The sequence below is a fragment of the Mesorhizobium sp. LMG 17147 genome, assembly GCF_024297145.1.
In the GTDB taxonomy this organism is placed as follows: Bacteria; Pseudomonadota; Alphaproteobacteria; order Rhizobiales; family Rhizobiaceae; genus Mesorhizobium.
Genome location: NZ_JANCTC010000017.1, coordinates 1 through 54,922, shown reverse-complemented (window position 1 = coordinate 54,922; position 54,922 = coordinate 1). Strand labels below are relative to the sequence as shown.

Sequence of the window (54,922 nt, the reverse complement as noted above, 5' to 3'; positions counted from 1 at the left end):
GCCGATCAGCTCGCGATTGCCGTCGACGACGAAAGAACCTTGCACCGAAGTTTCGAGCGTCACGCCCGCCTCCTCCGCTACCGGCTCGTAGAGTTCGACGACGTCGTGCACGGCAGCTGCCAGATCGACCCTGGTTGTGCTTTCCGAGGAATAGCCTGCCTCCAGCCGCGAAATCATCAGGATAGCGTTGAAGGTCTTTATCAGCTGATCGGATTCGGCGATCGTTCCTTCCAGCGCCTGCCGGTAGTCACTGGTGTTGTGCTTGCCGGAAAGCGTCGCCTCGGCGCGATTGCGCAGCCTGGTCAGCGGCGTCTTCAGGTCGTGGGCGATGTTGTCGGAGACCTGCTTCAGGCCCTCGTTCAGCGTGGCGATCCGGGCCAGCATGGAATTGAGGTTTTCCGACAGCCGGTCGAACTCGTCACCGGCGCCGGTGACCGGCAGCCGGCCGGAAAGATCGCCGCCCATGATGCGGCGGCTCGCCTCCGACACGCTGTCGATGCGCTTCAGCGCCGCGCGCCCGACGAAGAACCAGATCAGCAGCCCGCCGACGCCCATCATGCCGAGCGCCAGCATCAAGGCGCGGCGAATGACGGCGCGGAAGCGCTCCGGCTCGCCGAGGTCGCGGCCGACCAGCATGATCATCTGGTTGGGCAGGCGCAGCACCAGGGCAACGGCGTTGTGGCCTTTCTCGCCTTCGGTCTGGACTTCGCTCTGGGCGGGCTCGTTCGGGTCGGAGACCGGGTTGCGCTGCCGCTCGAGCTCGCCCTCACCGAAGCGGCGGTAGGAGAACGGTTCGGTGGTCCAGCCCTCGGCCTCGATCACGCCCGGCTCCAGGCTCTGCACGTTGCCGGTCAGGATCTGGCCGTTGGCATCGGCGATCAGATAGAGATTGGCGCCGGGCTGGCGGGAGCGCTGCTCGACGACGCGGACCAGCAGCGGCAGGCCGCCGCGCTGATAGGCGCGGGCAAGGCCGAGCACCTCGTCGTTGATCGTCTCCTGCGTCTGGGCGGTCAGCATGCGCACCGAGAGCGAGGTCATGTACAAGACCAGCAACACCGCACACAGCGCAAAAAGCAGAAGATAAAGCGCCGAAAGCCGCGCTGCCGTCGTCTTCATGATGGCCGGCACGGAAAGAGCCATGGGGTTCTAGCCGCTTTTCAGCATGTAGCCGGCGCCGCGAACCGTGTGCAGGATCGGCTTGTCGAAGCCCTTCTCGATCTTGCCCCGCAGCCGCGAGATATGAACGTCGATGACGTTGGTCTGCGGATCGAAATGGTAGTCCCAGACGTTCTCGAGCAGCATGGTGCGCGTCACCACCTGGCCGGCATGGCGCATCAGATATTCGAGCAGGCGGAACTCGCGCGGCTGCAGCGTTATCTCGCGCCCGGCGCGGCGCACCGAATGCGACAGCCGGTCGAGTTCGAGATCACCGACCCGGTAGACGGTTTCGGCTTCCCTGGCGCTGGCGCGGCGGTTCAGCACCTCCACGCGGGCGAGCAGTTCGGAAAAGGCGTAGGGTTTGGTCAGATAGTCGTCGCCACCGGCGCGCAGACCGGTGACCCGGTCGTCGACTTCGCCGAGCGCCGACAGGATGAGCACGGGCGTCGTGTTGCCTCTGGACCTGAGCCCGGCAATGACGGACAGGCCGTCGCGGCGCGGCATCATGCGGTCAACGACCATGACGTCATAGTCGCCGGAATCAGCGAGCGCGAAGCCGGTTTCGCCGTCGCCGGCGACATGGGCGGTATGGCCGGCCTCGGCGAACGCCTTCTGCAGGTAGTCGGCTGCCTCGCGATCGTCTTCTATGACGAGAATCTTCATAGAACCGTTATACGCGATTTCACTGGAAGATTGAGTGGCCGGCATACGCATCGTGGCCTTCTCCATGGCGTATCGCGAACAAAGTGATTCAGGGATACGCGGTAAGTCTTTGTTTTAGCATGTCGTAGCCTAAAACCGCTTCACGCTTTGAGCGACATGTTCGAGCGGCAGCGGGCGATGGGAAGCCCGCTGCCGCTGGGGCGGAACACGATGACTGACTAACGTATTCAGGCCCCGTGCTTTCCCGTGCGGCGGCTCGGGGGTGTTGAAAACCGCCGCACCGGAAAAGTCGACCACTAGAGCGCCGCGCGTTCTCTTGGACGCGCAAAGGACGCTCTAGCACCTTGAATCGGCGCATGAGCCTTTCCGAAAACGGAATACGTGTTCGGGGTCATGCGCTCAGCCCTTGGCGACAGGCAGTGCGACGAAGCGGTTGCTGTCGTCGCGGGTGATCTGCATCAACACCGCCTTGCGGCCGGACTTCACCGCGTCGGCCATCGCCTTGTCGACATCGGCGGTGCTGCTCACTTCCGTCGAATTGACGGAGGTGATGACGTCGCCGGGCTGGATGCCGCGATCGGCGGCATCGCTGTCGGGATCGACGTCGGTCACCACAAGTCCCTTCCCATTTTCGGACTTGGTAACGGTCAGGCCGAGATCGGCGAGCGTGTCGGTCTTCGGTGCCGGAGCAGGCTGCTGGTCGGCCGAGGCCTGCTTGTCGCTCGACGGCAGCTTGCCAAGGTCGACCTTGACCGCCTCGCTCTTGCCGTTGCGCCACACCGTGACATCGACCGATTTGCCGGGCGGGTAAGCGCCAATCAGGCGGGCGAGTTCCTTCGGCGAAGCAACGTCCTTGCCGTCCACCTGGGTGATCACGTCACCGGCGGTGATGCCGGCCTTCTTCCCGGGACCGTTGTCCTGCGCGCTGGCAACGAGCGCGCCCTTGCCGGACCCAAGGCCAAGCGACTCGGCGATTTCAGGTGTGACCGGCTGGATTTCGACGCCGAGCCAGCCGCGCTGGACGGTACCGTTCCTCATCAGGTCCTGCACGACCTGCTTGGCGGTCGAAGCGGGAATGTCGAAGGCAATGCCGACGCTGCCGCCCGACGGCGAGAAGATCGCGGTGTTGATGCCGACAACTTGGCCGTTGAGGTTGAAGGTCGGGCCACCCGAATTGCCGCGGTTCACCGAGGCGTCGATCTGGATGAAGTCGTCATATGGACCGGCGCCGATATCGCGGCCGCGGGCCGAAACGATGCCTGCGGTAACCGTGCCGCCGAGGCCGAACGGATTGCCGACAGCCACCACCCAGTCGCCGACGCGAACCTTGGAATCATCGGCGAAGTCTACATAGGTGAACCTGTTGCCGTCATCGACCTTGAGCACGGCAAGATCGGTGCGCGGATCGGTGCCGATCAGCTTGGCGTCGAGTTCCTTGCCGTCATTGGTCACCACAGTGAAGGCGGTGCCCTCCTCGACGACATGGTTGTTGGTGACGAGATAGCCGTCATCGGAGATGAAGAAACCCGACCCTTGCGCCACCGGCCGCGGCTGGTCGTTGTTGCGGTCACGATGTCCAAAACGACGCATTCCGTTCGGGCCTTGGTCGCCAAAGCCGCGGAATTCGCGGAAGAAACGCCGCAGCTGCGGGTTATCGGGAAGATTGCCTAAGCCGTCCTCGTCGTCCATCTGGTCGGAACCGTCATCGGCCGTCGGCTGGATCTTGGCCTTGACGCGCACGCTGACAACCGCCGGCGAAACGCGCTCGACCACATCGGCGAAGCTTGGGACCTGCGGTGCCTCGACACGCACGGCGTCGGCCAGCACCGGGGCTGTCCCGGTGGCAACGGCGCCGAAGCCGATCGCGCCGGCAATGGCCAGGGATGCGGCTGCGGCCAGTAGGCGTTTGCGAGTTCGAAGAGATGAATTGGGGGCAACATTCATGGTTCTCGTATCCTCTTTTCAAGGGACGCCCCTTGCTTGGCATCCTCGACAAAGGAAATAGAGAGCCGCACATTACGGCGCCATTTCCGGTACATGAAACTTTCGTAATGTATCGATCAATCGCGGCGGAGTATCGCGTCCAACGCCGCCTGCTCGTCCGCGGTCAGGGCACTGGTCGCCGTCGAGCGGCGCGAGCGGGCGGCCAGCAGGATGCACGTCCCGCCAACGAGCAGCAGAAGAACTGGCGTCCCCCAGAGCAAGACATTGCGCAGATTGAAGCGTGGCTTCAGCAGCACGAACTCGCCGTAGCGCGAAACGACATAGTCCATCACCTGCTGATCGGTATCGCCGGCGACCAGACGCTGGCGCACAAGGATGCGCAGGTCACGGGCAAGATCGGCATCGGACTCGTCGATCGACTGGTTCTGGCAGACCATGCAGCGCAGGCCTTCCGACAAAGCGCGCGCCCTCGCCTCGAGTGCCGGGTCGGCGAGCACCTCGTCGGGCTTGACCGCCTGCGCGGCGCCGGCGAACAACAGCGCCAGCAGCAGGACCAGCGAGGCCAGCGTGCTCCTTCTCATTGCGGGCTCGCCGATGGCAAGGCGCCTGCAGGCTTGCGGCGCGCCGGTGCGCCGACGCGCAGGCGGCGGTCAAGCAGCGACATCGCCGCGCCCGCCATCATCACCAATCCGCCGCCCCAGATCAGCGTCACCAGCGGCTTCCACCACAGACGAACGACCACCGAGCCATCGCTGCCCTCGTCGCCAAGCGAAAGATAGAGCTGGCTGAAGCCGATCGTCCTGATGCCGGATTCGGTCGTGGTCATCTGGCGCACCGGATATGAGCGCTTGGCCGAGGTGATCTCGCCTGCGACGCTGCCGTCAGCGCCAAGCAGGGCGAAGCGGCCGCGATCCTCACTGTAGTTAGGCCCCTGGGCCGGGTAGAGCCCCTCGAAGCGCAGCTTGTGGCCGGACAGTTCGACGGTCTCGCCGGCATGCATCGACAGGATTTTTTCGGTGCCGAAGCAAAGCGTGCCGACAATGCCGAGCGTCGTCAGGCCGAGGCCGAGATGCGCAAGCGCTGTGCCGAAGACCGAGCGCGGCAGACCGGCGAAGCGCCTGAGCATGGTGGCGGGCGCGACGGTGCCGAAGCCGGATTTGACGGCGAGATCGGTGAGCGCGCCGCAGATCAGCCAGAAGGCAAGGCCGACCCCGAGCGCTGCGAATACCGATGCGCCATCGATGAACAAGGCCGTCACCAGTACGGCGAGCAGCGCCGCGGCGAAAGCCGCCATCAGGCGCTGGGCGATCGCGAAAATGTCGCCGCGCTTCCAGGCGAGCAGCGGCCCGAACGGCACGACGACCAAGAGCGGCACCATCAGCGGGCCGAATGTCAGGTTGAAGAACGGCGCGCCGACCGAAATCTTGTCGGCAGACAGGGCTTCGACGACGAGCGGGTAGAGCGTGCCGACCAGCACGGTGGCGGTGGCGGTGGTCAGGAACAGATTGTTCAGGACCAGCGCGCCTTCGCGCGAGATCGGGTGAAACAGGCCGCCGGCCGTCAGCCGGGAGGCGCGCAAGGCAAACAGCGCCAGCGAGCCGCCGATGAACAGCGTCAGGATGCAGAGGATGAAAACGCCGCGCGTCGGATCGGTGGCGAATGCGTGCACCGAGGTCAGCACGCCGGAGCGCACCAGGAAGGTGCCGAGCAGCGACAGTGAGAAGGTCAGGATCGCCAGAAGCAGCGTCCAGATCTTCAGCGCCGAGCGCTTTTCCATGACGATCGCCGAATGGAGCAGCGCCGTGCCCGCCAGCCACGGCATGAAGGATGCGTTCTCGACCGGATCCCAGAACCAGAAGCCGCCCCAGCCGAGCTCGTAATAGGCCCAATAGGAGCCCATGGCGATGCCGCCGGTGAGGAACATCCAGGCAACCAATGTCCACGGCCTTACCCACCGCGCCCACGAAGCGTCGATGCGGCCCTCGATGAGGGCAGCGACCGAGAAGGAAAAGCAGATCGAGAAACCGACATAGCCTAGATAGAGCAGCGGCGGATGGATGGCGAGGCCGAGGTCCTGCAGGATCGGGTTGAGATCGCGGCCCTCGATGGGCGCCGGATTGAGCCTGACGAACGGGTTCGACGTCGTCAGGATGAACAGGAAGAACGTGGCGCCGATCGCTCCCTGTACGGCAAGCACATTGGCCCGGAGCGTCGCCGGAAGATTGCCGCCGAAGACAGCGACAAGCGCGCCGAAGAAGGTCAGGATCAGCACCCAGAGCAGCATCGAACCTTCGTGATTGCCCCAGGTTCCGGTGATCTTGTAGATCAGCGGCTGCAGCGAATGCGAGTTCTCCCACACGCTCTCAACCGAAAAATCGGACCCTGCATAGGCGGTCGCCAGCGCTACGAAGGACAGCGCCGTCAAGGCAAAGCCGGTCAGCGCGGCGGGTGCGCCGACGGCCATCATCTTGTGGTTGCCGGTGCGCGCGCCGAACACCGGCACCACCGTCTGCACCAAGGCCAGCGCAAACGCCAGGACCAGGGCGAAATGTCCGGTTTCAACCATTGTCGCCGCGCCCGCTAGATCTTGCCGCAGGTTCTTGCCGCAAAACCGTGGAACACTTTTGCGGAACCTGCTCAGTCACTCTTGCTCTCCTGCCACACGCCCTTGGCCTTGAGGCCGTCGGCCACCTCCTTGGGCATATAGGTCTCGTCATGCTTGGCGAGCACGCTGTCGGCGACAAAGATGCCGTCGGGGCCAAACGAGCCTTCGGTGATCACGCCCTGCCCTTCCCGGAAAAGGTCGGGAAGAATGCCGGTATAGGTAACCTTGACGTCCTTCTGGTTGTCGGTCACCGAAAAGGCGACGGTGGCGCCATGGCCGCGCTCGACGGTGCCTTTTTCGACGAGGCCGCCGAGCCTGATGCGCTGGCCCGGCTGAAGGCTGGCGGTGGCCAGATCGGCCGGCATGTAGAAATAGGAGGCCTTCTGGCCAAGCGCATAGAAGGTCAGCCCGGTTGCAACACCGAGAAACCCCAGCCCTGCGGCGATCACCGACAGTCGTTTCTGCTTGCGCGTCATCGTCTACTCCGTCGCCGTCACGCCGAGCGAGGCGGCAAAGGCGGTGAATTTCCTGGCCTGGTCACTGTCCGCGCCAAAGACGGCGATACCGCGATTGAGCGCGTCACGCGCCTGATCTGTCTTGCCCAGTACGGCATAGGAACGAACGAGCTGCATCCACCCTTCCTCGTCGCGCGGATTTTGCCGAAGCTTTTCGTCGAGCCTGGCAACCATGGTGCTGATCATGGCTTGCCGGTCCTGCGGCGACCTCGAGGAGGCAGCATCGATATCCTCGGCGCTCGGTCCTTTCGCGGGCGCTCCGGAAGCGACGCTGCGGGCGGCGGATTCGGCCAGCGCCTGCTCGACTGCGCCGCGCCACGGCGAACCCTGCGGCAAGGCGGCCAGCATCTTTTGCCAGGCCGCCGTGGCTTCAGCTATGCGGCCCTCCTGTGCCATGCCCATGGCGAGATAGAACGCGGCCTTCGGATTGGCCGGATCGAGGTTCAACGCCGCCTCGAACGCCGCCTGCGCTTCGGCCGAGACAATGCCGCCGGCCGCATTGGCTATCGCCTCGCCAAGACCCGCCTGACGGGCAGCGCTGTCGCCGTCGAGGCGGATGGCGTTGCGATAGGCGGTCACCGCATCGGCGTATCGCTGCATGCGCAGATAGACCGGCGCCAGAACGTCCCAGCCACGGCCATCGGATGGGTTGGCCGCAAGGTGCGCCTCGGCGCGGGCTATCAGCTCGTCGACCGAGCTGTCGGCGGGGTTCTTGGCCAGGCGTTCGCTGAGTGGCTGCGATGGCAGGTCGGGTGAGCCGAGCTGGCCATAGAGGCCCCAGCTGACCAGTGGAACCACCAGCACGGCAGCCGTCGCCACCAGTCTTGTCGACCGCGACGGCTGCGTCGCCGTCTCGCCGGCCTGGCCAGCATTGCTCAGGCGAAGGATGCGGCGGGCGATTTCGGCGCGAGCCTCTTCGGCCTCCATCGGCTGGATCAGGCCACGCGCCATATCGCGGTCAAGCTCGGCCAGCTGGTCGCGATAGACTTCGAGGTCGTGATCGCCGGCAGCGGACGCGTTCTTCGAACCGCCAGCCAACGGCAGCAGCACCGCCAGGCTTGCGCCGAGCGTCAGGATTGCGGCTATGACCCAGAACAGCATGGCTCTTCCAATAGAACGAGACCCCTGCCCTGCCAACACAAGCGTGCTGCGACGCTTTGGCGGGAACGGCCGGACCAGCTACGTCAGCGGCGTCCAGCTGCCGTCGGCATTGCGGCAGGCGGTTCCGCGCGCGGTGGCGCCGGCGGTGCCGGTAAACACCGTATGGGTGTATTGCCGGCAGTCCTGCGATCCGACGCGATAGGGCTGGGCGGCAACCACTTCGCCGCGATGGGCCGAACTGTCGCTCTTCCAAGCCACTTTCTGGCCGCTCGCCGTGTATTCAAGCGCCTTGTATTCCGCCTCGAGCGCGCTGCGTTTCTCGGTCTCGCTCAGGCCGGCGCCGATAGAGCCGCCGACGAGGCCGCCGCCCATGGCGGAGATGATCGTCGTCGCCACCTTGGCCCCGCTGGGGGGCGTGGCGGCCGACGTTGCCGTAACGGCCGGGCCCTTGCTGAGCGTCGTGCAGCCGGAGATGGCGAGCAATGCGGAAACGAGCGCGACGCGAATCTTCATGCCAATACCGGCTTTCTTGAGCTGGACCGCCGCGCTGTCATCAGGCTGGCGCGGCCATAATGTCGATGTTTGTCGGAAATTTGGCCGCAGCCGGCCACCTGGAAAAGCATTACTGAAGGCTCCGCAATCGAACCATCGCCTTCAATCCACCCATGACGGATCGTTCCAGCGCCAGAGAGCCTCCATACTCGTTGACAAGGTCGGCGACAATGGCAAGTCCGAGCCCGCTGCCCGGTTTTGTCTCGTCGAGACGCCGGCCGCGCTGCAATACCTCGCGCGCCTTGTCGTCGGGAATGCCGGGGCCGTCATCCTCGATGGCTATCTCGAACAGGTTGGCTGAGCCTTCCGTGCCAGCGACGAGCTTGACCGAAACGGCGACCGCGCTCCTTGCCCATTTCATCGCATTGTCGAGCAGATTGCCGAGCAACTCCTCCAGGTCCTCGCGTTCGCCGGCAAAGACGATGTCGGTGGCCGGCAATGACAGCGACAGCGCCGTCTGCGGGTTGAGCTTCTGCAGAACCCGAACCATGCGCTGGACCAGCGGTGTCACCGGCGTTCGGTAGACGACGCTGTCGCGCTGCGCGGCGACACGGGCACGTTGCAGATAATGGTCCACTTGCTTCTGCATGGAAACAGCCTGCTCAGCGATCAGCTGCCCCTTGGCGCCACCCAGCGCCCGCGCCTCGTTGAGCAGCACGGCAAGCGGCGTCTTCAGCGAGTGCGCCAGGTTGCCGACCTGCGTGCGCGACCGCTCGACGATACGCCTGTTGTTCTCGATCAGCGCATTGGTCTCGTTGGCGAGCGGCTCGATCTCGGCCGGGAAACGGCCGTCGAGGCGTTGCGCGGTTCCTTCGCGCACCATCGCAAGCGCATTCCTGACCCGGCGCAGCGGCTGCAAGCCGAGCAGGATCGCAATCGCGTTGATGGCGATCATGCCGACGCCGAACAGCGACAGATAGGTCAACAGGCGCCGCTGGAAGGTAGCGATTTCCTGCTCGAGCTCAGTCTGGTTGCCCATGACACGGAAGCGCGCGGCGCGGTTTTTCGCATCGAGGACGAACTCGCTCTCGAACACCTCCAACTGCTCGCCTTCGATGCCATCCGCTGAATAGCTGCGCTGGAAGCTGGCATTGAAGGGCACCTCGGCAACGCTTGGCGACGGGATCGCCTTGGTCATCGACGACGAATGGAGATCGCCGTGCACGCCTTCCGAGGCGGGCTCGACCGACCAGTACCAGCCGGAATTCGGCTCCGAGAACCTCAAATCGCCAAGGTCGGGGGCGCCGGTCAATTGGCCGCTTTCGGAAACGCCGACCGAGCCGATCAGGTTGAACAGATGCGCCGAAAGCAGGCTGTCGAAACCGCGCTCGCTGGCCTGGCGATAGAGCGTGGTGATCAAGGTGAAGATGACCACCAGAGTGAGGATCGCCCAGACCGTGGAAAAAGCGATGACGCGAAACGCCAGCGAACGCGGCCATGACCGCAGCGACGGCGTGTTCGAGACGGCGGGTTTTGTAGTCAGCGGTTCCGCGTTACGCCTCCGGCTTACGCATGCGGTAGCCCATGCCGCGAACAGTTTCGATCATGTCGATGCCCATCTTCTTGCGAAGCCGTCCGACAAAGACCTCGATCGTGTTGGAATCGCGGTCGAAATCCTGGTCATAGAGATGCTCGACCAGCTCGGTCCGGGACACCACCTCGCCCATATGATGCATGAGGTAGGCAAGCAACCGGAATTCGTGCGAGGTTAGCTTCAGCGGCACGCCGTCGACGTCGGCCTTGGAGGCCTTGGTGTCGAGGCGCAGCGGCCCGCAGGTCAGCTCGGACGAGGCATGCCCGGCAGCGCGCCGGATCAATGCGCGCACCCTGGCCAGGATTTCCTCGATGTGAAAAGGTTTGGTGACGTAGTCGTCGGCGCCGGCGTCGATGCCGGCAACCTTGTCGCTCCAGCGGTCGCGTGCCGTCAGGATCAGCACCGGCATCTTGCGGCCGCCGCGCCGCCAGCGCTCGACCACGCTGATGCCGTCCATCTGCGGCAGGCCGATGTCGAGCACCACGGCATCGTAGGGCTCGGTGTCGCCGAGAAAGTGCCCTTCCTCGCCGTCGAACGCGCGGTCGACGACATAGCCGGCATCGACCAGCGCGTCGCCGATCTGCCGGTTGAGATCCTTGTCATCTTCGACGACGAGTACGCGCATGCGGAAGGCCTGTTGAAGCTGTTCAGATATAGGCCGATTCCGGCAGACTGGGAAACGGCACGGTTCAGTTCAGCGGAACGACGATCTCCGAGCGGCGGGGACGCTGCCCGTCCTTGCCCGGAACGAGCACGACGATGACGCAGACTGGCTGGCCGCCGCGTGTCGACTGCGAGGCCTTGGCCAAAGTGCCGCCATTCTGCTCCGCCACCTGCTGGCCGATCGCGTAGCAGTCGGACGCGGCGAGGACGACCGGCTGGGGCTGCTCGGGCGTGACAGCGGGGATCGCCATCGCTTGCGACGCAAGCAGGCCGGCGGCTGAGAGCACCAGTGCCGCGGTCCGGAAGTGGGAGCGAAGGGTTTTCATGGCCAGCGTTCTAACGCGCGGGTGCTGAACGTGATATGAACGGTGAACGCTCGAATGCATGCCCGCCACACCCCTGAAGCGCGAGATTACCGGATTGCCGTTTCGCCGCCCATCCCGCGAAATTGCCAAGTTTAACCTAGCCCTCCGATCCTTCGCCGACAACCGGGCATCGTTTGGCGGTGAAAGGCAATCGCTTTAGGTTTGCCCCGACTTCCACAATCGATCCGGCAACCGAAGGCAGATTCAGGCGAACCGACCGGAAATAAAAAAACCCGCTCTGCGACGGGTCGTTGGCGCCAATCAGCACCATAGCCAAATTACTAGCATAGCTGCCGGCACAAAGCAAGAACAAAATTGCCCGATTTCACGGAAGTGCCGGACGGTCAGCCGTCTTCCTCGATCACGGCGCGGAAGCGCAGCAGCCCGTGATGGGCCGAAAGGTCCTCGTCGTAGCGGGCCTCGGCGAATTCGAGCTTGAGATGGGCGCGACGATGTTCGCCAAGCGACAGCGCCGCCTCTCGCAGGCGGGCGCTGACCAGGTCCATGATGTCGGTGGTTTCCTTGCTGGCCTCGGACTTCGACCAGACATGCAGCGTCAGCAACTGCTCGGCGTTGTTCTCCGTCCCCGTTGCCCAGTCGTAGACGCTGGTGCGGCCGACGGTCATGTGGGGAAACGCAACATTTTCCGGCGCACGGTCGAACAATCGTGCGTCGCCCAGTGCCGCCGATAAATCGGGATCGTCATTCACTGCCTCGAATATGGCCTTCTGCAATTCGACGGCCGGCGCGGTCATTGTCTTTCCCCTCGCCCGTCGCGTCGACCTCCCGGCTGCGTAGCTGCGTTGCATGACGGCATCCCGGCAAAAGCGCGAATCAGCGCGTCTCATACGGATTATGAACCTTCATGACCTCGGGAATAAGCCCTGCTCCTGGAATGCGCGACGCCGCGGCCCTCCGCGTCACGGACCCTTCAGGGTGACGCCAACCTGCGCGAATTCATTTGGCATGCAGGAGTTCGAAAAAATAATGCTATGATGATGTCTGGTTTCCAAACATTCGAGGTCGTTTTTCGTGCGCGAGCCGTCGTTGCTGCCTGTCTTCGGAAAGCTTGGGGCCAAGGCGCCGCCGGTCGCGATTGCGGCGTCGACCATGTCGATGACCGTCAAGAGTCTGGTCAACCACACTCGGGAGGTGCTCTCGGCCTGCGGTAGCCTGGCCCTGAAGCTGTCCGTCGTTTTGTGGACGGTGCTTGTCGTGGCGGCAGTATTCTTCATCGCCCAGGCCTGATAACATTCATCGATCGGGCGGTAACGAAAGGACCCAAGATGGCAAACCGCTACGCGCTCCGTATGGAACATCCTCACAGCTGGACCGTCTTCGACGTCTTCACCGGCCAGCCGGTCGAGCTCAAGCAGCAACTCATGGTCGGCTTGAACACGCGCGATGCGGACGCGATGGTCGACCGGCTGAACGGTCGCGACGTCAAGCGGCGAGCGAAGGCGACTCGGAAGCCCTGAGAAAGCGTCTTGTGGACGGATCGCGACGGATCTAGCGAAAATCAGCCGCAGTCAGCACATATATGCTCCTGCGGGTGCGGGCATAGGCATTCCTGGCGACATCGTGGATCGAGTTGGAAGCCGTGTCGAAGGCTGCCAGGTAGGTAGCTTCTGAGGCCGCCGTTCCCGGCTGCATCTTGGAGATGGCATCGGTTGCGACAGAGAAGGAAATCTGGAACATGCCGTCATGGCCGACGAAGCGAATGCGTTTGCTTGCCTCGTCGTAGCTGCGGCTGGGATTGGGAAATGTCAGGCTCATGATTTTGCCTCCGTCGATGCGGATACGGCCTTCTTGACTGTCCGCGACGCCCGCTTCTTCTTTGGTGCGACCGGATTCAGAGCTTCCGCCGCGCGGTCCGCCTCTTCCTTGGCCAGTCGCAATTCCCTCAGCCTTGCCGTTTTGATGATCCTGGCCTTGGCCTCCGAGACGTATTCGGCAGTTGCTTTGTTCCGTTCCGCCGTCTTCTTCTGGTTTTCCATGAAGCGAGCCTGAGCTTTTTCCATGATGTTCTGATTGCCTTCGGCCATCGGTAAAATCTCCCTTGCAGCGAAAGTCATGACTGTGAACTTCATCGTAAAATAGGTGTTCAAAGACAGAAATTCAATTTCATGAATATTCGGCAGGACCCGAACACCAAGGGATGACCAGGCAAGATAATACGTTCAATATTTTATATGCCCTATGAATATTTTTTGGCACTCCTATCAATCGAGTGCCAAGGCGCCTATAGAGAGGGGGCGGCCGCCTAAGCCGGCCCCAGAAAGAGTCCCCATGAAATTCCGGCCACTCCACGATCGCGTCGTCATTCGGCGCGCCGAAAGCGACACCAAATCCAAGGGCGGCATCATCATCCCCGACAATGCCAAAGAAAAACCGCAGGAAGGCGAAGTGATCGCTGTCGGGCCGGGCGCGCGGGACGAAAGCGGCGCGCTGATCCCGCTCGACGTCGAGGCCGGCGATCTCATTCTGTTCGGCAAATGGTCCGGCACCGAGGTCAAGATAGACGGCGAGGACCTTCTGATCATGAAGGAGGCCGACGTCATGGGCATCATCGAAAAAAGCGAGACGGGCATCATCGACAAGACCGTGGCTGCCAAGAAGGCCGCCTGATTGGAAGGCCGCGCGCCCTCCCGCGCGCGCAAAGGACGCTCCGAGCTTTGATTCAGGCGCTGCAAGCGCCTTGCCACGACAACCGAACTGGAAAAGATCATGTCTGCCAAGGAAATCAGATTCTCCACCGACGCGCGTGACCGCATGCTGCGCGGCGTCGAAATCCTCAACAACGCCGTCAAGGTGACGCTCGGCCCCAAAGGCCGCAACGTCATCATCGACAAGGCCTACGGCGCGCCGCGCATCACCAAGGACGGGGTGGCCGTGGCAAAGGAAATCGAGCTTTCCGACAAGTTCGAAAACATGGGCGCACAGATGGTGCGCGAAGTGGCCTCGAAAACCAACGACCTCGCCGGCGACGGCACCACCACCGCCACGGTGCTTGCCGCTTCCATCCTGCGCGAGGGCGCCAAATTCGTTGCCGCCGGCATGAACCCGATGGACCTCAAGCGCGGCATCGACCTTGCCATCAGCGCCGTCGTAAAGGAAATCCAGGCCCGAGCCAAGAAGGTCAAGTCCTCAGGCGAGATCGCGCAGGTCGGCACCATTGCCGCCAATGGCGACACCAGTGTCGGCGCCATGATCGCCAAGGCGATGGACAAGGTCGGCAATGACGGCGTCATTACCGTCGAGGAGGCCAAGACCGCCGAAACCGAGCTAGACGTCGTCGAAGGCATGCAGTTCGACCGCGGCTATCTCTCGCCCTATTTCGTCACCAATGCCGAGAAGATGCGCGCCGAGCTGGAAGACCCTTACGTCCTCATCCACGAAAAGAAGCTCGGAAATCTGCAGGCCCTGCTGCCCATCCTCGAAGCCGTGGTGCAAAGCGGCAGGCCGCTGTTGATCATCTCCGAGGACGTCGAGGGCGAAGCGCTGGCAACGCTGGTCGTCAACAAGCTGCGCGGCGGCCTCAAGGTAGCGGCCGTCAAGGCGCCTGGCTTCGGTGACCGCCGCAAGGCGATGCTGGAAGACATCGCCGTGCTCACCGCCGGACAGATGATTTCCGAGGATCTCGGCATCAAGCTGGAGAACATTACCATAGACATGCTCGGCCGCGCCAAGCGCGTGCTGATCGAGAAGGACACCACCACGATCATCGACGGCGCCGGCGAGAAGACCACCATCCAGGCGCGCGTCCAGCAGATCAAGGCGCAGATCGAGGAAACCATGTCCGACTATGACAAGGAGAAGCTGCAGGAACGTCTCGCCAAGCTGGCGGGCGGCGTTGCCGTCATCCGCGTCGGCGGCGCCACCGAATCCGAGGTCAAGGAAAAGAAGGACCGCATCGACGATGCGCTGAACGCCACGCGCGCGGCCGTTGAAGAAGGCATCGTTCCGGGCGGCGGTGTCGCGTTGCTGCGCGCCAAAGCTGTGCTGAACGGGATGACCGGAGCCAATGCCGATGTGACGGCGGGCATTTCGATCGTGTCGAGAGCGCTCGAAGCGCCGATCCGGCAGATCGCCGAGAATTCCGGCGTCGAAGGTTCGATCGTCGTCGGCAAGCTCGCCGACGGCAAGGATCACAATCAGGGCTTCGATGCCCAGAACGAGGTCTATGTCGACATGATCAAGGCCGGCATCGTCGACCCCGCGAAGGTGGTGCGGACGGCGCTGCAGGACGCGGGCTCCATTGCGGCGCTTCTGATTACGGCGGAAGCCATGATCACCGACGTTCCGGCGAAGGAAGCCGCTGCTTCGCCCGGCGGCATGGGCTATTGACCAGCCACTGCCGGAAACAAGCCTGAAAGACAGCGCCGGGGTACCTTCCCCGGCGCGCGCCATCGGGAGAACGATCAATGATCGCACTCGTCCCGAAGCCAAATGCAGCGGCGAAAATCGAAGTGGCCGAGGAAAGCCGCTTCGATCGCATTCGCAGGCTTGCCGACAAGCACAGGAAAGCCAACGCCGGTATGATAGGCCGCGACCCGAAAAAGATCGCGGACAAGCGTCCCATGTGACGCTGCCGATCCTCAGCACCCACGCAAGCGCGGAACCTTCATCGCCCTTGTAGGCAGCACCAAAATGGACGAATAGTCTTGAAAGGCGCGCCGCCGTGAAATTGCCGGCATGCGGTTTCTCAGTTGGCGGCGTCGCCGCAGCCGGATCCTGGAATGGCCAGTCCTTTGGAACCACGTAAGAGAAGAGGTCCGATCGCCGCAAGGCTGCTGGCGGTGGATGCGTGGATCGATTCCTCTGTCTACGAAATCGGCTTCAGGGCGCGCCAGTTCTGGGAAGCGGCCACCATCTTCTCGCGGCGTTTCCGCGTCGGCGGCTGGCGCCGCGGCCTGATCGAACTCTTGAGTGAAGGCTTTACGCTCGGTGCCGGCGGCATCGTCGTCCTTTTGGCGCTGGCCTTGCCGGCCTTCCAGATAACCGCCGGCGACTGGCGCACGCAGGGCGACTTCGCCGTCACCTTCCTTGACCGCTACGGCAACGAGATCGGCCAGCGCGGCATTATCCAGCGCGATTCGGTGCCGGTCGACGAGATGCCCGACCATGTCATCAAGGCGGTGCTGGCCACCGAGGACCGCCGTTTCTTCGACCATTACGGCATCGATGTGCTCGGCCTGTCGCGGGCGATATTCGAGAATGTGCGGGCCAATTCCGTCGTCCAGGGCGGCTCGAGCATCACCCAGCAGCTGGCCAAGAACCTGTTCCTGACCAACGAACGGACCTTCGAGCGCAAGATCAAGGAAGCCTTCCTGTCGCTGTGGCTCGAAGCCAATCTGTCGAAGAAGGAAATCCTGCAGCTTTACCTCGACCGCGCCTATATGGGCGGCGGCACTTTCGGCATCGAGGCGGCAGCCGATTTCTATTTCGGCAAGAGCGTCAAGGACCTGAACCTTGCCGAGGCGGCGATGCTGGCCGGCCTGTTCAAGGCGCCGACCAAATACGCGCCGCACATAAACCTGCCCGCCGCCCGGGCGCGGGCCAATGTGGTACTGTCCAATCTGGTCGATTCCGGCTTCATGACCGAAGGCCAGGTGCTGCAGGCAAGATTACACCCGGCCGAAATCGTCGACCGCGGCGAGCAGAAGAGCCCCGATTATTACCTCGACTGGGCCTTCGACGAGGTCAAGAAGATCGCCGCCAAAGGCGGCCCGCACTCGCTTGTCGCGCACACCACCTTCGACGCCAACATCCAGAAGGCGGCCGAAGAATCGATGGAGTTCCACCTCCGCCAGTTCGGCAAGGAATACAACGTCACCGAGGGCGCTATCGTCGTCATCGAGACCAACGGCGCCGTCCGGGCGATCGTCGGCGGCCGCGACTACGGCGCCAGCCAGTTCAACCGCGCCACCAAGGCACTTCGCCAGACCGGCTCCTCGTTCAAGCCCTATGTCTATGCGACGGCGATGGAGCATGGCTTCACGCCGGATTCGGTGGTGTCCGGCGGACCCATCTCCTGGGGCAGCTGGTCGCCTCACAATTACAATGGCGGGTCGGCCGGCAAGGTGACGCTGATCACGGCGATGGCCAAATCGATCAACACCGTGCCGGTGCGGCTGGCCAAGGATTATCTCGGCATCAAGCCGATCAAGGCGATGGCGGAAGCCATGGGCGTCGAGTCGCCGCTGGAATCGCACAAGACCATGGTGCTCGGTACATCGGGCATGACTGTGATGGACCAGGCGACGGGCTACAGCGTGTTCGCCCAGAACGGCCTTGCCGGAACCCGGCACGGCATAAGCCAACTCTTCAACCGTACCGGCGAAGTGGTCTACGACTTCGCCAAGGACGCGCCGCCGCCGCACCGGGTGCTGTCGGAGCAGGCGCTCAAATACATGAACACCATGCTGGCGGCGGTGCCGGTGATCGGCACGGCCCGGCGCGCGGCCCTTCCAAACATCGTTGTCGCCGGCAAGACCGGCACGACGCAGTCCTACCGCGATGCCTGGTTCGTCGGCTTTACCGGCAACTACACAGCCGCCGTCTGGCTCGGCAACGATGACTTCACCGCGACCAACAAGATGACCGGCGGCACGCTGCCGGCAATGGTGTGGCAGCGGCTGATGCTCTATGCGCACCAGAATATCGACCTGAAACCGATCCCCGGTATCGATCACCCCTTCGTCGATGCCGAAATCGCCGCCAAGGCCGAGGAAGCGGAAAAGAAGAACGCCGAACAGGCAGCAGCCGATGCCGCCGCCGAGCGTCCGCCGGTGCTGTCCAGCCGGACCACCCGGACCCTGAAAGAACTGACCAGGCTTTTCCAGGCGGCACCCGTGCTCGACGCGCCCGCTGCGCCGGAGACCCTGTCGGCGCTGTGACGGCCAATTCTGTGGGGCCGCTTGCCATAAGCCCCTGCGCCGAGATATCCCCGGCGGCAATCTTTCTGTCCCCGGCCTTCGGTTCTCCCGGCTCGTCATGCTCAAGAACGCCTTCCTGACGCTGCTTTCGCTTGCCATCGCCGTCGGTGGCGGTGGCGCCAGCGTCTGGTACGCGCTGAAGCTGCAGGATGGCGTCGGCGCCATCAGGATCGGCCAATGGACCGCCTTCCCGGATATCGGCACGCCGACGGCGGATCCCTATTCCAAAGCCCGCGTGGCTCGCGAAGGCGTGCTGGCGCTCGGACAGGCGGAAGGACTGTCCTTCATAGCCGAACGCGATTCCGGCGGCGAACAGCTCAAGCGGCAATGCGCCTACAAGATTGCGGGCGGTTTTCCCACCGCCCGGTTCTGGACGCTTTATGCCGCCGACCAGTCGCTTGGGGTGGTCGAGACCGGCACGCCGAGGCCGGCTGCGCTGCAGTCCTATCAAGTGCTGCGCCAGGCCGACAATTCGGTGGTCATTTCCGTTGGCAGCCGCCCTGCGCCCGGCAACTGGCTACTGACCAGCGGCGCCGGCAAGATGTACTTGGTGCTCACGTTCTACGACACACCGATCGCCAGCAGCACCGGTCTGTCGGACGTCACGCTGCCGCAGATCCAGAAGGTCGGCTGCAATGCGTAGCCTGCTGCATGCCGTGCTGCTCGGCCTGCTCGGCGCCGGCATCGTGCACATCGTCGTGCTGCTGCTCGTCCCCGAGTTCTCGGAACGCGACGCCTGGTCGCGATTGGCCATGGCTTCGGATCTCTACAAGATGACCAGGCTCGACGCGGAAGCCGGCGGCGCGCCGGTGGTGAAATCGGTCGATCCGCTGTTTTACGCGGCGGCTTGCCGCTTCGACCTTGCCGAGGGGATGGTGCGGGTCAAGGCGCCGGGCAAGGTGCCATTCTGGTCGATATCGGTCTATGACCGCGGCGGCCACAACATCTACTCGTTCAACGACCACAGCGCGACCGCAGGCGTGCTCGACACCGTTGTGCTGACGCCGGCCCAGATGATCGAGGTCCGCAAGGATCTTCCCGAGGAACTGCAAGGGGCCATCTTCGTCGAGGCGCCGATAGAGGAAGGCGTGTTCGTCATCCGTTCGTTCGTGCCCGACGACAGCTGGAAGCCGATCGTCTCGCGCTTTCTCGAACAGAGTTCCTGCGAACTGCAGGATTTTTAGGCCGGTTCCGATGCTCAGTGGTGCGGTACCGGCAATGTTCCCGACGGTCCCGGCTTGTCGGGGCCGGTCGGCCGCGTTTCGGCCGTCAGCGGCCGCTGCTCGTAGCGCACCCCGGGAAATATGATCACTGCCGCCGGCGCGGCTTGTTGTGCTCGATTGGTTGCCGCCGTTCGCGGCACGAAAGACAGTACCATGCCCATGGTTCGCGTATTCCTCTCGGTTGCCCCGGAGCACAACGCAACGCCTCCATAGTCGATTAAGAAGGCAGTAGGTTAACGGAGCGCTAACGGATCGCCGCTAAATTGATCTTTGTTCTTGGGAAACGCGAAACCGGTACAGCCCGGCAGAGCGCCCTCCAGATCGTGTCGAGTGTCAGGCGTATCCTTCGTGTCAGCTTCGGATTTCGGGCAAATCGCAGCAGGAGCTGAATCGGGAAAGGCCGAAAGGCTGTTTCGCGCCGCGGTATCGGCATTCTGTTCGCTCACCCGCCCTTCGCGCCGGGAGATCGCGCAGCTCGAAGACCTGACGCTGCCGCTTTTCGAGAATGTCTCGGTCGAATCGCGCCGCTACGTCGCAGCGGCCCTTTCCGAATGCGAATATGCACCCGCCGCGCTGGTGCGGCGGCTTTGCCAGGAGCGGGTCGACATCGCCGCTCCGCTACTCATCCGCTCGCGTGCCCTCAGCGACATCGACCTGATCGCGCTGATCGGGCGTCACGGCCTGCCGCATGCCCGTGCCATTGCCCGCCGCAAGGATCTCAACCAAACCATCGCCGATCTCATCAAAGTGCTTGAAAGGCCGACGCTGGTGCGGTCGCAGCAGCAGCCGGAAGCAACTGCCATTGCCCCGTCCGAAAACGCGGAAATGGTCGCGAGCGACGCAAACAGACAAGAGGCGGCCGACGCCGCCGAAACCGTACGCCGCCGGTTGCGATCCATGATGCGCTCCGAGCGCGGCACCGCCATCAGACCGTTCGTCGAGCCACAAACCTACGTCAAGCTGCGCGAAACCGCGCTGACCGGCAATGCGGCATTCTTTCAGACAGCGCTCGCCGATGCGCTCGAAGTCGATTTTTCAACGGCGCGGACGCTCACCGCGAGCCAAAATTACACACCGCTACTTTTCGCCTTGCGCGCGCTCGACCTCAGCGAAGACAAGGCGTTCCTGATCACGGCTGCCATCTATCCGACCGAGTTTCCGCACCCGCAGGCGATCCGCATCTTCCTCGACCGCTACCGCCTGCTGCACCGCGACGCTGCGTTGGACAGGCTCCGCGACTGGAAGGCCGACACCGTGTCGAAAATCGTTCGCAAGCCCGGGCGGGTCGCGGCAAATGCCGACCTGCGCAAGCCGAACAGCGCCGATGTAACCGCCACCCCAAAGGCGCTTCGCATCTGAAGGCTTGCCGTTACGACGCCTTGACCGAGATAAGCTCCTCGACGGGAACGACGCCCGCCTCGATCTCGATCACCCAGATATCCGGATCGAATTTCTTCTCGCGCTCCAGCTGCGCGTCGAAAATGGCGGCATCGTCGCCTTCGCCAAGCAGACTGAAAAAACGGTCGTCCGGCCTGGCCGAATCGTAGCTCGTCTGCGGCGCCGGCCCGAACAGCGCCATCTCTCCTAGCCGGCCACGCGCCAACACGAAAACTGCGCCGGCTTCCGTGGCGCCGCGCTTGACCACGGCGGCAAAGCCGCCGGCGCTAAAAACCCGGCGCAACAGGGCCGACACCCACAGATCGGTGGTTACCCGCATGGCGGGACCCTGTACGATTTCGGGTTTGTGGTGTCGAGATTCTCACTTATTCGCGAGCAACGGTTGGCCATCAAAGCAAGTCCCGGAATGCGACGATTTACCAACAAAGTCTAACAAAACTTGTTGGCCTCTGTGAAAAATGCTATAGTGCCCGGTATGAAAGCCCAGCCCATGCGCACTCTTACTGTGTCGCTTACCCCCAAGCAGGCCGCCCGTCTACAAGACGCCGTGAACAGCGGAGACTATGCTTCCAACAGTGAAATCGTCAGGGAAGCACTACGTCTATGGGAGCAGCGCGAGGAATTCCGCACTCTTGAACTGGAACGCCTCAAAAGGGCCTATGACGAAGGGATGGCAAGTGGCGAAGGTCAACACGTAAATCGTACGGCTTTCTTACGCGCTCTGAAGGCCGAACGCGCAGTCCGTGGCTGAATACCGGCTCACCCCGCGAGCTTCTCAGGATTTGCGAGATATTTGGCATCACATTGCCGTCGATAACGAGAAGGCGGCTGACAAGCTGATCGGACGCATTTTCGACAGGCTGGAATTGGCTTGCGAGCACGCCAAAATGGGCGCAGCTCGACCGGAATTGAGCGCCACCGCCCGCATTCTGGTCGAGGGGCGCTACATCGTGATTTACGAGCCCATGCCCTACGGCGTGTTAGCCGTGGCGATAGTCCATGGAATGCGCGACCCGGAGCAATGGCTTAAATAGGCCGGGAGACTAGGTTTCGGCCCTCAGTTGGTCAGGCCGATCTCGCGCATCTTGACGTAGACGATCTCGTCTGGCTCGCCGGTCTCCGGCAAGCCGAACAGCGCCTGGAATTCCTTGATCGCGGCCTTGGTGCGCGCGCCTACGACGCCATCCAATTGCATGTCCTCATTGCCGAACGCTTTCAGTCCGGCCTGGATCTTGACGATGCGGGGATCCGGCGTTTGCGCCGCTGCGTTTGCTGGTGCGGATACCGGAATGGCGGCCGGAGCAGCGGCCGTTTCGACCGGCCGCGGCACGGGATGCGGAACCACGGCCGCGGTCTTTGGCGTGGCGCCCAGTTGATCCAGCAGGACGCCGTCGATCTCGCCGGAGGCATTCAATCCGACTTTCTGCTGATAGGCCTGGATGGCCTTGCGCGTATTCGGTCCGGGAATACCGTCGATGGTGCCGGAATAGAAATCGAGATCCTTCAAGATGCCCTGGACCTGCTCGACGACCGGGTCGCTCTTGATCGGCGTAGCGGCCGGACGCACGATATTGATGGTGGTTTCGGGCTCATCGCTATCCGCCCGCGGAAAGCGTTCGATGCTTCTGGTAGCGAAAAACGCTCCGGCATGCGGAAAGGGCTGGTACCAAAGCGCGTTCGCCGAGACGTAGAACAGCGTCACCAGGAACGCGGTGGAGCCGCCGACCACAACAGGATTGCGCGAGATCAGGCTGCCCAGCGCCATCGCTCCGTGCTCGAAGGCATTGCCGCGGCGTTTGACCGCCTTAGGCTGTTTTGCGGAGCGACCCATTGCTCTCCCCTTTGCCACCGTCCGCCTTGGCTTTGACCGCGGACATCGGCACCACGCCGGTCTTCTCCGCCGAGCGGCCCGTCGGGCCGCTCACGGGAAGGCTGATCGTCACCGTGGTGCCCTCGCCCGGCATGCTTTCGATCGACATTGTGCCCTCGTGCAGCGCCACCAGCCCCTTCACCAGCGAAAGCCCGAGCCCTGTGCCTTCGAAACGACGGGTACAGTCGTTCTGGATCTGCATGAACGGCTTGCCGAGATTGGCGAAATCTTCCTCGGCGATGCCGATACCGGTGTCCCGGACCCAGAAATGCAGCCGCGAGCCGATCCGCTTGGCGCCGATGACGACATTGCCACCTTCGGGCGTGAACTTGATCGCGTTAGAGACGAGATTGATCAGGATCTGCTGCACGGCGCGACGGTCGGCATTTATTTCGCCTGCATCCGGCGCGATCTGGGCCTGCAGATCGATGGCCTTTGCCTCGGCTTGCAGGCGCATCATCGACTGGCACATCTCGACCGCTTCGCGGAAGCGGAACGGTTCCGGTTCGGTCGCGTAGGCGCCCGATTCGATCCGCGATACGTCGAGTATCGAGGTGACGACGGCAAGCAAGTGCTGGCCCGAATCCCTGACCAAGCCGACATATTCCTTCTGGCGCGGATCCTTGAAGCTGCCGAACATCTCGTGCAGCAGCATGTCGGAAAAGCCAATGATGGCATTGAGCGGGGTGCGCAACTCATGGCTGACGACGGCAAGGAAGCGTCCTTTCGCCACCTCGGCCGAAGCAGCCGCCTCGTTGGCAGCGGCAAGCTCCTGGCGCAGTCCGGCCAGTTCATCGTTCTCGCGCAGAAGAAGCGTGAAGACAGTCTCCTGCCCAGGCGCGCGCATCATCTCGAGCGAAAACGGCTGGTAGTTGTCGGCCGTCACGCCGCTGCTCTGCGGCAGCCGGACGCGAAGATCGAGCCGGCGCGACAGGGCGCCCTCGCGCATATCGGCCAGCGCACTGAGATATGGGACGCGGTCGGACAGATGGATGCGATCGAAAAGTCCGGTGCCGAAAAGCAGCTCCGGTGGCAGCCTCAGTATCGTGCGTGCCTTAGCCGAGGCGTCCAGAACCTCGCCATGCGCAGCGATTCGCAGCACGACGGCGTCGATCAGGTCTTCGAGCCGGTGGCTGCCGGCCGGATCGAGCTGAGCGCTGGCGGTGGCACGAAGTGAAGCGACACGCGGAATGAGCGTGAGCGCCCAGGCCAACGGCACTAGCCAGTGCCATGCGGCGATTTCGGTCTGGCCGAGCGGCAAGACGGAACCGGCTAAAGGCTGCAGCAAGACTGCGACAAGGGCCGATATGGCGCCCCAGATCACGGAACGGCGCGACTGGCCGATCCACCAGGCTTCAAACGGCAGCGCCACCGCGAGTAAGGCAACCGGCGAGGCCACACCGCCGGCGGCAGCGATAAGGGCACCCAGGGCAACACTGCCGACGACCAAGGCGAGTTGGCCGGCCAGGGTCATCTTGCCCGATGCAGCCACCAGCAGGGCGGCGAACCAGCAAAGGCCGAACGCCGCAAAGATCGCAGCCACAGTCACGGCCGCGCCCATGCCCGACGTGACCAGCGTCACCGCTGCACCCGCGCTGAAGAAAGGAGCCGCCAGCATGACGCCAATGAACCGGCTCTCACGGCGGCGGTCGTCCTGGCCGAGGACGGACGGATGAACCATCCGTTCGCAACCGGCGGCTATCGCGCCCGGCAACTCGGCGTATCTGGCCTTGATCGCACTCAACTCAACGCACCCGGTCGTGAACGGCCCTGCCTTGCAGGCGGCTTTTGTCGATCCGAAACTCGCATCCAGCGTTTAAGGAATGGATAAGGCTGGGCCGATCGTCCCCCGGCAGGCTGCAAATATCGGGATACCGGTGGGGAAAAACCGGGGCAATTGCCGCCATAGTAAACGGAGCGTTATCCGGACCACCCGCGCCTGGGCTTGCGGCCGATCGCATCAAACTGTCACCAACGCCAAAATAACGAGGAGAAACAACAGGTTGGATGGTTACCATTTGCTGAATGAAATATGAACCATTCGAGGCAAATGAACTTCAAAACGCTTCGTTTCGAATCTGCCTAAAATTTGAGGAAAACTGTTGCTTTCGGGACAAGCCGTCCTTTGCGCCTCCGTGCCAGTATCGCGGTACAAGGGTCGTGCGGTTCGGAGGCATGACCGTCATAAAGGACAGACAGATGGGCTTTCTGATAAGAGCTGCTTTCTGGTTTTCGCTGGTGCTTCTGGCGCTGCCGCTGGGTGTCGGCGCCGATGATGCGGGCCGCGAAAGCGTCGGGCCGCTCCAGGCGCTGTTTGCGGCGCGCGAAGCCGTCGGCGACATCGCCGGCATCTGCCAGCGCAAGCCGGACGTGTGCGAGACCGGCAAATCGGCAATGCACACCATCACCGCCCGGGCCAGGGAAACCGCCAGGATCGCGGCCGCCATGCTGGACGACAAGACCCCTGAACCAGATACGGTGACGACCACCGGCAGCGTGCCCGAGGAAATCGTCTTGCCGGCGAAAGTCGATCTGCCGGCGAAACTGCAGTTGCCGGCGAAGAACTGAGACGGTTTCGGCCGAATTCATCGCCAGACCGCAAGGCTCCCCACGCTCGGCGCCTGCGGCGTTTCTCCTCTTTTTCCGTGACGTGGCAGTGCCGGATGACTATATCCGGGGTGATGACCACGATGATCCAGACCATCCGCGACGACTTTTCCCTGCTCGACGAGTGGGAAGACCGCTATCGCTATGTGATTGAACTGGGTGAAGCGCTGCCGCCGTTTCCCGACGAGCAACGCATACCGGCCAACAAGGTGCCCGGCTGCGTCAGCCAGGTCTGGCTGACCACCGAACAGGGCGGTGGTCCCGACCCCGTTATCACCTTCAAGGGCGATTCCGACGCCCATATCGTGCGCGGTCTGGTCGCCATCATGCTGGCGCTGTTTTCGGGACGGCCGGCCAGCGAAATCCAGAGGACCGACGCAGAGGCCACATTGAAGGCGCTCGGACTTGACGAGCACCTGTCGCCGCAGCGCGCCAATGGTCTTCGCTCGATGGTCAAGCGCATCAAGCGTGACGCCGAAGCAGCGCTGAAGCAGACCGCCTGACCGGACGGCAGTTGCCGGCAGCATGGCGGGTTCGACCTTTGACCCCATAATACAAAACGGCGCCCGCAGGCGCCGTTTGAATGTCAAACCCGAAGAGCCGGTTATCAGCGTCCCTTGCGCTTGCGGCCGAGACCCATCTTCTTGGCGAGCTGCGAACGGGCGGCCGCATAATTGGGCGCAACCATCGGATAGCTCGGGTCCAGGTTCCACTTTTCGCGATACTGGTCGGGCGTGAGATCATAGTGGGTCATCAAGTGACGCTTGAGCGACTTGAACTTCTTGCCGTCTTCGAGACAGATGATGTAGTCGTCATGCACCGAACGCTTCGGATTTACCGCCGGCTTCTGCTTGTCGGCAGGCGGCTGCTCGGCGGCCCCGCCGACGCGCCCCAAAGCGGCATGGACATCGGCAATGAGGTTCGGCAATTCGCCGACCGGCACGGGATTGTTGCTGACATAGGCGGCCACCACGTCGGCGGTAAGCTCGATCAGCGCGTCACTGTTTCTGGAAGGTGTTTCGGTAATATCCATGGCGTTCAGGCCCCAACGAGAATTGTTTCTGTTTGCGCCCGTTTCGATAGTTGGGCATCGCGCGAACTTGTGCAGGAAAAAGCCTCCGCGATTCGCGTCGCGGCACCTTAATGGGCCTTGGCGTCAAGTAAGTCAATTCGCTTCTTGCGCTCTATTCAGCGATGCAAGTCAAATCTTTCATATTCAGCTTCACTCTTTCGTGCAGAGTGTAAACTTGCCATTTTTTTTGGTCAGACCAGCATCGACTGACGCGGCGGCAAGCAGCCATTACACAGACTGCAGCAGGTAAATAGAGCTCAATGCTTGATCCAGCCGGCAGCATTACAGCCTGGCCAATCGGCGGATTCAGTAAAATCATAGGTTGCGAAGCATTACTGTTGCTCGTGAGCCGTCGGCCGGGAGCGGCGTGCCGCGTCACTGAAACGGGGTGATGTATTTTCCGTAGACCCAGCCGGTGACGAACTGGCCGTTCTGTGCCGGATCATGCCAGACTTGGCACCAGTGATTGCGGATCTTCTGTTTCTGCTGCCAGTACGAATGCTTGGCGAGATTGAGCAGATTTATCCCACCGGTGCATTTGCCGGTCATCTGCAGAACCGTCCCGTTGGGATAGGCGGCCTGCTTCTGCGAAGTTCCCGAAGGATATTTGCGCACATTGAGTGTGTCGCCGAACGGCACATTAGCCACTTGCCAAGCCGCAAAGGCAGTTGCATGAGAATGACCGGCATTGGCCAGGGTGGTCGCAGCGACGGCGAGGGCCGCGACAGTCCGAGAAAAAATGTTCATTGTCCTCTCCTCCAGCCCGTCCCCTCGAGCCACCACGACAATAGATCATAGCCGTTGAACCCGCGCTGATCGGCGTGTTCATTCGCTATTCAAGTAACTTCCACAGCGAGACGCAATGACCAGAACCCCAGTGTTTCCGACCGCCACCCCACCGCAGCCGGAGAAACGGCCGATCTTCGACACGCATCACGGCATGACGCGGACGGACGACTATGCTTGGCTGAGGGCCAGCAATTGGCAAGAGATGTTCAGGGATCCGTCTCTGCTCGACGGCCAAATCCGCGCCCACCTCGAAGCCGAGAATACTTACCAGGCGGCTCTGATGGCCGATACGGCTCAGCTGCAGAAGCAGCTTTTCGCGGAAATGAAGGGGCGTATCAAGGAAGATGATTCCTCTGTGCCTATGAAGGATGGGCCCTATGCCTACGGCTCCTCCTTCAAGCTTGGCGGCCAGCAGCCGCGTTATTTCCGCACGGCGCGCGACGGCGGCGACAAGCAGATATTGCTCGACGGCGATGCCGAGGCCGAGGGTAAACCCTATTTCCGGCTGGGCGGCGTCGATCATTCGGACGACCACAGCAAGCTGCTCTGGGCCTTCGACGACAAGGGTTCCGAATTCTACACGCTGCGCGTCCGCGATCTCGCCGGCGGCAACGACCTGGCGGATAGGGTTCCGGACACCGGCGGTGGCGGTGTTTGGGATGCCGGCAATGACGGTTTTTTCTACACTCGCCTCGACCCCAACCACCGGCCTTCCAAAGTGCTGTTCCATGCGCTTGGTGACAGTCCTGAAAACGACCGGCTGATCTACGAGGAGACCGATCCCGGCTTCTTCATGGATGTCGGCGGCACGCGCCCCAACGAGTGGATCATGATCGGCATCAACGACCATGAGACCTCGGAATACCGCATCATGAGCGCCAACGATCCGTTCGCAGAGCCGAAGCTGGTGGCGGCGCGCCAGACCGGCCTGCAGTACGAGCTCGAGGAAGGCGGCGACATCTTCTTCATCCTCACCAATGCCGACGGTGCCAAGGACTTCAAGATCATGACGGCGCCAGCGCATGATCCGGTGCGTGCCAACTGGCAGGAACTGGTGCCGCACGAAGCGGGCCGACTGATCCTTTCGGTTATCGGCTTCAAGGACCACATGGTCCGGCTCGAGCGCAAGGAAGGCCTGCCGCGCATCGTCGTGCACGACCGCAAGAGCGGCGAGGAGCACCTGATCTCCTTCGACGAGGAGGCCTTCTCGCTCGGCCTGTCCGGCTCCTACGAATACGACACCGAGATCATGCGCTTTTCCTATTCGTCGATGACGACGCCGGCGCAGGTCTTCGACTACAATATGCGCACCCGCGAGCGGGTGCTGCTCAAGACCCAGGAAGTGCCGTCCGGCCACGACCCGGAGCACTATGTCACGCGCCGGCTGATGGCGCCTGCCGCCGACGGCGAACTGGTGCCGATCTCGCTCCTCCATCACCGCGACACGCCGCTCGACGGGTCGGCGCCGTGCCTGCTTTACGGCTACGGCTCCTACGGCATCACCGTGCCGGCCGCGTTCAATACCAATCTGTTTTCGCTGGTCGACCGCGGCTTTGTCTACGCGATAGCCCATGTTCGAGGCGGCAAGGACAAGGGCTATGGCTGGTACGACGACGGCAAGCGGGCGAACAAGATGAACACGTTCACCGACTTCATCGCGGTCGCCCAGCACCTCGTCGCCGAACGCTATACGCAGCATGACCGCATCGTCGCGCAAGGCGGTTCGGCCGGCGGCATGCTGATGGGGGCGGTCGCCAACATGGCGCCGCAATGCTTCGGCGCCGTCGTCGCCGAGGTTCCCTTCGTCGACGTGCTCTCCACCATGCTCGACGCCAGCCTGCCGCTGACGCCGCCGGAATGGCCGGAATGGGGCAATCCGATCGCTTCGGCGGAGGATTACCGGACCATCGCCGCCTATTCACCCTACGACAATGTCGCCGCACTCGACTATCCGCCGATTCTGGCGTTGGCCGGCCTGACCGACCCGCGCGTCACTTATTGGGAGCCGGCCAAATGGGTAGCGCGGTTGCGCGACCGCAAGACAGGTGAGAATCCGGTGCTGTTCAAGATCAACATGGATTCAGGCCATGCCGGCGCCTCTGGCCGGTTTTCGAGGCTGGAGGAAATCGCCTTCACCTATGCCTTTGCGCTCAAGGTGACGGGGAAGGCCGAGCTTGCCGCGTGAACACCGCGGATAGGCAGGTATTGCTTGCTGTTCCGCTACATGCCTTCATTGAGGATGGAAGTTGCGGAGAAGCCCACCAATGATCGATCTTGCCACATTGATTGCGTATGTCGCGGTTGTGCTTGGCTTTATTTTCATCCCGGGTCCTGCCACCCTTTTGACCGTGGCGCAGCAACCAGCTCTGGAACCAGGGTGGGCATCGCGACCGGCGCGGGGATCGCGGCCGGCGACGTGGTTCACACCTTCATGGCGATCGTCGGCATTTCGGCGATCATCGCCACGTCGGCGGCGCTTTTCAGCATAGTGAAGTACATCGGCGCAGCCTACCTCATTTATCTCGGCGTTCGCGCGATCATCGAGAAAACGCCTGCCTATCCGGCCGCCGGCGCACTTGCGATCCCCGCTGCCAAAGCATTTCGGCAGGCTGTTTTGACCGAGATTCTCAACCCCAAGACCGCGCTTTTCTTCCTTGCATTTCTTCCGCAGTTTGTGCGGCCTGAAAACGGATCGGTGATGCTTCAACTGGCGACATTGGGCGTGATCTTTGTTCTGTTGGGCCTCGTCAGCACGGTGGTTTTCGCCGTGGGTGCGGGCGGCCTCGGCGCTTTCCTGCGCCGAAACCCGACGGTGCTGAGATGGCAGGGCAAGGCTGTCGGCGGCATCTATTGCGCCTTGGGCATCCGGCTGGCGCTGCAACAGCGCTAGGGTCTCGACATGCGACGCCGTACGAGGCTTCGGATACTGGGCAGGCACAGTTGATTTTCCGCTCGCAATTGCAAAGGTCGCGCGCTACCCAATGCGCGGCCTTTTCACTCGCCGCCAACACTCAATCACCCAGGGATCTGCCATGTTGCTCGTCGATGTCTATCTCGACAAATCGCCCATCCAGGGCATCGGCGTCTTTGCCAAGAACCACATTCCCCGCGGCACGCTGGTCTGGAAGCTCGACCCGAAATACGACCGCCGCATCGAGGTGACGACCTACGAGCGGGAAACCGGCCCGGTGAAAACCTACCTTGACCGCTACGCCTACCCGGACCGGTGCGACCCGAACTACATCGTCTTCGAAGCCGACGATGCGCGCTACATGAACCATGCCGACGACCCGAATTGCGACGTCTCGCAGCCGGAGGAGACCTATGCCTTGCGCGACATTGCGCCTGGCGAGGAAATGACCTGCGACTACAATCACTTCTTCGAAACCGGCTTCGACTTTCTCGGCGACCGCTGACGCAACGGCCGTCAGCTCACCGGCTTCTTGCGCGCCGGATAGCCGTTGGGGTGCGGCGGCACGGCTTTCAGATAGGCAGCGATTGCCGCGCGGTCCTCCGGGGTCAGCACGGCCATGTTCCGCTGCACGTCGACCATTGCGCCGCCGACCGTATCGAAATCCGGCGTGAAGCCGGTTTCGAGATAGTTGGCGATGTCAGCTTCGGACCAGTCGGCGATGCCGCCCTCGCCCGACGTGATGTTCGGCACGATACCGCTGCCTTCGGCGGCGGCCGCACCTGCCAGCCACTGGCCCTTCCTGGTGCCGCCGGCAAGGTCCCGCGGCGTGTGGCATTCGCCGCAATGACCGGGGCCTTCCACCAGATAGCGGCCGGCCAGCACCGGGTCGGGCGTGCCGTCGGGAAAGGAAACAACCGGCTGGTCACTCAAATAGAGCAGCTTCCACAAGCCAAGACCGCGTCGGACATTGAAGGGAAATACCAGCGAATTGGCGGGCGCCTTGCCGGCGACCGCGGGCAAGGTCTTCAGGAATGCATAGAGATCGGCAACGTCGGCCGGCTTCATGCGCACGTATGAAGTATAGGGAAATGCCGGATAAAGATGCTCGCCCGACGGCGACACGCCCTTCAGCATGGCGTTGGCAAAGTCCTCGACCGACCAGGCGCCGATGCCGTCCCTGGCGTCCTGCGATATGTTCGGCGGCACGAAGGTGCCGAACGGCGTCTTGAGCTCGAGGCCGCCGACCAGCTGAAGGCGGGCGTCGCCTTGCGAGCCGGGCTTGGCATGACAGGACGTGCAGCCGCCGGCGTAGAAGATGCGCTTGCCCCTGGCGGCGTCGCCGGGACCAAGCTCAGCCAGCGTTGCGGCATCGAGCCTGACCGGAGCCGACAGGAACCAGCCGGCAATCGCGGCCGCGCCGCCCAGAACGAGGGCGGCGCCGACAAGTTTCTTCTGCAAGCGCATTGCCCGCTATCAGCCTTTTTTCACCCTGTAGTTTTGATGACAGTTGCCGCAGCCGCCGCCGATGGTGTTGAACTGTGCCTTCAACGCCTCGGCGTCCGCAGGTGCTGCGGCGACCGCTGCCTTGACGTCTGCGAGGTACTTGCCTTCAGCCGTCTTGAAGCCGGCCATGTCCTGCCAGATCTTGGGAGACGCCGTGGTGTCGCCGGTGTCGCTGCCCGCCGGGAAAAGCGTGTCGACGCCGGCATGGAATTTCTCGGCATTGGCCTGCAGTGCCTGCAACGCGGTCAGCACCGAAGCTGCGTCGTAGGGCGTCTCGCCCTTGACCACTTTCGACAAGCCGGCGGCAATCTTGCCACGTTCCTTCATCAGGGCCTGCCGGTCAGCAACCGGGTCGGCAAACGCCGCCGAACCGGCGAAGGCGAGCATCGAGATGGCGAGGATAAGCTTTCTCATTCACTTAGCTCCATGTTGAAGGCAATTCAGGATGCGGTCCCACCCCGATGACAAACGGCAAGGATGGCTTAAAAATTCCGGCGCTTCGCCTCACGCTTGCGTGAAATTTTTGCAGCTGTCGTTTCTGATGCTGAAAAAGAAAAGCCCCGGTTCTGCCGGGGCTTTTCTGGAACGGATCAGGCCTTTTCGTAGAGTTCGAGCACATAGTCCCAGTTGATGAGACTGTCGACGAAGGCTTCGAGGTATTTCGGCCGGGCGTTGCGATAATCGATGTAATAGGAATGTTCCCAAACATCGACGCCGAGGATCGGCGTCGCGCCATGGACGAGCGGGTTCTCGCCATTCGGCGTCTTCGAGATCGCCAGCTTGCCGTCCTTGACCGAGACCCAGGCCCAGCCCGAACCGAACTGGGTGGTGCCGGCGGCGATGAAGTCGGCCTTGAACTTGTCGTAGCCACCAAGATCGCTGTCGACCGCCTTTTGCAATGCGCCCGGCAGCTTGTTGCCACCGCCGCCCTTCTTCATCCATTTCCAGAAATGGATGTGATTGTAGTGCTGGGCGGCATTGTTGAAGAGGCCCGCATTCTTGCCGAAGGACTGTTTGACGGCCTCTTCGACCGACAAATCGCCCATGCCCGCCTCGGCGGCCAGCTTGTTGCCGTTGTCGACATAGGCCTTATGGTGCTTGTCGTGGTGATATTCCAGCGTTTCCTTTGACATATAAGGCTGCAAGGCCTCGTAATCATAGGGCAAGGCGGGCAATTCAAAAGCCATCTGTCGTACTCCCTCGTGGAAAAATCCGGTGTCGATACCGGACTAACATAGGACTGGATTGGTCTAGAACAACTCCGGAAACGAAGCGCCGGCCGCTTTTTAGCGGGTCAGCCGGGCGAAGTCGAATGCGCCCATTCCCAATAGAGTTCGCGCGCCTTCTTGGCCACTGGTCCGGGCTGCAGATTGCGCTCCTCGATACGGGTGACCGGCACGACTTTCGAGTGGTTTCCGGTCGAGAAGATTTCGTCCGCCTCGAGAAAATCGCGGATCGACAGCGTCTTTTCCGTCGTCGTGAAGCCGTATTCGCCCAGCAGGGCCATCGTGCGCGCGCGGGTAATGCCGGACAGGAAGGTGCCGTTCGGCGCCGGCGTCAGGACATGGCCGTCCTTGACCAGAAAAATATTCGAGGTGCCGGTCTCGGCGACATTGCCCAGCATGTCGAGCACCAGCGCATTGTCGAAGCCGCGCATCTTGGCTTCGAGGATAGCCCGGCCGTTGTTGGGATAAAGGCAGCCGGCCTTGGCGTTGGTCGGCATGGTTTCGATGGTCGGGCGCCGGAACGGCGACACCGTCACCGAAAACCCAGTCGGCGAGATCATCGGCGATTCGTAGAGGCAAAGGCAGAAACGCGTCGAGGCCGGGTCGGCCGGCACGCCCATATAGCCGCCATGCTCGGCCCAATACATCGGCCTGATGTAGACTGCCGTCTTGCCGTCGAACTTCTTCAGTCCGTCCCAGGTCAGGCCGACGATCTTGTCGGTGCTCATCGTCGGCTTCAGGCCGAGCGCGATCGCCGAGGCATTTACCCGCGCTGCATGGCGATCGAGATCGGGAGCGACGCCCTCGAACCAGCGGGCGCCGTCGAACACGCTGGTGCCGAGCCACATGGCGTGGCTGCGCGGCCCTAGAATGGCAACATTGCCCTCGTACCAGTCGCCGTCGACGAAGGTCCATGTCGCGGATTGCGCCGCAGTCGCCAGTGTCATTGCCAGGTTCCGTTCGATGCTTGTTGCGGCGCATTGGAAGATGCTTTGGCGGCCGCCGTCAACCGGCTTGGCTGAGATTTGTTGAGGCCAGCGGGCTGGCGGACTGCAATCAGCGCTTGCGCCTTGCCTTACGCGGCCTCAAAACTGTCGAATGCAGTTCGCGGCTTACGTTTTCGACGCTTATGGCACGCTGTTCGACGTGCATGCGGCCGTGCGCCGTCACGCCGACCAGATCGGGCCGGACGGCCAGTTGCTGTCCGATATCTGGCGCGCCAAGCAGCTGGAATATTCCTGGGCCAGGACGCTGATGGGGGCCTATGCCGATTTCTGGCAGCTCACCGAGCAGGCCCTCGACTTCGCCCTGCGCAAGGTTCCATCCGCGGATGCCGGGCTGAGGGCGAAGCTGCTCGAGGCCTATTGGCGGCTGGACTGCTATCCGGAGGTACCGGCCGTGCTCAAGGCGCTCAAGGCATCGGGGGCAAGGCTGGCGATCCTGTCAAACGGTTCGCCTGAGATGCTGGAAGCGGCGGTCAAATCCGCCGCGCTCGACCAGGTCCTGGACGACGTCTTTTCCGTCGACAGCGTCAGGCGCTTCAAGACCGATCCGTCGGTCTACGACATGGTCACCACGGGCTGGCGCCTCTATCCGGGCGCCGTCTCTTTCCAGTCATCCAACCGCTGGGACGTCGCCGGCGCCACCAAATTCGGCTTCAGGACGGTGTGGATCAACCGCGCCAATCAGCCAGAGGAATACCGGGATTTCCCACCGGCCCTGATCCTGCCGTCCCTCGATGGTCTGATCTCCGGGGTTTGACGGCCGGACATGTTGCCTCGACGCAACAGTGACGATCCAGTCACAGCTTTGCCTTTGTTTGTCCACCCTGCGGCCAGAATTGGAACCGCCTATCGCACTGACATTGCTCAAGCACCTGCGCCGTATCGGACGCATTCACGCTTTGTTGCGATTTGAGACTTAAAAAAGGCAATCATGTTCACACCCCAATCGTCCTCTCTGCGCCTTAGCCGTCGCGGTTTCCTCAACGCAGCAGCCCTTGGCGCCGCCTCGGTCGCGGTCTCCAGTTGCACCACCCTGTCGCAGCAGCCGGTCGAGCCACCGCCGCCGACCTATGTCGAGCCGGCGCTCGGCGATTACGTGACGATGTATGGGCCGATGTCCGATGGCGGCTTCGAGCTGCCGGCCATACCTGTCGACAAGATCGACCCGAAGTTCCTGCGCCAGATCGTTGACGATCCGACCGGGCAGCAGCCCGGCACCATCGTCGTCGACACGACCAACCACTTCCTCTACCTGGTGCGCCCGGGCGGCCAGGCGATCCGCTACGGCGTCGGCCTCGGCCGCGCCGGCTTCGAATGGTCGGGCGATGCGGTGGTCCAATGGAAGCAGAAATGGCCGAAATGGACGCCACCGGACGACATGATAGCCCGCCAGCCCGAGCTCGCAAAATACAGCGCCGATAATGGCGGCATGCCCGGCGGGCTGGACAACCCGCTTGGCGCGCGTGCGCTTTACCTGTTCCAGGGTAACCAGGACACGCTGTACCGGTTGCACGGCTCGCCGGAATGGCGGTCGATCGGCAAATCGGTGTCGTCGGGCTGCGTGCGCCTGATGAACCAGGACATTATCGATCTCTACGATCGTGTGCCGAACAAGACCCCGGTCGTGGTGACAGCCGATGTCGGCCAGCCGGTGGTGGCAACAGCAAACCGCAGAGCCATTCCGATCGACGCCGGCGTGCCGGAAGGATCGATCCTGCTCGGCCCGATAAAATCGATCACAAATTCGATCTTCTGAGCTGGTGAAAGCGCGGGCGGGATCTTCCTCGAGGCTCAAGCGGTCGTTCTGGCTCGAGCCGGCGGTTGCCAGGTTGTTGGGTGTCGCTTTGTACGGCCAGGTTGATTAATTAGCTTAGGCCCGCCCGGCGCAGCCCTTCGGCATAGAGCGCACGAAGCTCCGCGGGGGCGATCGGATGATAGCGCTCGATCCAGTCCAGCGTGAGGTTCGGCTGGATCCGCAAGGCCTCCGCAAGTGCGGAAGCGGCGAGCGCAAGGTCGCCCGACAGCCCGGCCACTGCCGCGAGACTGCGCCATGCAGTGCCGAAGTCGCGCCTGAGCTGTACCGCGCGGTGCTGGAACTCGACCGCCTCGGCGATGCGCCCGGCTGCAAAATGACAGGTGCCGATCGTCGAGAGCACCGCTGCCTGGATCGTGTCGCGTGGGGAGAGCCGCATCGCTAGTTCTGCGTGGCGGGCGCCCTCCGCGCCCATCCCGGCGTAGCCGTAGCTCGAGCCCAGAACCATATGCGCCATGGCAAAGCTCGGGTTTCGCTCGATCGCTTCGGTCAGCGCCTCCCTGGCAGGCTTGGGACGCCGCGCGACCATGTGGACGTAACCGAGCACGAGATGAGCCCATGGATCGTCATTGTCCTGGTCGAGCGCGCGCTGGCCGAGCGCGAGTGCCCCGTCGAGCACCTCGGAAGGCTCCGCCACCCCTAGATGCGCCCTCGCGGCATAAAGCCAGCCGAGCAGGCCAATGGCGCGGGCATATTCCGGATCGATCTCGATGGCCCGCTTGAGCAGACCGACACCGACCTCGTTGTCCCGGGCAACCCAGGTCCACACGTAGGGCATGGCGCGCACGACGCAGCCCCAGGCGTCCAGGCTCTCGGTCGGCCGCTTCCTGAGGCGCACGTTCTCTGCAGCATAGAGCTGCGGCTCCAGCGATCCGACGACGCTTCCCGTGATCTCGTCCTGCACGGCAAATATGTCGCTCACCGCGCGGTCATAGCGCTCGGCCCACACATGCGTCCCGGATGCGGCTTCGATCAGCTGGGCAGTAACGCGAATACGGTCGCCGGCTTTGCGAACGCTGCCCTCGAGCACGTAGTGGACGCCGAGCTCACGGGCCACCTGGCGGATGTCGGCCGATTTGCCCTTATAGGCGAATGTCGAGTTGCGGGCGATGACGAACAGCCAGTGCAGCTTGGACAGCGCGGTGATGATATCCTCGCTGATGCCGTCGCTCAAGAACTCCTGGTCCCTGTCTCCGCTCATGTTCTGGAATGGTAGTACGGCAATGGAAGGCTTGTCGGGAAGCGGCAGGTTTCCGCCGGACACGGCCGACGCGACGAGCTCCAACTTCGCCACGTTTTGGCTCAGGCTCAGACGATAGGCTCGCACCGGCCGTACAATGTTTTTGAGCTCCTTGTCGCCGAGATCGACGAATTCTTCTTTCAACTTGTCGCGCACCTGTTCATAGGCCGCACCTGAGAGGCAGATCCCATTTGGTTCGGCGATTCCTTCCAGACGGGCCGCGATGTTGACGCCGTCGCCCATCAGGTCGCCGTCACTCTCCTCGACCACATCGCCAAGATGAATACCGATCCGGAATTCAATGCGGCGCTCCGGTGGGAGGCCGACGTTGCGCTCGACCATGCCATTTTGCACTTCGATGGCGCAGCGCACGGCATCGACAACGCTGCGGAATTCCACGAGGACTCCGTCACCTGTTCGCTTCACTACCCGACCGGCGTGAACCGCGATGGTGGGGTCGATGACATCGCTGCGGAGCGCCCGGAGTCGCGCGAGCGTCCGATCTTCGTCCGACCCAGCCAGCCGGCTGTATCCGACAACATCGGCGGCCAGGATCGCCGCAAGTTTGCGGATCTCGCTCACCTTGCCCCTTCCTTCACTGCCCAACATAGCACAGACTCAAGCGCAAGACCGCTCCATTTGGAACGGCGTGAACTCGCGACGACGGATGGCGCCTGGAGTCCCACTGGCCGGAAAGCGGCTTCGGGTCCGAAGCGCGACATTGTCGGCGGTTGTCAGAAATGGGGCATAGCCGCCGTCCGCTGTCCTCCAGATCTGGCTACTGGCGCTTCATGCCAAGGCAGAATTTGCCCACACCGATGCCCGCCTTCGGGTCCGATGCTCTTCACCGCCCCCTGGACAGGCTGCCCAGAATGCCGCGGACGATCGCTCGTCCGACCGACGAGCCGACCGAGCGCACCACGGATTTGATCGCAGCCTCCGCCACCGTCTGGCGGTTGGAGGGCCGCGGCGCGCGGCGGCCGCCGGTCGGCTGAGGATCGTCGTTGCCGAAGCCGGGAATGGTCCAGCGCGAACGGCCTGCGTCCTGTTGCTGCGCCTGTGCCTCCTGGGCGTCCTTAGCCTTTTTCTGCAGGATCTCGAAGGCCGATTCGCGATCAACGGTCTGGTCGTATTGTCCCGCAACCGGGCTTTCAGTGATCAGCTTGCGGCGCTCTTCGGGCGTGATTGGGCCAAGGCGCGACGATGGCGGGCGGATCAGCGTCCGCTGCACCATGGACGGCACGCCCTTGGCTTCCAGCGTCGAGACAAGCGCCTCGCCGGTGCCGAGCTGCGTGATCACGGTTGCGCAGTCGAACTCGGGATTGGGCCTGAACGTCTCGGCCGCCGTCTTGACGGCCTTCTGTTCGCGAGGCGTATAGGCACGAAGTGCGTGCTGCACACGGTTGCCCAACTGGGCCAGCACCGTTTCAGGGATATCCAGCGGATTTTGCGTGACAAAATAAACGCCGACGCCCTTCGAACGGATCAGCCGGACCACCTGCTCGACGCGGTCGACCAGCACCTTCGGGGCGTCGTCGAACAGAAGGTGCGCCTCGTCGAAGAAGAAGACCAGCCTCGGCTTGTCCGGGTCGCCGACCTCGGGCAGTTCCTCGAACAGTTCCGACATCAGCCACAGAAGGAACGTCGCATAGAGCCGCGGATTCATCATCAGCTTGTCGGCGGCGAGCACGCTGATGGCGCCGCGTCCATCGCGCGTGGTGCGCATGATGTCGGCGATCCGCAATGCCGGCTCGCCGAAGAAATTGGCCGCGCCCTGCTGCTCCAGGACCAGCAGCGTGCGCTGGATGGCCCCGACCGAAGGTTTCGTCACATTGCCGTAGCGGGCGCCGATCTCTTCGGCGCGGTCGGCGATATTGGCCAGCAGTGACCGCAGGTCCTTCAAATCGAGCAGCAGAAGACCTTCTTCGTCGGCGATGCGGAAGGCGATGTTCATGATGCCTTCCTGTGCCTCGGAAAGGTTCATCAGCCGTGACAGAAGCAGCGGCCCCATCTCCGAGATGGTGGCGCGGATCGGGTGGCCCTGCTCGCCGAACAGATCCCAGAAGATGACCGGGAATTCCTGGAATTCATAGGGATCGAGCTTGACCTGCTCGGCCCGCTTCACCAGGAGATCCTGCGCTGTGCCCATCATGGCGATACCCGACAGGTCGCCCTTGATGTCCGCGCAGAATACCGGCACGCCGGCATTGGAGAAACCCTCGGCCAATGTCTGCAGGGTCACCGTCTTGCCGGTGCCGGTCGCGCCGGTGACCAGGCCGTGACGATTGCCATATTGCAGCAAAAGCTGTTCGGGCCGCTGATAGCTGTCGTCCGGCTTGCGGCTGGCTCCTATGAAGATACTGGTGTCGTCGGCCATGTTCCCGGTCTCCGCAAACCTATAGGGTTGAATGCCCTGATCCCTTGAAGAAAAGGGAGCCCCGCCGCAGGTATAGTGAGGCCATTGCGCAGCTACAATGGGCGTCGTCGAAAATGGCTTTTGGAGCTTGCGGAACCTGCCCATGTTTGGCAATCGATTGACGGTCGCAGTCACGCAAGACGTGTTGCACGGCGTGTACGCTGCATTGTGATATGCGGCCGGGGAACGTAGACTGACGTAGCTGGCCGCTGCGGCCGCTAGAATGAGGAGAACGGATGGGCGCCGGTGCCTTGACCCAGGATGCCGAACTTCCGAACGCCGACCGGCAACGATGGCTGGCGCTGGCGGAGAAGGCGCTGGCCGGCGGGTCCTTCGAGGAAAAGCTCGTCTCGCATACGGACGACGCCATCCGCATCGAACCGCTCTACGAGCGTTCGGTAACCGCCGAGCCTGTCGTGCGCGCCAACCCGGGATCACCGTGGATCGTCAGCCAGCGTATCGACGATCCGGACATAGGCCGCGCCAGTGCGCAGGCGCTGGAAGACGTCGCGCAGGGTGCTACCGGACTGTCGCTTGTCTTCGAAGGTGCGCCGAACGCCTTCGGCTACGGCTTGCCGAGGACGGCGGAGGCGCTGGAGGGCGTGCTCGACGGCGTGCCGCTCAACCGCATCCAGATCCGCATCGACGCCCATCCCTGGAGCCGCGCCGTGGCCGACTGGCTGGTGGCGTTTTTGACCAAGCGCCGCTCCGACCCGGCAAAGCTCAACCTCTCCTTCGGCATCGATCCGGCGGCGATTTTTGCCGGGACCGGCAGGCTGCGCATGTCGATCGACGCTTTACAGGCTTCGATGCCGCAATCGCTGGCGCATTTCTTTTCGATGGGTGTGCCCGGCGTGCTGCTGGAGGCCGACGGGCGGGTATTCCACAATGCCGGCGCCACCGAGGCGCAGGAGCTTGGCACCATGCTCGCCTCGGCCGTCTCCTATCTGAGGCTGTTCGAGAAGGCGCGCCAGCCGCTCGTCTACGCGGCGCCGCATATCGGTTTTGCACTGAGCGTCGACCAGGACCAGTTCGTATCGACTGCGAAGGTCAGGGCGTTGCGCAGGCTGTGGGCGCGTGTCCAGGAGGCCTGCTCGATACCGCCCTCCACTGCCAGCATCCATGCCGAAACCTCCTTCCGGATGATGACGGCGGCCGACCCGGAAACCAACATCCTGCGCACCACCATCGCCGCTTTCGCGGCTGCCGCCGGCGGCGCGGATTCGATCGCCATCCTGCCGCACACGATCGCGCACGGCCTACCCGCGGGCTTTGCCCGCCGCGTTGCCCGCAACGCGCAACTGGTCATGGCCAATGAAAGCCACATCGACCACGTCGCCGATCCGGTTTGCGGTTCAGGCGCCGTCGAAGCGCTGACTGCGGAGCTCTGCGCGGCGGCCTGGCAGGAGTTCCAGCAGATCGAGGCGGAAGGCGGCGTGCTGACCAGCCTTGAGCAAGGCCACATCCAGAGGCGCGTCCAGGCAGCTTCCGCCCGCCGCAACACAGCCTACGAGGCGGGCGAACGGGCGATCGTCGGCACGACGCTGCACCCGTCGAAGACCGAGCGTCCGGTCGAGACGCTGGCGGCGGCGCGGCGGCCTGCCTTCGACGAAGGCGTTGCGGTGTGCGAGCCGCTGTTTCCGATCCGCATCGATCAGTCGATCGGAGCGGTACCATGATCCCGGATTTCAGGCAGATCGCCTGGTCGCCGCCACGGCGGGCGCCTGTCGAGGTCAAAGGTCAGCGGATGACGCCGGAAGGCATCGCCATCAAGCATCTCTACAACCAGGGCGATCTCAAGGGCTTGCCTCATCTCGATACCTATCCGGGCCTGCCGCCCTTCGTGCGCGGCCCCTATCCGACGATGTATGTCCAGCAACCCTGGACGATCCGGCAATATGCCGGCTTCTCGACGGCAGAGGAATCCAACGCCTTCTACCGGCGCAACCTTGCTGCCGGCCAGAAAGGCCTGTCGGTCGCCTTCGATCTCGCCACGCACCGCGGCTACGACAGCGACCATCCGCGCGTCGCCGGCGATGTCGGCATGGCCGGCGTCGCCATCGATTCCATTCTCGACATGCGCCAGTTGTTCGACGGCATCCCGCTTAACGAGATGACGGTATCGATGACGATGAACGGCGCCGTGCTGCCAATCATGGCGCTCTATATCGTGGCGGCGGAGGAACAGGGCGTCGCGCAGAAGGATCTCGGCGGGACCATTCAGAACGACATCCTGAAAGAGTTCATGGTGCGCAACACCTATATCTATCCGCCAAAACCTTCGATGCGGATCGTGGCGGACATTTTTTCCTACACGTCGAAGTACATGCCGAAGTTCAATTCGATCTCGATCTCCGGCTACCACATGCAGGAGGCGGGAGCGACGGCGGACCTCGAGCTCGCCTACACGATTGCCGACGGTATCGAATATGCCCGCGCCGGCGTCGCGGCCGGCCTCGACATCGACCGTTTCGCTCCGCGCCTTTCCTTCTTCTGGGCCATCGGCATGAATTTCTTCATGGAAGTCGCGAAGCTGAGAGCAGCGCGCCTTTTGTGGGCCAGCCTGATGCTGAAGAATTTTTCGCCGAAGGACGAGCGTTCGCTGTCGCTGCGCACCCATTGCCAGACTTCGGGCTGGTCGCTGACGGCGCAGGATCCCTACAACAACATCATCCGCACCATGATCGAGGCGATGGCCGCGACTCAAGGGCATACGCAGTCGCTGCACACCAATTCCTTCGATGAGGCAATGGCGCTGCCGACCGACCATTCGGCCCGCATCGCCCGCAACACACAGCTCATCCTGCAGAAGGAATCCGGCACGACGCGCATTATCGACCCGTGGGGCGGCTCCGCCTATGTCGAACGGTTGACGCATGACCTGGCGGCGCGTGCGCTGGCGCATATCGAGGAGGTCGAGAGCCTCGGCGGCATGGCCGCGGCAATCGAAAAGGGCCTACCGAAGCTGCGCATCGAAGAGGCTGCCGCGCGCACCCAGGCGCGCATCGATTCCGGCGAACAGGTCGTGGTCGGCGTCAATGCTCACCGTCCCGGCACGGACATCGAAGTCGACGTGCTGAAGATCGACAATGCCGAAGTCAGGGCGCGGCAATTGTCGAAGCTGCAGCGGCTGAAAGGCACGCGTGACGTCGCAGCCGTCGAGAGCGCGCTCAATGCGCTGACCCGTGCTGCCGGGAGTAACGGAAACCTGCTGGAATTCGCCATCCGGGCGGCGCGCGCCAATGCCACGGTCGGCGAGATTTCGCTGGCGCTGGAAAAAGTCTTCGGCCGTCATGTCGCCTCGGTGCAGACGATCTCCGGCGTCTATCGCAACGCGCTTGGTCACAGTCCAGTGGTCGACCGGCTGCAGGACAAGATCGTGGCGTTCGAGGAGAAGTCGGGCGGCAGGCCGCGCATTCTGGTCGCCAAGATGGGCCAAGACGGCCATGATCGCGGCCAGAAAGTGATCGCCACCGCCTTTGCCGACCTAGGCTTCGACGTCACCGTCGGGCCGATGTTCCAGACGCCGGAAGAGATCGCCAGGCTGGCCGTCGAGCATGACGTGCACATCGTCGGCGCCTCGTCGCTGGCTGCGGGCCATTTGACGCTTATTCCCGAACTCAAACTTGCGCTGAAGAAGCTCGGCCGCGACGACATGCTGATCGTCGCCGGCGGGGTCATTCCACCACAGGATTACGACGCAGTCCGGCAGGCAGGCGCCACTGAAATTTTCCCGCCCGGCACAGTCATCCCGGAAGCGGCGGACCGGCTGATGGACCGCCTGCTGCAGGTTGGCTGATGCCTTGTTCTAACGTCTGTTGTAACGAGAAACACGCAGAGTTATAATCAGCGTTGCAACAGGATGCTCACCATGAACACCACCATTCGCAAGATCGGCAATTCCGAAGGCGTGATCCTGCCGAGGGAAATTCTCGACCGCATGAACCTGAAGGCGGGCGACAGCATCGTCATCGTTCAGGAAGGCGATGAGCTTCGTCTGCGCCGCACCGAGGACACTGCTGAAGAATTCGAGCGCAAGATGAAGATCGCGCGCGAGCGGATGAAGAAGTATGAGGTTGCCTACCGCGCGCTCGCAAAATGACCGAGCATCATTCGCGGGAATTCGTGGAGGCGCTTCACGCCGAGCAGCTGCGCCTCCACGGCGGCGCAGCGGGCATCCGCGACGAGGGAATGCTGGAGTCGGCGCTCTACAGGCGGCAGCAGAGGGAAATCTATGGCGAGCCCGATCTCTGTGAGCTGGCGTCCGCTTATCTTTTCGGTATCGCCAAAAACCATCCATTCGTCGACGGAAACGAGCGTACTGCTTTCGCGGCGGCCGATCTGTTCCTTTATTTCAATGGCTTGAGCATCGAAGCCGAGCAGGCGGACATTATTCAACTGGTCATGATGGTCGCCGCCGGCGAAATCGAGGAGGCTGGTGCCGCGGCGTTCTTCCGCGATCATGTCGTCAAGCTCGAAGACTAACTGTCGGAGAGCTTGACGATCTCCCACTCCTTGCCATTGACCACGGCAACTTCGCCGACCTTCTTGCCGAACAGCGCCATCGCCATCGGCGACACATGGGAAATTGTCCCCTTGGCGGGATTTGCCTCATCCTCGCCGACGATCTTCCAGTGCACCTTCTTGCCGTCGTCGCTTTCCAACGTGACACCCATGCCGAAGCGGACCATGTCGCTGCCCGGCTCCGGCACCGAAAGTTCGGCGCTTTCGCGCCGCGCCGTCCAATAGCGAAGATCACGCGACACCAGCGCGATGCGCTCGCGGTCGGCCCGCTTTTCGGCTCGGCCGAGCTCGTCGCGCAGAGCGGCCACCTCCGCATCGATCAGCGCCAGGCCGCGTTCCGTCACCAGATTGCGGTGATGGCTGATCGGCCGCTCGCCGATGCCGGCGATGGCGTTTTCGCTGTCTTCCTCGCGGGTGAAGGCCCGGCTCATCCGACGAACTTATGCCTGACGCGACGACTCCACAAGCCGTAGCCGGCGAACCGACGTCGGGGCCGATCCTGTCTGGCACGAATCCTGCGGCGCGACCGTTGAACGCAAGGAATCTGTGCCGATGTTGAACAGACGAACGCTGCTTGCGCAGACCGCCGGATTTGCCGTCATGGGGCTTTCGCTCGGCAAGGCAGCGGCGAAAAACCTGCCCGGCATCGAGAAAGCCGCGATGCGCGGCGCGATCAACGCGACCGATCTCGGCGTCCGGCCCGGCGCGCTTGACGACCAGAGCAAGGCTTTCACCAAGCTGCTGCGCGATGCGCACGACCGCGACATGGCGGTGTTCCTGCCGCCGGGGACCTATATCGTTTCCAGCCTGTCGCTGCCCGGCCGCGTGCGCCTGTCCGGGGTGCCGGGCGCATCGCGGATCGTCTATGGCGGCAATGGCCATCTCATCATGGCAGAACAGTCCGAGCATATCGAACTCAGCGGGCTGGTGTTCGACGGCGGCAAGCGCTGGATGGGCGACTACACGCAAGGCCTGCTCGATCTGCGCCGCATCGTCCATCTGGTCGTCGACAACTGCCAGATGACCGGCAGCGGCAAGAACGGTCTGGCGCTCGAACACGCCTCGGGCCGCATCGAGCGCTCGGAGATATCCGGCGCAGCCGACGCCGGCATCTATTCGGTCGAGGCCGATGGCCTGGAAATATCAGGCAATAGCGTCTCCGACTGTGCCAACGGCGGCATCCTCGTGCACCGCTGGCAGGCAGCGGAAGACGGCACCATCGTCAGCGGCAACCGCATCGAACGCATCCAGGCGCGCAGCGGCGGAACCGGCCAGAACGGCAATGGCATCAATGCCTTCCGCGCCGGCAACGTCATCATCTCCGGCAATATTGTTTCGGACTGCGCGTTTTCGGCGATCCGCGCCAACAGTGCCAGTAATGTGCAGATCACCGGCAATACCTGCTCGCGCTCGGGCGAAACGGCCGTGTATTCCGAATTCTCATTCGAAGGCGCGATCATCGACAACAATATTGTCGATGGCGCCGCGAACGGCATTTCGATCGTCAATTTCAACGAAGGCGGCCGCATGGGCGTCTGCTCCGGCAACATCGTCCGCAATCTGTCGACCAGCGGCCCCTACCCTGCCGACGCGCCCGGCTTCGGCGTCGGCATCAGCGTCGAGGCAGACACCGTAGTTTCCGGCAATGTCGTCGAGAGTGCGCCGCTCTACGGCATGCAGATCGGCTGGGGACCGTTCATGCGCAATGTGGTCGCCACGGGAAACGTCATCCGCAAGGCGGGGACTGGCATCGTCGTCACCGTGGTCGAAGGTGCCGGGCCGGCAATCATCTCCGACAATGTCATCGACGGGGTCCAGAATGGCGCGATTGTCGGCCAACGCTGGGCCGAGCCGGTGACCGGCGACCTCGCCGCATCAGGCAATGCCGGCTACGCGCATTTGACCGTCGAGCGCAACCACGTCAGTTGAGGGTGGCCGTCGGCCGGAGCGCGCCAACCTTGACGCCGATCCGGCTTTCGATGGGCGGATTTGCCTGTTCGAGCAGTTTCGCCGCTACCATCTTGTCGGCGTGCAGCAGCTTAGCCAGCACGGCCGCGACCATCGCTTCAGCGGCGCGGCCGGCGCCATCGTCGCATTTCAGCGCGATGCCAAGGCCGAGCTCCGGAACGGCGGCGCAAAAAACACCTTCGGCGCCTCCCTTGACGAAAATCCGCCCGGGCGCGGCCTCCATCATCGTAACATCGGACCTGCCCGTGCCGGCGACGAAAAACGGCTCGGCCATGCAGGCGGAGAGCAGCCGCTTCGCCGCCCGGGCGCGCACCGGCTCGAAGCCGGCACCTGTCGCCATGCGGGCAAAGCCAAGGGCAAAGCTGCGCAGCGGCACGGCATAGGTCGGAATCGAGCAGCCGTCGGTGCCGCGGTGATCGGCGTCATGGGCAGCACCGGTCACCGCCTGCATCGCTTCGCGCACCATCTCCTGCGAGGCATGGCCAGCCTTGACGTAACCACGATGGGCGATGCCGCTGTGAACGCAGGTGCATAGGAAGCCTGAGTGCTTGCCGGAACAATTATTGTGCAGCGCGCTCGGCACGCTGCCGGCGCGGGCAAGTGCCAGCGTCGCTCCATGGCTCGACGGCCAATGCGCGCCGCATTCGAGTGCCGCCTCGTCCAGGCCGGCCTTCGCCAGCATGGCGCGCGCCAGCTCGACATGTGGCGGCTCGCCGGAATGCGAGGCGCAGGCCAGCGCCAGCTCCCGATCACCGAAGCCGTAGGCATCGGCAGCGCCGCTCTCGACCAGCGGCAGCGCCTGGATCGCCTTGACCGCCGAACGCGGGAACACCGGCTGTGCCGTGTCGCCGATCTCCCAGACAGGCTTGCCATCGGCGTCGAAGACGGCAACAGCGCCGCGATGGGCACTCTCGACGATTGCGCCGCGCAAGACTTCGACCAGAACCGGATTTGCCATGTCACCTCCCGCAAATGCGGGCGGGTTTATCTGATCCTGTCGAGAATGGAAACGTAGTTGGCGACCGCGGCACCACCCATGTTGAAGATGCCGCCGAGTTTTGCTCCCGGCACCTGGATGCCGCCCGCCTCGCCGACAAGCTGCATGGCGCTCAGCACATGCATGGATACGCCGGTGGCACCGATTGGGTGGCCCTTGGCCTTCAGCCCGCCCGACGGATTGACCGGCAACCTTCCATTCTTCGCCGTCTCGCCATCCAGGGCCAGCTTGGCGCCCTCGCCGGGCTTGGCCAGGCCCATTGCCTCATACTCGATCAGTTCGGCGATGGTGAAGCAGTCATGCGTCTCGACAAAGGAAAGGTCGCCGAGCGTCACGCCCGCCTGCTTCAGCGCCTGGTTCCAGGCCTGCTCACAGCCCTCGAAGGCGAGAATGTCGCGCTTCGACATCGGTAGGAAATCCTGCACATGCTCATTGGCGCGAAAGGCGACGGCGCGACGCATCTTCAGCGCCGTGGCCGTATCAGCAAGGACAAGCGCAGCGGCGCCGTCTGAGACCAGCGAGCAGTCCGTGCGCTTCAGCGGACCGGCGACGAAGGGGTTTTTTTCGCTTTCCTGCCGGCAGAACTCGTAACCGAAATCCTTGCGCATCTGCGCATAGGGATTGTCGACGCCGTTCTTGTGGTTCTTGGCGGCGATCATCGCCAGCGCATCCGACTGATCGCCATAGCGCTGGAAATAGGCTTGGGCGATCTTGCCGAAGACGCCGGCGAAGCCTGCCGGCGTGTCACCGTCCTCCGGCAGATACGAGGCCTTGAGCAGGTTCTTGCCGATCTCGGGACCTGATGTCGTCGTCATCTGCTCGGCGCCGACCACCAGCACGATACGGGCGGCATTGGCGGCGATGGCGCGGATGCCTTGCCTGACTGCCGCCGAGCCGGTGGCGCAGGCGTTCTCGACGCGGGTCGCCGGCTTGAAGCGCAGCCGGTCGTCGGCCTGGAGTACCAGGCTCGCGGTGAAATCCTGGGCGGAAAACCCGGCGTTGAAGTGGCCGAGCACGATCTCGTCGACGTCATCCGGACCGATGCCGGCATGATCAAGCGCCTCGACTGCCACCTTGGTGATCAGGCTCTCCAGCGTCTCGCCTTCGAGCTTGCCGAAGCGCGAATGCGCCCAACCGACGATGCATGCTGTCATGGCGATCTCCATCCTGTGGACCCGGGCTACGCGATCTTGCGGCGCGCCTCAGCATTGTTCAAGCATGAACCGTTCCGCCGGCTTCGTGAAGGGGCCAGAACCGCACAATCGCTTGATCTTGAACATCTGGTCATAGTCCCTGGCTTTTGCCAGCAAATCAGACCGGATTTTTGTTGATTGATGCGTCAATAAAAAATAATCTTGGTGCCAACACGCCGGAGCAAGAATGCCGAAACTCGGAATGGAACCGTTGCGCCGCAGGGCGCTCATCGACGCAACGATCTCGGCGATCGGCGAGCGCGGTTCGCTCGATGTGACGATGTCGGAAATCGCCGGGCGCGCCGGCGTGTCCTCGGCGCTTGCCCACCATTATTTCGGCGCCAAGGACGAATTGCTGCTGGCGACCATGCGGCACATCCTCGGCGAACTAACCGCCGACACGCGCCGTGCACTTCGCGCGGCCGGCACGGCGCGCCAGCGCGTCTCGGCGGTGGTCGCGGTCAACTTCTCCGACATCCAGTTCCAGCCCGAAACGATCGCCGCCTGGCTCGCCTTCTATGTCGAGGCGCAGAAGTCGTCAGCACTTCGTCGGCTGCTCAAGGTCTATGCGCGGCGGCTGCATTCCAATCTGCTCAGCGGGCTGACCGGCATCCTGCCGAGGAGCGAGGCCGACCGGGTCGCCGAAGCGACTGCGGCGCTGATCGACGGGCTCTATATCAGGCGCGCGCTGAAGGACGGCGTCCCCGATGCCGCGACCGCAATCGCACTGATCGAGGACTATCTCGAAACGAAGCTCAGCGGGCGGCAGAAGCAGTGACATCCAAACCCAACATCCTGATCGTCATGGTCGATCAGCTCAACGGAACGCTGTTCCCGGATGGGCCGGCGGACTTCCTGCACGCGCCGAATCTGAAGGCGCTCGCCGCGCGTTCGGCGCGGTTTTGCAACAATTACACCGCGTCGCCGCTCTGCGCCCCGGGCCGCGCCGCATTCATGAGCGGCCAGTTGCCGTCACGCACCGGTGTCTATGACAACGCCGCCGAATTCGCATCTTCGATCCCGACCTTTGCCCATCATCTGCGCACCGCAGGCTATCACACCTGCCTCTCCGGCAAGATGCATTTCGTCGGGCCGGACCAGTTGCACGGTTTCGAGGAGCGGCTGACCACCGACATCTATCCGGCCGATTTCGGCTGGACACCCGACTATCGCAAACCCGGCGAGCGCATCGACTGGTGGTATCACAATCTCGGCTCCGTCAGCGGCGCCGGTACTGCCGAGATCACCAACCAGCTGGAATATGACGACGAGGTCGCCTTCCATGCGGTGCAGAAGCTCTACGATTTTGCCCGCGTCTCCGACGATGCCGCACATCGGCCCTGGTGCTTGACGGTTTCCTTCACCCATCCGCACGATCCTTACGTCGCACGGCGGCGCTACTGGGATCTCTACGAGGATTGCCCGACAGTCGAGCCTGAGGTCGGCTTCATCCCCTACAACAGGCAGGACCCGCATTCGCAGCGGCTCTACTGCGCCAGCGACTATGACAGCTTCGACATCACCACTGAGCAGATACGCCGCGCGCGGCGCGGCTATTTCGCCAACATCTCCTATCTCGACGACAAGCTCGGCGAATTGCTGTCGGTACTCGAGCGCACGCGAATGCTCGACGATACGATCATCCTGTTCTGCTCGGATCACGGCGACATGCTGGGCGAGCGAGGCCTGTGGTTCAAGATGTGCTTTTTCGAAGGTTCGGCGCGGGTGCCGCTGATGATCGCCGGCAAGGGCGTACACGCCGGGCTGATCGAGACGCCGGTTTCCAATCTCGACGTGACGCCGACACTTTGCGACCTCGCCGGCATCGACATCAGCGCGATTGCCCCGTGGACCGACGGCCAGTCGCTGCTGCCGTTGCTGAACGGAAAGAAACGCTCCGCGCCGGTGCTGATGGAATATGCCGCCGAAGGCTCCAACGCGCCGATGGTGGCGATGCGCGAGGGCCGCTACAAATTCATCCATTGCGACATCGATCCGCCGCAACTGTTTGATCTTGAATCGGATCCGCGGGAATTGACCAACCTCGCCGCCGATCCGGCCAATGCGGCGTTGGTGGCCGCTTTCACCGACAAGGTGCGGGCGCGCTGGGACATGGCGGCGTTCGATGCCGCAGTGCGTGCCAGCCAGGCACGCCGCTGGGTGGTCTACCCGGCGCTGCGCAACGGCACCCATTATCCCTGGGAATTCCAGCCGCTGCAGAAGGCATCGGAGCGCTACATGCGCAACCACATGAACCTCGACCTGCTCGAAGAGCAGAAGCGCTTTCCGCGAGGCAAATGATGGCAGACCGTCTCGTCCCCTCGCTCGACCATCTCAGGCAGGCCTATGCCGTCACCTCCAAGGCAACGCAGGTCACGCCGCTGCTGGAATCGGCGGCACTCGCCCGCGAGACCGGCGCTGCCCGCGTCTTCGTCAAGGCCGAATCGCTGCAATGGGCCGGATCGTTCAAGGTGCGCGGCGCCTACTGGCGGCTGAAGAAGCTCTCGCCTGACGAAACGCAAAAGGGCGTCGTCGCCTACTCCTCCGGCAATTTCGCGCAAGGGCTGGCGGCGGCAGGCCAGGCGCTTGGCATTCCCGTCACCATCGTCATGCCGATCGACGCGCCGGCCGCTAAGCGCGACGCCACATCGGGTTACGGCGCGCGCGTGGTGCTGACTGACCATGGGGAGCGCGCGCGTGAGGAAGTCGCCGCCGCCAAGGCGCGCGAGATCGCTGCGGGCGAAGGCCTGGCGCTGCTGCACCCGTTCGACGATCCGGAGATCGTCGCCGGCCAGGCCGGTGCCGGGCTGGAGGCACTCGACCAGCTCGCCGCCAGGCAAGCGGAGGCCGATCTCTTGTTCTGCTCAGTCGGCGGCGGCGGCCTGACCGGCGGCGTTTCGCTGGCCTTCCATTACCTGTCGCCCGCCACGGAGATCATCGGCGTCGAGCCCGAAGGTTTTGACGGCATGGGCTCGTCGCTGGCGCATGGCGCCATCGAAACCATGCCGATCGGGCCGAAATCGATCTGCGACGGACTGATGTCGCGGCGGCCGGGCGACGCGCCGTTCGCAGCGGTGAAGGCAGCCGGCGTTCGCGGCGTCACCGTCGACGATGCTTCGGTGCGGCGCGCCATGCGCATCGCCTTCGAGCGGCTGAAGCTGGTGCTCGAACCATCCGGCGCTGCTTCGCTGGCAGCGTTGCTCGGCGGCAAGGTCGACGCGACCGGCAAGACCGTTCTCATAGTGGCAACCGGCGGCAACGTCTCGCTGGCCGATTTCATTGCGCATATGAACCACGGGCGCGCATGAACCATGCTTGAAGCGGATTTCGTCATTATCGGCTCCGGCTCGGCCGGCTCGGCCATGGCCTACCGTCTGTCGGAGGACGGCAAGCATTCGGTCATCGTCATCGAATATGGCGGCAGCGATATTGGGCCGCTGATCCAGATGCCGTCGGCGCTGTCGATCCCGCTCAATATGAGCCTCTACGACTGGGGCTTTGCCAGCGAGCCCGAGCCGCACCTCGGTGGCCGCGTGCTGGCGACGCCGCGCGGCAAGGTCATCGGCGGCTCGTCGTCGATCAACGGCATGGTCTATGTGCGCGGCCATGCCCGCGACTTCGACCACTGGGCCGAACAGGGCGCGGCCGGCTGGGGGTTTGCCGACGTGCTCCCCTATTTCAAGCGCATGGAGGACAGCGCAGGCGGCGAGGATGGCTGGCGCGGCCATGGCGGCCCGCTGACTGTGCAGCGCGGCTCGAGGACGAACCCACTCTATGGCGCCTTCGTCGAGGCAGGCCGTCAGGCCGGCTTCGAGCTGACGGACGACTACAATGGCGCGAAGCAGGAGGGCTTTGGGCCGATGGAGCAGACCATCCGCGGCGGCCGTCGCTGGTCGGCGGCGAGCGCCTATCTGAGGCCGGCGCTGAGGCGGAAAAACGTCATCCTGGTCAAGGGTTTCGCCCGGCGGGTGATCATCGAGAATCAACGCGCCACCGGCGTCGAGATCGAAGCGCGCAAACGGATTCAGGTAGTCAGAGCGCGGCGCGAGGTGATCGTTGCCGCATCCTCGATCAACTCGCCCAAGATCCTGATGCTGTCCGGCATCGGCCCCGGCCAGCACCTTAGGGAGAACGGCATTCCGGTGATCGCCGACCGGCCGGGTGTCGGCCGCAATCTGCAGGATCATATGGAGCTCTACATCCAGCAGGAATCGACAAAGCCGATCACGCTGAACTCGGTGCTGAATCCGTTTTCGAAGGCGATGATCGGGGCACAATGGCTGTTCTTCAAATCCGGCCTCGGCGCCACCAACCATTTCGAGGCAGCCGCCTTCGTGCGCTCGCGCGCCGGCGTCGACTATCCCGATATCCAGTATCACTTCATCCCGGCCGCGGTCCGCTATGACGGCAAGGCGGCGGCCAAGGCGCATGGTTTCCAGGCGCATGTCGGGCCGATGCGGTCGAAGTCGCGCGGTTCGGTCACGCTGCGCTCGCCCGATCCCAAATCGAAGCCGGTGATCCGCTTCAACTACATGTCGCATCCGGACGACTGGAAGGAGTTCCGCCACTGCATCCGGCTGACCCGCGAGATTTTCGGGCAAGCGGCCTTCGATCCGTACCGCGGCAAGGAACTGTCGCCGGGCGCGCATATACAATCGGATGACGAACTCGACGCCTTCATTCGCGATCACGCCGAAAGCGCCTACCACCCTTGCGGCACCTGCAAGATGGGCCGTGCCGATGATGCGATGAGCGTCGTCGATCCGGAATGCCGCGTCATTGGCGTTGAAGGGCTGCGGGTCGCCGATTCCTCGATCTTCCCGCGTGTCACCAACGGCAATCTCAACGCGCCGTCGATCATGACTGGCGAGAAGGCCGCCGACCACATACTCGGGCGCACGCCGCTGCCACCTTCCAACCAGGAACCATGGATCAATCCGCGCTGGCAGGTGTCGGACAGATAGGCCATGATCCGGCGGACGCATATTCCGCATGCCGCGACAAGACGATTTGGAGAACAGTCATGCGCGCCCAGCCAACGGCATCGCATTATGTCAACGGCCGCTATATCGACGACGAGCGCGGCGCAGCGCTGCCGGTCATCTATCCGGCAACCGGCGAGACCATCGCCATGCTGCGCTCGGCGACGCCGAACGTGCTGGAGCTCGCGATCGAGGCGGCGCGTGCGGCACAACCCGCCTGGGCGCGGTTGAAGCCGGTCGAACGCGGCCGCATCCTGCGCCGTGCCGCCGACATTCTGCGCGCGCGCAATGCCGATCTGGCGCGCATTGAGACGCTGGATACCGGCAAGCCTATCCAGGAGACGCTGGTTGCTGACGCCCCGTCGGCGGCCGACTGCCTGGAATATTTCGGCGGCGCCGTTGCCGCATTCAATGGCGAGGCCGTCGATCTCGGCGGACCCTTTGCCTATACCAGGCGCGAGGCGCTCGGCGTCTGCGTCGGCATCGGCGCCTGGAACTACCCGATCCAGATCGCGGGCTGGAAATCCGCACCCGCGCTCGCGATGGGCAATGCGATGGTGTTCAAGCCGTCGGAGAACACGCCTCTTTCAGCGCTGGCGCTCGCCGAAATCTACACCGAGGCCGGCCTGCCGGACGGGCTGTTCAATGTCGTGCAAGGTTTGGGCGATGTCGGCGCTGGCCTTGTCGGCCATGACGTCGTCGCCAAGGTCTCGGTGACCGGCTCGGTGCCGACCGGCCGCAAGGTGCTGTCGCTCGCCGGCTCGAAGATGAAGCACGCGACGATGGAGCTTGGCGGCAAGTCGCCGCTGATCGTCTTCGAAGACGCCAACCTCGAAAATGCCATCGGCGGCGCGATGCTCGGCAATTTCTATTCGACCGGCCAGATCTGCTCCAACGGCACGCGGGTCTTCGTGCAGAGCGGCATCCATGACCGTTTCGTCGAGAGGCTGACCGAACGGACGAAGAAAATCCGCATCGGCGATCCGCTCGATCCGGACACGCAGATGGGGCCGCTGGTCTCGAAGGCGCAGCACGACAAGGTGGTCTCTTACATCGAGGCCGGCAAGCAGGATGGCGCGGTGCTCGCCTGCGGCGGCAATGTGCCTTCGCTGCAGGGTTTCCAGGGTGGCTTCTTCGTCGAGCCGACGGTGTTCACCGGTGTCACCGACACGATGCGCATCGCGCGCGAGGAGATTTTCGGGCCGGTGATGAGTGTGCTGAAATTCGACAGCGAGGACGAGGTGATCGAGCGCGCCAACGACACCGAATTCGGCCTCGCCGCCGGCGTGTTCACCCGCGACCTGGCGCGCGCCCATCGTGTCATCGCCGAATTGCAGGCCGGCACCTGCTGGATCAACGCCTACAATCTGACGCCGGTCGAAATCCCCTTCGGCGGCTTCAAGCAGTCCGGCGTCGGCCGCGAGAATTCGCTCGCGGCGCTAGCGCTCTATTCGCAGCTGAAGTCGGTCTATGTCGAGACCGGGGATGTCGCCAGCCCGTACTGATCCTTGCGGGCCGTGCCGTCGAGATACTGGGTCAGCGCGCAGACGAGATGATAGAAGATGCTGGCCGGCACCTCGTTTGCCAGCGAGCGGCCACGCTCGTCGATGCGGTCGATCCACAGGCCGAGCGGTGCCGGATTGATGTGCCAGCGAAACAGCCGGCCGACCCGTGCCTCGATCTCCGGCTTCAGGTCGGGACCCCCCGAACCGTCCAGCGCGATCGCCGCCTTGATCGCTTCGGCCTGCGGCCAGCTGCGCGAGACGCGGTCGAGCGGCAGTCCTTGCCGCGAGACGGCGCCGTAGGCAAGACCCGTGGCGCGGTTCAGGCCATTGGCGATCGCCGACGCGTAGAGCTTCCTGGCGAGGCCGGTCAAGTCGCTCTGGCGGCTGCGGCCGGCGAAGTCGACCAGCAGCGAGGCCCATTCGAAATGATGGCCCGGTTCGGTCCAGGTGCCCTTCTCGCCAGGGGCCGGCCGCCATTCATGGTCGAAATACTCGCCAAGGGTCCAGCTTTCCGGGTCGAAGAAATGGCTGCGGAACAGATCGACGATGCGCGCGGCGCGGCGGAGATGAGCGCGCTCGCCGGTCGCCTGATGCCAGGCCAGGAACGCCTCGAGCAGATGCATGTGCGGGTTGGAGCGGC

At 63.3% G+C, this 54,922-nt stretch carries 58 protein-coding genes and 1 pseudogene (1 of these 59 cut by a window edge); 28 read left to right on the top strand and 31 right to left on the bottom strand.

The features are described from left to right. From NMG46_RS23820 to NMG46_RS23760, 13 genes are all read right to left on the bottom strand, one after another. Nucleotides 1-1,140, bottom strand: the 5' portion of a protein-coding gene (locus tag NMG46_RS23820; protein ID WP_254819963.1) for an ATP-binding protein. The gene continues 330 nt to the left of window position 1, outside the view; only the first 1,140 of its 1,470 coding nucleotides appear in the window; it begins with the start codon at nucleotides 1,138-1,140; the stop codon falls past the left edge of the window. A 6-nt stretch (nucleotides 1,141-1,146) separates the two neighbouring features. Next, the gene (locus NMG46_RS23815) at nucleotides 1,147-1,821 is read right to left on the bottom strand and encodes a response regulator transcription factor (RefSeq protein ID WP_254819962.1); all 675 of its coding nucleotides are present in this window, start codon (nucleotides 1,819-1,821) and stop codon (nucleotides 1,147-1,149) included. 399 nt (nucleotides 1,822-2,220) lie between these two features. Next, nucleotides 2,221-3,765: a Do family serine endopeptidase gene (locus NMG46_RS23810; RefSeq protein ID WP_254819961.1), complete on the bottom strand. Its 1,545-nt coding sequence runs from the start codon at nucleotides 3,763-3,765 to the stop codon at nucleotides 2,221-2,223. 116 nt (nucleotides 3,766-3,881) lie between these two features. Further along, nucleotides 3,882-4,346 (bottom strand): cytochrome c-type biogenesis protein, encoded by a 465-nt coding sequence (locus tag NMG46_RS23805; RefSeq protein ID WP_254819960.1) that lies wholly within the window; start codon nucleotides 4,344-4,346, stop codon nucleotides 3,882-3,884. Next, nucleotides 4,343-6,331: a heme lyase CcmF/NrfE family subunit gene (locus NMG46_RS23800; protein WP_254819959.1), complete on the bottom strand. Its 1,989-nt coding sequence runs from the start codon at nucleotides 6,329-6,331 to the stop codon at nucleotides 4,343-4,345. Before NMG46_RS23800 ends, NMG46_RS23805 begins: the two co-directional genes overlap by 4 nt. Nucleotides 6,332-6,402: 71 nt before the next feature. Continuing rightward, nucleotides 6,403-6,846 (bottom strand): cytochrome c maturation protein CcmE, encoded by a 444-nt coding sequence (gene ccmE / locus NMG46_RS23795; RefSeq protein WP_254819958.1) that lies wholly within the window; start codon nucleotides 6,844-6,846, stop codon nucleotides 6,403-6,405. A 3-nt stretch (nucleotides 6,847-6,849) separates the two neighbouring features. After that, the gene (ccmI, locus tag NMG46_RS23790) at nucleotides 6,850-7,986 is read right to left on the bottom strand and encodes a c-type cytochrome biogenesis protein CcmI (RefSeq protein WP_254819957.1); all 1,137 of its coding nucleotides are present in this window, start codon (nucleotides 7,984-7,986) and stop codon (nucleotides 6,850-6,852) included. A gap of 78 nt (nucleotides 7,987-8,064) precedes the next feature. Beyond that, entirely contained in the window at nucleotides 8,065-8,499 is a 435-nt protein-coding gene (locus tag NMG46_RS23785; protein ID WP_254819956.1) for a hypothetical protein, read from the bottom strand. 109 nt (nucleotides 8,500-8,608) lie between these two features. Continuing rightward, nucleotides 8,609-10,021, bottom strand: coding sequence for an ATP-binding protein (locus NMG46_RS23780; RefSeq protein WP_254819997.1), 1,413 nt, complete (start codon nucleotides 10,019-10,021; stop codon nucleotides 8,609-8,611). A 10-nt stretch (nucleotides 10,022-10,031) separates the two neighbouring features. Then, nucleotides 10,032-10,697, bottom strand: coding sequence for a response regulator transcription factor (locus NMG46_RS23775; protein ID WP_023718390.1), 666 nt, complete (start codon nucleotides 10,695-10,697; stop codon nucleotides 10,032-10,034). 64 nt (nucleotides 10,698-10,761) lie between these two features. Continuing rightward, a complete protein-coding gene (locus NMG46_RS23770) occupies nucleotides 10,762-11,061 on the bottom strand; it encodes a hypothetical protein (protein ID WP_254819955.1) in 300 nt (99 codons plus the stop codon). 383 nt (nucleotides 11,062-11,444) lie between these two features. Then, nucleotides 11,445-11,855, bottom strand: coding sequence for a DUF3168 domain-containing protein (locus NMG46_RS23765; RefSeq protein ID WP_254819954.1), 411 nt, complete (start codon nucleotides 11,853-11,855; stop codon nucleotides 11,445-11,447). Between the two features lie 165 nt (nucleotides 11,856-12,020). Then, nucleotides 12,021-12,227 (bottom strand): hypothetical protein, encoded by a 207-nt coding sequence (locus tag NMG46_RS23760; RefSeq protein ID WP_254819953.1) that lies wholly within the window; start codon nucleotides 12,225-12,227, stop codon nucleotides 12,021-12,023. Here NMG46_RS23760 and NMG46_RS29760 point away from each other — a divergent pair. Both NMG46_RS29760 and NMG46_RS23755 read left to right on the top strand, forming a co-directional pair. Beyond that, a complete protein-coding gene (locus tag NMG46_RS29760; RefSeq protein WP_302896897.1) occupies nucleotides 12,217-12,348 on the top strand; it encodes a hypothetical protein in 132 nt (43 codons plus the stop codon). The two genes, NMG46_RS23760 and NMG46_RS29760, sit on opposite strands and share 11 nt — an antisense overlap. A gap of 38 nt (nucleotides 12,349-12,386) precedes the next feature. After that, nucleotides 12,387-12,578 (top strand): hypothetical protein, encoded by a 192-nt coding sequence (locus NMG46_RS23755; protein WP_254819952.1) that lies wholly within the window; start codon nucleotides 12,387-12,389, stop codon nucleotides 12,576-12,578. Between the two features lie 31 nt (nucleotides 12,579-12,609). Here NMG46_RS23755 and NMG46_RS23750 read toward each other — a convergent pair whose 3' ends face one another. Beyond that, nucleotides 12,610-12,876 carry a DUF1488 domain-containing protein gene (locus NMG46_RS23750; RefSeq protein WP_254819951.1) on the bottom strand — a complete coding sequence of 89 codons (267 nt, stop codon included), beginning with the start codon at nucleotides 12,874-12,876 and terminating at the stop codon, nucleotides 12,610-12,612. Then, a complete protein-coding gene (locus tag NMG46_RS23745; protein WP_254819950.1) occupies nucleotides 12,873-13,145 on the bottom strand; it encodes a hypothetical protein in 273 nt (90 codons plus the stop codon). Before NMG46_RS23745 ends, NMG46_RS23750 begins: the two co-directional genes overlap by 4 nt. Nucleotides 13,146-13,389: 244 nt before the next feature. Here NMG46_RS23745 and NMG46_RS23740 point away from each other — a divergent pair, with 244 nt between their 5' ends. From NMG46_RS23740 to NMG46_RS23715, 6 genes are all read left to right on the top strand, one after another. Next, nucleotides 13,390-13,728, top strand: coding sequence for a co-chaperone GroES (locus NMG46_RS23740; RefSeq protein WP_254819949.1), 339 nt, complete (start codon nucleotides 13,390-13,392; stop codon nucleotides 13,726-13,728). 99 nt (nucleotides 13,729-13,827) lie between these two features. After that, nucleotides 13,828-15,447: a chaperonin GroEL gene (gene groL, locus NMG46_RS23735; protein WP_254819948.1), complete on the top strand. Its 1,620-nt coding sequence runs from the start codon at nucleotides 13,828-13,830 to the stop codon at nucleotides 15,445-15,447. Nucleotides 15,448-15,524: 77 nt separating this feature from the next. After that, entirely contained in the window at nucleotides 15,525-15,686 is a 162-nt protein-coding gene (locus NMG46_RS23730) for a hypothetical protein (RefSeq protein WP_254819947.1), read from the top strand. Between the two features lie 153 nt (nucleotides 15,687-15,839). Next, nucleotides 15,840-17,999 carry a transglycosylase domain-containing protein gene (locus NMG46_RS23725; protein ID WP_254819946.1) on the top strand — a complete coding sequence of 720 codons (2,160 nt, stop codon included), beginning with the start codon at nucleotides 15,840-15,842 and terminating at the stop codon, nucleotides 17,997-17,999. 97 nt (nucleotides 18,000-18,096) lie between these two features. Beyond that, complete coding sequence (locus NMG46_RS23720; RefSeq protein ID WP_254819945.1) at nucleotides 18,097-18,681, top strand: DUF1214 domain-containing protein; 585 nt, start codon at nucleotides 18,097-18,099, stop codon at nucleotides 18,679-18,681. Next, nucleotides 18,674-19,222: a DUF1254 domain-containing protein gene (locus NMG46_RS23715; protein ID WP_254819944.1), complete on the top strand. Its 549-nt coding sequence runs from the start codon at nucleotides 18,674-18,676 to the stop codon at nucleotides 19,220-19,222. The genes NMG46_RS23720 and NMG46_RS23715 overlap by 8 nt, the downstream gene beginning before the upstream one ends. Nucleotides 19,223-19,236: 14 nt before the next feature. On the opposite strand, the gene NMG46_RS23710 is transcribed toward NMG46_RS23715, so the two are convergent. Further along, nucleotides 19,237-19,422, bottom strand: coding sequence for a hypothetical protein (locus NMG46_RS23710; RefSeq protein WP_254819943.1), 186 nt, complete (start codon nucleotides 19,420-19,422; stop codon nucleotides 19,237-19,239). Nucleotides 19,423-19,609: 187 nt separating this feature from the next. Here NMG46_RS23710 and NMG46_RS23705 point away from each other — a divergent pair, with 187 nt between their 5' ends. Further along, nucleotides 19,610-20,620 (top strand): DUF2336 domain-containing protein, encoded by a 1,011-nt coding sequence (locus NMG46_RS23705; protein WP_254819942.1) that lies wholly within the window; start codon nucleotides 19,610-19,612, stop codon nucleotides 20,618-20,620. A gap of 10 nt (nucleotides 20,621-20,630) precedes the next feature. Here NMG46_RS23705 and NMG46_RS23700 read toward each other — a convergent pair whose 3' ends face one another. After that, complete coding sequence (locus NMG46_RS23700) at nucleotides 20,631-20,978, bottom strand: DUF1491 family protein (protein WP_254819941.1); 348 nt, start codon at nucleotides 20,976-20,978, stop codon at nucleotides 20,631-20,633. Between the two features lie 171 nt (nucleotides 20,979-21,149). Here NMG46_RS23700 and NMG46_RS23695 point away from each other — a divergent pair, with 171 nt between their 5' ends. Both NMG46_RS23695 and NMG46_RS23690 read left to right on the top strand, forming a co-directional pair. Continuing rightward, complete coding sequence (locus NMG46_RS23695) at nucleotides 21,150-21,410, top strand: type II toxin-antitoxin system ParD family antitoxin (RefSeq protein ID WP_254819940.1); 261 nt, start codon at nucleotides 21,150-21,152, stop codon at nucleotides 21,408-21,410. Next, on the top strand, nucleotides 21,403-21,693 hold the full coding sequence (locus tag NMG46_RS23690) for a type II toxin-antitoxin system RelE/ParE family toxin (RefSeq protein WP_254819939.1): 291 nt from the start codon (nucleotides 21,403-21,405) through the stop codon (nucleotides 21,691-21,693). Before NMG46_RS23695 ends, NMG46_RS23690 begins: the two co-directional genes overlap by 8 nt. A gap of 23 nt (nucleotides 21,694-21,716) precedes the next feature. Here NMG46_RS23690 and NMG46_RS23685 read toward each other — a convergent pair whose 3' ends face one another. Then, the gene (locus tag NMG46_RS23685; RefSeq protein ID WP_254819938.1) at nucleotides 21,717-22,490 is read right to left on the bottom strand and encodes a peptidoglycan-binding protein; all 774 of its coding nucleotides are present in this window, start codon (nucleotides 22,488-22,490) and stop codon (nucleotides 21,717-21,719) included. After that, nucleotides 22,465-24,210: a PAS domain-containing sensor histidine kinase gene (locus NMG46_RS23680; protein ID WP_254819996.1), complete on the bottom strand. Its 1,746-nt coding sequence runs from the start codon at nucleotides 24,208-24,210 to the stop codon at nucleotides 22,465-22,467. Before NMG46_RS23680 ends, NMG46_RS23685 begins: the two co-directional genes overlap by 26 nt. A gap of 518 nt (nucleotides 24,211-24,728) precedes the next feature. Here NMG46_RS23680 and NMG46_RS23675 point away from each other — a divergent pair. Continuing rightward, nucleotides 24,729-25,097, top strand: coding sequence for a DUF5330 domain-containing protein (locus tag NMG46_RS23675; protein ID WP_254819995.1), 369 nt, complete (start codon nucleotides 24,729-24,731; stop codon nucleotides 25,095-25,097). Between the two features lie 113 nt (nucleotides 25,098-25,210). After that, nucleotides 25,211-25,639, top strand: coding sequence for a SufE family protein (locus NMG46_RS23670; RefSeq protein ID WP_254819994.1), 429 nt, complete (start codon nucleotides 25,211-25,213; stop codon nucleotides 25,637-25,639). Nucleotides 25,640-25,743: 104 nt separating this feature from the next. Here the strand turns inward: NMG46_RS23670 and NMG46_RS23665 are convergent, their stop codons facing one another. Both NMG46_RS23665 and NMG46_RS23660 read right to left on the bottom strand, forming a co-directional pair. After that, a complete protein-coding gene (locus NMG46_RS23665; RefSeq protein ID WP_023677844.1) occupies nucleotides 25,744-26,169 on the bottom strand; it encodes a MucR family transcriptional regulator in 426 nt (141 codons plus the stop codon). 414 nt (nucleotides 26,170-26,583) lie between these two features. Next, entirely contained in the window at nucleotides 26,584-26,955 is a 372-nt protein-coding gene (locus NMG46_RS23660) for an SH3 domain-containing protein (protein ID WP_254819937.1), read from the bottom strand. A gap of 115 nt (nucleotides 26,956-27,070) precedes the next feature. On the opposite strand from NMG46_RS23660, the gene NMG46_RS23655 reads away from it, so the two are divergent. The 3 genes and pseudogenes from NMG46_RS23655 (at nucleotide 27,071) to NMG46_RS23645 (ending at nucleotide 30,413) form a co-directional block, all read left to right on the top strand. Beyond that, nucleotides 27,071-29,182 carry a S9 family peptidase gene (locus NMG46_RS23655; protein ID WP_254819936.1) on the top strand — a complete coding sequence of 704 codons (2,112 nt, stop codon included), beginning with the start codon at nucleotides 27,071-27,073 and terminating at the stop codon, nucleotides 29,180-29,182. A 79-nt stretch (nucleotides 29,183-29,261) separates the two neighbouring features. After that, nucleotides 29,262-29,887, top strand: a pseudogene (locus NMG46_RS23650) (LysE family translocator). A 142-nt stretch (nucleotides 29,888-30,029) separates the two neighbouring features. Then, nucleotides 30,030-30,413: an SET domain-containing protein gene (locus tag NMG46_RS23645; RefSeq protein ID WP_254819935.1), complete on the top strand. Its 384-nt coding sequence runs from the start codon at nucleotides 30,030-30,032 to the stop codon at nucleotides 30,411-30,413. Nucleotides 30,414-30,424: 11 nt separating this feature from the next. On the opposite strand, the gene NMG46_RS23640 is transcribed toward NMG46_RS23645, so the two are convergent. From NMG46_RS23640 to NMG46_RS23625, 4 genes are all read right to left on the bottom strand, one after another. Beyond that, entirely contained in the window at nucleotides 30,425-31,375 is a 951-nt protein-coding gene (locus NMG46_RS23640) for a cytochrome c (RefSeq protein WP_254819934.1), read from the bottom strand. A 9-nt stretch (nucleotides 31,376-31,384) separates the two neighbouring features. Continuing rightward, the gene (locus NMG46_RS23635) at nucleotides 31,385-31,828 is read right to left on the bottom strand and encodes a cytochrome c (RefSeq protein ID WP_254819933.1); all 444 of its coding nucleotides are present in this window, start codon (nucleotides 31,826-31,828) and stop codon (nucleotides 31,385-31,387) included. 176 nt (nucleotides 31,829-32,004) lie between these two features. Continuing rightward, nucleotides 32,005-32,601 (bottom strand): superoxide dismutase, encoded by a 597-nt coding sequence (locus NMG46_RS23630; protein ID WP_023677850.1) that lies wholly within the window; start codon nucleotides 32,599-32,601, stop codon nucleotides 32,005-32,007. Nucleotides 32,602-32,708: 107 nt separating this feature from the next. Further along, complete coding sequence (locus tag NMG46_RS23625; protein ID WP_254819932.1) at nucleotides 32,709-33,587, bottom strand: branched-chain amino acid aminotransferase; 879 nt, start codon at nucleotides 33,585-33,587, stop codon at nucleotides 32,709-32,711. A gap of 151 nt (nucleotides 33,588-33,738) precedes the next feature. On the opposite strand from NMG46_RS23625, the gene NMG46_RS23620 reads away from it, so the two are divergent. Together NMG46_RS23620 and NMG46_RS23615 are read left to right on the top strand one after the other, a co-directional pair. Next, nucleotides 33,739-34,401 (top strand): haloacid dehalogenase type II, encoded by a 663-nt coding sequence (locus NMG46_RS23620; protein ID WP_254819931.1) that lies wholly within the window; start codon nucleotides 33,739-33,741, stop codon nucleotides 34,399-34,401. Nucleotides 34,402-34,575: 174 nt separating this feature from the next. Next, nucleotides 34,576-35,400 carry a L,D-transpeptidase gene (locus tag NMG46_RS23615; protein WP_254819930.1) on the top strand — a complete coding sequence of 275 codons (825 nt, stop codon included), beginning with the start codon at nucleotides 34,576-34,578 and terminating at the stop codon, nucleotides 35,398-35,400. 109 nt (nucleotides 35,401-35,509) lie between these two features. Here NMG46_RS23615 and NMG46_RS23610 read toward each other — a convergent pair whose 3' ends face one another. Continuing rightward, a complete protein-coding gene (locus tag NMG46_RS23610) occupies nucleotides 35,510-37,279 on the bottom strand; it encodes an adenylate/guanylate cyclase domain-containing protein (protein WP_254819929.1) in 1,770 nt (589 codons plus the stop codon). 262 nt (nucleotides 37,280-37,541) lie between these two features. After that, nucleotides 37,542-39,074, bottom strand: coding sequence for a helicase HerA-like C-terminal domain-containing protein (locus NMG46_RS23605; protein ID WP_254819928.1), 1,533 nt, complete (start codon nucleotides 39,072-39,074; stop codon nucleotides 37,542-37,544). Between the two features lie 275 nt (nucleotides 39,075-39,349). On the opposite strand from NMG46_RS23605, the gene NMG46_RS23600 reads away from it, so the two are divergent. The 4 genes from NMG46_RS23600 (at nucleotide 39,350) to NMG46_RS23585 (ending at nucleotide 43,598) form a co-directional block, all read left to right on the top strand. Further along, nucleotides 39,350-40,792, top strand: a complete 1,443-nt coding sequence (locus NMG46_RS23600) for a methylmalonyl-CoA mutase subunit beta (RefSeq protein ID WP_254819927.1) — start codon at nucleotides 39,350-39,352, stop codon at nucleotides 40,790-40,792. Beyond that, on the top strand, nucleotides 40,789-42,912 hold the full coding sequence (scpA, locus tag NMG46_RS23595; protein ID WP_254819926.1) for a methylmalonyl-CoA mutase: 2,124 nt from the start codon (nucleotides 40,789-40,791) through the stop codon (nucleotides 42,910-42,912). Before NMG46_RS23600 ends, scpA begins: the two co-directional genes overlap by 4 nt. 72 nt (nucleotides 42,913-42,984) lie before the next feature. Then, the gene (locus NMG46_RS23590) at nucleotides 42,985-43,215 is read left to right on the top strand and encodes an AbrB/MazE/SpoVT family DNA-binding domain-containing protein (protein ID WP_254819925.1); all 231 of its coding nucleotides are present in this window, start codon (nucleotides 42,985-42,987) and stop codon (nucleotides 43,213-43,215) included. Beyond that, nucleotides 43,212-43,598, top strand: a complete 387-nt coding sequence (locus NMG46_RS23585) for a type II toxin-antitoxin system death-on-curing family toxin (protein ID WP_254819924.1) — start codon at nucleotides 43,212-43,214, stop codon at nucleotides 43,596-43,598. Before NMG46_RS23590 ends, NMG46_RS23585 begins: the two co-directional genes overlap by 4 nt. On the opposite strand, the gene NMG46_RS23580 is transcribed toward NMG46_RS23585, so the two are convergent. Next, entirely contained in the window at nucleotides 43,595-44,068 is a 474-nt protein-coding gene (locus NMG46_RS23580) for a GreA/GreB family elongation factor (RefSeq protein ID WP_254819923.1), read from the bottom strand. The two genes, NMG46_RS23585 and NMG46_RS23580, sit on opposite strands and share 4 nt — an antisense overlap. Before the next feature lie 121 nt (nucleotides 44,069-44,189). On the opposite strand from NMG46_RS23580, the gene NMG46_RS23575 reads away from it, so the two are divergent. Beyond that, complete coding sequence (locus tag NMG46_RS23575) at nucleotides 44,190-45,566, top strand: TIGR03808 family TAT-translocated repetitive protein (protein ID WP_254819922.1); 1,377 nt, start codon at nucleotides 44,190-44,192, stop codon at nucleotides 45,564-45,566. Here the strand turns inward: NMG46_RS23575 and NMG46_RS23570 are convergent. Beyond that, complete coding sequence (locus tag NMG46_RS23570; protein WP_254819921.1) at nucleotides 45,559-46,563, bottom strand: asparaginase; 1,005 nt, start codon at nucleotides 46,561-46,563, stop codon at nucleotides 45,559-45,561. The genes NMG46_RS23575 and NMG46_RS23570 overlap by 8 nt on opposite strands. 26 nt (nucleotides 46,564-46,589) lie before the next feature. Continuing rightward, nucleotides 46,590-47,756, bottom strand: coding sequence for an acetyl-CoA acetyltransferase (locus NMG46_RS23565; protein ID WP_254819920.1), 1,167 nt, complete (start codon nucleotides 47,754-47,756; stop codon nucleotides 46,590-46,592). A gap of 226 nt (nucleotides 47,757-47,982) precedes the next feature. Between NMG46_RS23565 and betI the strand changes: the two genes are divergently transcribed. The 5 genes from betI to betB are packed head-to-tail and all read left to right on the top strand — an operon-like array spanning nucleotide 47,983 to nucleotide 54,282. Next, a complete protein-coding gene (gene betI / locus NMG46_RS23560) occupies nucleotides 47,983-48,573 on the top strand; it encodes a transcriptional regulator BetI (protein ID WP_254819919.1) in 591 nt (196 codons plus the stop codon). Beyond that, nucleotides 48,570-50,096 (top strand): choline-sulfatase, encoded by a 1,527-nt coding sequence (gene betC, locus NMG46_RS23555; RefSeq protein ID WP_368389317.1) that lies wholly within the window; start codon nucleotides 48,570-48,572, stop codon nucleotides 50,094-50,096. The genes betI and betC overlap by 4 nt, the downstream gene beginning before the upstream one ends. Further along, nucleotides 50,093-51,103 (top strand): threonine/serine dehydratase, encoded by a 1,011-nt coding sequence (locus NMG46_RS23550; protein WP_254819918.1) that lies wholly within the window; start codon nucleotides 50,093-50,095, stop codon nucleotides 51,101-51,103. The genes betC and NMG46_RS23550 overlap by 4 nt, the downstream gene beginning before the upstream one ends. Nucleotides 51,104-51,106: 3 nt before the next feature. Continuing rightward, entirely contained in the window at nucleotides 51,107-52,759 is a 1,653-nt protein-coding gene (gene betA, locus NMG46_RS23545) for a choline dehydrogenase (protein WP_254819917.1), read from the top strand. 59 nt (nucleotides 52,760-52,818) lie between these two features. Continuing rightward, nucleotides 52,819-54,282: a betaine-aldehyde dehydrogenase gene (gene betB / locus NMG46_RS23540; protein WP_254819916.1), complete on the top strand. Its 1,464-nt coding sequence runs from the start codon at nucleotides 52,819-52,821 to the stop codon at nucleotides 54,280-54,282. Here the strand turns inward: betB and NMG46_RS23535 are convergent. After that, the coding region (locus NMG46_RS23535; RefSeq protein ID WP_254819915.1) for an AGE family epimerase/isomerase at nucleotides 54,246-54,922 on the bottom strand (677 nt) is incomplete at its 5' end. The genes betB and NMG46_RS23535 overlap by 37 nt on opposite strands.

Excerpts from the sequence above, each read along its gene's own strand:
- NMG46_RS23660 (WP_254819937.1), bottom strand. The coding sequence starts at position 26,955 with ATGAACATTTTTTCTCGGACTGTCGCGGCCCTCGCCGTCGCTGCGACC.
- groL (WP_254819948.1), top strand. The coding sequence starts at position 13,828 with ATGTCTGCCAAGGAAATCAGATTCTCCACCGACGCGCGTGACCGCATG.
- NMG46_RS23585 (WP_254819924.1), top strand. The coding sequence starts at position 43,212 with ATGACCGAGCATCATTCGCGGGAATTCGTGGAGGCGCTTCACGCCGAG.
- NMG46_RS23630 (WP_023677850.1), bottom strand. The coding sequence starts at position 32,601 with ATGGCTTTTGAATTGCCCGCCTTGCCCTATGATTACGAGGCCTTGCAG.
- NMG46_RS23575 (WP_254819922.1), top strand. The coding sequence starts at position 44,190 with ATGTTGAACAGACGAACGCTGCTTGCGCAGACCGCCGGATTTGCCGTC.
- NMG46_RS23580 (WP_254819923.1), bottom strand. The coding sequence starts at position 44,068 with ATGAGCCGGGCCTTCACCCGCGAGGAAGACAGCGAAAACGCCATCGCC.
- NMG46_RS23750 (WP_254819951.1), bottom strand. The coding sequence starts at position 12,876 with ATGAGCCTGACATTTCCCAATCCCAGCCGCAGCTACGACGAGGCAAGC.
- NMG46_RS23770 (WP_254819955.1), bottom strand. The coding sequence starts at position 11,061 with ATGAAAACCCTTCGCTCCCACTTCCGGACCGCGGCACTGGTGCTCTCA.
- NMG46_RS23625 (WP_254819932.1), bottom strand. The coding sequence starts at position 33,587 with ATGACACTGGCGACTGCGGCGCAATCCGCGACATGGACCTTCGTCGAC.
- NMG46_RS23685 (WP_254819938.1), bottom strand. The coding sequence starts at position 22,490 with ATGGGTCGCTCCGCAAAACAGCCTAAGGCGGTCAAACGCCGCGGCAAT.
- NMG46_RS23550 (WP_254819918.1), top strand. The coding sequence starts at position 50,093 with ATGATGGCAGACCGTCTCGTCCCCTCGCTCGACCATCTCAGGCAGGCC.
- ccmI (WP_254819957.1), bottom strand. The coding sequence starts at position 7,986 with ATGCTGTTCTGGGTCATAGCCGCAATCCTGACGCTCGGCGCAAGCCTG.
- NMG46_RS23645 (WP_254819935.1), top strand. The coding sequence starts at position 30,030 with ATGTTGCTCGTCGATGTCTATCTCGACAAATCGCCCATCCAGGGCATC.
- NMG46_RS23720 (WP_254819945.1), top strand. The coding sequence starts at position 18,097 with ATGCTCAAGAACGCCTTCCTGACGCTGCTTTCGCTTGCCATCGCCGTC.
- NMG46_RS23640 (WP_254819934.1), bottom strand. The coding sequence starts at position 31,375 with ATGCGCTTGCAGAAGAAACTTGTCGGCGCCGCCCTCGTTCTGGGCGGC.
- NMG46_RS29760 (WP_302896897.1), top strand. The coding sequence starts at position 12,217 with ATGACCGTCAAGAGTCTGGTCAACCACACTCGGGAGGTGCTCTCGGCC.
- scpA (WP_254819926.1), top strand. The coding sequence starts at position 40,789 with ATGATCCCGGATTTCAGGCAGATCGCCTGGTCGCCGCCACGGCGGGCG.
- ccmE (WP_254819958.1), bottom strand. The coding sequence starts at position 6,846 with ATGACGCGCAAGCAGAAACGACTGTCGGTGATCGCCGCAGGGCTGGGG.
- NMG46_RS23810 (WP_254819961.1), bottom strand. The coding sequence starts at position 3,765 with ATGAATGTTGCCCCCAATTCATCTCTTCGAACTCGCAAACGCCTACTG.
- NMG46_RS23665 (WP_023677844.1), bottom strand. The coding sequence starts at position 26,169 with ATGGATATTACCGAAACACCTTCCAGAAACAGTGACGCGCTGATCGAG.
- NMG46_RS23800 (WP_254819959.1), bottom strand. The coding sequence starts at position 6,331 with ATGGTTGAAACCGGACATTTCGCCCTGGTCCTGGCGTTTGCGCTGGCC.
- NMG46_RS23725 (WP_254819946.1), top strand. The coding sequence starts at position 15,840 with ATGGCCAGTCCTTTGGAACCACGTAAGAGAAGAGGTCCGATCGCCGCA.
- NMG46_RS23755 (WP_254819952.1), top strand. The coding sequence starts at position 12,387 with ATGGCAAACCGCTACGCGCTCCGTATGGAACATCCTCACAGCTGGACC.
- betB (WP_254819916.1), top strand. The coding sequence starts at position 52,819 with ATGCGCGCCCAGCCAACGGCATCGCATTATGTCAACGGCCGCTATATC.
- NMG46_RS23710 (WP_254819943.1), bottom strand. The coding sequence starts at position 19,422 with ATGGGCATGGTACTGTCTTTCGTGCCGCGAACGGCGGCAACCAATCGA.
- NMG46_RS23655 (WP_254819936.1), top strand. The coding sequence starts at position 27,071 with ATGACCAGAACCCCAGTGTTTCCGACCGCCACCCCACCGCAGCCGGAG.
- NMG46_RS23675 (WP_254819995.1), top strand. The coding sequence starts at position 24,729 with ATGGGCTTTCTGATAAGAGCTGCTTTCTGGTTTTCGCTGGTGCTTCTG.
- NMG46_RS23600 (WP_254819927.1), top strand. The coding sequence starts at position 39,350 with ATGGGCGCCGGTGCCTTGACCCAGGATGCCGAACTTCCGAACGCCGAC.
- NMG46_RS23815 (WP_254819962.1), bottom strand. The coding sequence starts at position 1,821 with ATGAAGATTCTCGTCATAGAAGACGATCGCGAGGCAGCCGACTACCTG.
- NMG46_RS23695 (WP_254819940.1), top strand. The coding sequence starts at position 21,150 with ATGCGCACTCTTACTGTGTCGCTTACCCCCAAGCAGGCCGCCCGTCTA.
- NMG46_RS23565 (WP_254819920.1), bottom strand. The coding sequence starts at position 47,756 with ATGACAGCATGCATCGTCGGTTGGGCGCATTCGCGCTTCGGCAAGCTC.
- NMG46_RS23805 (WP_254819960.1), bottom strand. The coding sequence starts at position 4,346 with ATGAGAAGGAGCACGCTGGCCTCGCTGGTCCTGCTGCTGGCGCTGTTG.
- betI (WP_254819919.1), top strand. The coding sequence starts at position 47,983 with ATGCCGAAACTCGGAATGGAACCGTTGCGCCGCAGGGCGCTCATCGAC.
- NMG46_RS23605 (WP_254819928.1), bottom strand. The coding sequence starts at position 39,074 with ATGGCCGACGACACCAGTATCTTCATAGGAGCCAGCCGCAAGCCGGAC.
- NMG46_RS23785 (WP_254819956.1), bottom strand. The coding sequence starts at position 8,499 with ATGAAGATTCGCGTCGCGCTCGTTTCCGCATTGCTCGCCATCTCCGGC.
- NMG46_RS23740 (WP_254819949.1), top strand. The coding sequence starts at position 13,390 with ATGAAATTCCGGCCACTCCACGATCGCGTCGTCATTCGGCGCGCCGAA.
- betA (WP_254819917.1), top strand. The coding sequence starts at position 51,107 with ATGCTTGAAGCGGATTTCGTCATTATCGGCTCCGGCTCGGCCGGCTCG.
- NMG46_RS23590 (WP_254819925.1), top strand. The coding sequence starts at position 42,985 with ATGAACACCACCATTCGCAAGATCGGCAATTCCGAAGGCGTGATCCTG.
- NMG46_RS23670 (WP_254819994.1), top strand. The coding sequence starts at position 25,211 with ATGACCACGATGATCCAGACCATCCGCGACGACTTTTCCCTGCTCGAC.
- NMG46_RS23615 (WP_254819930.1), top strand. The coding sequence starts at position 34,576 with ATGTTCACACCCCAATCGTCCTCTCTGCGCCTTAGCCGTCGCGGTTTC.
- NMG46_RS23570 (WP_254819921.1), bottom strand. The coding sequence starts at position 46,563 with ATGGCAAATCCGGTTCTGGTCGAAGTCTTGCGCGGCGCAATCGTCGAG.
- NMG46_RS23700 (WP_254819941.1), bottom strand. The coding sequence starts at position 20,978 with ATGCGGGTAACCACCGATCTGTGGGTGTCGGCCCTGTTGCGCCGGGTT.
- NMG46_RS23730 (WP_254819947.1), top strand. The coding sequence starts at position 15,525 with ATGATCGCACTCGTCCCGAAGCCAAATGCAGCGGCGAAAATCGAAGTG.
- NMG46_RS23635 (WP_254819933.1), bottom strand. The coding sequence starts at position 31,828 with ATGAGAAAGCTTATCCTCGCCATCTCGATGCTCGCCTTCGCCGGTTCG.
- NMG46_RS23765 (WP_254819954.1), bottom strand. The coding sequence starts at position 11,855 with ATGACCGCGCCGGCCGTCGAATTGCAGAAGGCCATATTCGAGGCAGTG.
- NMG46_RS23715 (WP_254819944.1), top strand. The coding sequence starts at position 18,674 with ATGCGTAGCCTGCTGCATGCCGTGCTGCTCGGCCTGCTCGGCGCCGGC.
- NMG46_RS23680 (WP_254819996.1), bottom strand. The coding sequence starts at position 24,210 with ATGGTTCATCCGTCCGTCCTCGGCCAGGACGACCGCCGCCGTGAGAGC.
- NMG46_RS23620 (WP_254819931.1), top strand. The coding sequence starts at position 33,739 with ATGCAGTTCGCGGCTTACGTTTTCGACGCTTATGGCACGCTGTTCGAC.
- NMG46_RS23775 (WP_023718390.1), bottom strand. The coding sequence starts at position 10,697 with ATGCGCGTACTCGTCGTCGAAGATGACAAGGATCTCAACCGGCAGATC.
- NMG46_RS23745 (WP_254819950.1), bottom strand. The coding sequence starts at position 13,145 with ATGGCCGAAGGCAATCAGAACATCATGGAAAAAGCTCAGGCTCGCTTC.